This window comes from Spirosoma arboris (assembly GCF_009754945.1).
In the GTDB taxonomy this organism is placed as follows: Bacteria; Bacteroidota; Bacteroidia; order Cytophagales; family Spirosomataceae; genus Spirosoma; species Spirosoma arboris.
Genome location: NZ_WPIN01000015.1, coordinates 1 through 54738, shown reverse-complemented (window position 1 = coordinate 54738; position 54738 = coordinate 1). Strand labels below are relative to the sequence as shown.

At 46.6% G+C, this 54738-nt stretch carries 74 protein-coding genes and 1 tRNA gene (1 of these 75 only partly in view); 39 read left to right on the top strand and 36 right to left on the bottom strand.

Going from position 1 to position 54738, the window contains the following annotated elements; genetic code table 11:
* Positions 1 to 396 carry the 5' portion of an NUDIX hydrolase gene (locus GO755_RS29865; protein WP_157589102.1) on the bottom strand. The gene continues 141 nt to the left of window position 1, outside the view, so the window shows 396 of its 537 coding nt (coding positions 1–396); it begins with the start codon at positions 394 to 396; the stop codon falls past the left edge of the window.
* A gap of 64 nt (positions 397 to 460) precedes the next feature.
* Between GO755_RS29865 and GO755_RS29860 the strand changes: the two genes are divergently transcribed.
* The gene (locus GO755_RS29860) at positions 461 to 1366 is read left to right on the top strand and encodes a DUF2911 domain-containing protein (RefSeq protein ID WP_157589101.1); all 906 of its coding nucleotides are present in this window, start codon (positions 461 to 463) and stop codon (positions 1364 to 1366) included.
* A gap of 125 nt (positions 1367 to 1491) precedes the next feature.
* Here the strand turns inward: GO755_RS29860 and GO755_RS29855 are convergent, their stop codons facing one another.
* From GO755_RS29855 to GO755_RS29835, 6 genes are all read right to left on the bottom strand, one after another.
* Positions 1492 to 2043: a hypothetical protein gene (locus tag GO755_RS29855; protein WP_157589100.1), complete on the bottom strand. Its 552-nt coding sequence runs from the start codon at positions 2041 to 2043 to the stop codon at positions 1492 to 1494.
* A 116-nt stretch (positions 2044 to 2159) separates the two neighbouring features.
* The gene (locus GO755_RS29850; RefSeq protein WP_157589099.1) at positions 2160 to 3842 is read right to left on the bottom strand and encodes a sodium:solute symporter; all 1683 of its coding nucleotides are present in this window, start codon (positions 3840 to 3842) and stop codon (positions 2160 to 2162) included.
* Positions 3839 to 3964, bottom strand: a complete 126-nt coding sequence (locus GO755_RS41910) for a hypothetical protein (RefSeq protein ID WP_262887033.1) — start codon at positions 3962 to 3964, stop codon at positions 3839 to 3841. The genes GO755_RS29850 and GO755_RS41910 overlap by 4 nt, the downstream gene beginning before the upstream one ends.
* Positions 3965 to 4119: 155 nt before the next feature.
* Positions 4120 to 5331 carry a hypothetical protein gene (locus GO755_RS29845; RefSeq protein WP_157589098.1) on the bottom strand — a complete coding sequence of 404 codons (1212 nt, stop codon included), beginning with the start codon at positions 5329 to 5331 and terminating at the stop codon, positions 4120 to 4122.
* Between the two features lie 103 nt (positions 5332 to 5434).
* Positions 5435 to 6814: a tyrosine-type recombinase/integrase gene (locus GO755_RS29840; RefSeq protein WP_157589097.1), complete on the bottom strand. Its 1380-nt coding sequence runs from the start codon at positions 6812 to 6814 to the stop codon at positions 5435 to 5437.
* Positions 6815 to 6816: 2 nt separating this feature from the next.
* A complete protein-coding gene (locus tag GO755_RS29835; RefSeq protein WP_157589096.1) occupies positions 6817 to 7872 on the bottom strand; it encodes a LexA family transcriptional regulator in 1056 nt (351 codons plus the stop codon).
* 127 nt (positions 7873 to 7999) lie between these two features.
* Between GO755_RS29835 and GO755_RS29830 the strand changes: the two genes are divergently transcribed.
* The 26 genes from GO755_RS29830 (at position 8000) to GO755_RS29710 (ending at position 20446) form a co-directional block, all read left to right on the top strand.
* Entirely contained in the window at positions 8000 to 8278 is a 279-nt protein-coding gene (locus GO755_RS29830; protein ID WP_157589095.1) for a hypothetical protein, read from the top strand.
* Positions 8275 to 8586 (top strand): helix-turn-helix domain-containing protein, encoded by a 312-nt coding sequence (locus GO755_RS29825; protein WP_157589094.1) that lies wholly within the window; start codon positions 8275 to 8277, stop codon positions 8584 to 8586. The genes GO755_RS29830 and GO755_RS29825 overlap by 4 nt, the downstream gene beginning before the upstream one ends.
* Positions 8587 to 8757: 171 nt before the next feature.
* Positions 8758 to 9111, top strand: a complete 354-nt coding sequence (locus GO755_RS29820) for a hypothetical protein (protein ID WP_157589093.1) — start codon at positions 8758 to 8760, stop codon at positions 9109 to 9111.
* A gap of 6 nt (positions 9112 to 9117) precedes the next feature.
* Positions 9118 to 9363, top strand: a complete 246-nt coding sequence (locus GO755_RS29815; protein ID WP_157589092.1) for a hypothetical protein — start codon at positions 9118 to 9120, stop codon at positions 9361 to 9363.
* 1 nt (position 9364) lies between these two features.
* Positions 9365 to 9880, top strand: a complete 516-nt coding sequence (locus GO755_RS29810) for a hypothetical protein (RefSeq protein ID WP_157589091.1) — start codon at positions 9365 to 9367, stop codon at positions 9878 to 9880.
* A gap of 2 nt (positions 9881 to 9882) precedes the next feature.
* Entirely contained in the window at positions 9883 to 10005 is a 123-nt protein-coding gene (locus GO755_RS41905) for a hypothetical protein (RefSeq protein ID WP_262887032.1), read from the top strand.
* A 112-nt stretch (positions 10006 to 10117) separates the two neighbouring features.
* Positions 10118 to 11029, top strand: coding sequence for a hypothetical protein (locus GO755_RS29805; protein ID WP_157589090.1), 912 nt, complete (start codon positions 10118 to 10120; stop codon positions 11027 to 11029).
* Positions 10929 to 11843 (top strand): hypothetical protein, encoded by a 915-nt coding sequence (locus GO755_RS29800; protein WP_198174983.1) that lies wholly within the window; start codon positions 10929 to 10931, stop codon positions 11841 to 11843. Before GO755_RS29805 ends, GO755_RS29800 begins: the two co-directional genes overlap by 101 nt.
* Entirely contained in the window at positions 11840 to 12328 is a 489-nt protein-coding gene (locus tag GO755_RS29795; protein ID WP_157589088.1) for a VRR-NUC domain-containing protein, read from the top strand. Before GO755_RS29800 ends, GO755_RS29795 begins: the two co-directional genes overlap by 4 nt.
* On the top strand, positions 12318 to 12698 hold the full coding sequence (locus GO755_RS29790; RefSeq protein WP_198174982.1) for an HNH endonuclease: 381 nt from the start codon (positions 12318 to 12320) through the stop codon (positions 12696 to 12698). Before GO755_RS29795 ends, GO755_RS29790 begins: the two co-directional genes overlap by 11 nt.
* 4 nt (positions 12699 to 12702) lie before the next feature.
* On the top strand, positions 12703 to 13161 hold the full coding sequence (locus GO755_RS29785; protein ID WP_157589086.1) for a hypothetical protein: 459 nt from the start codon (positions 12703 to 12705) through the stop codon (positions 13159 to 13161).
* Positions 13158 to 13658 (top strand): LytTR family DNA-binding domain-containing protein, encoded by a 501-nt coding sequence (locus tag GO755_RS29780; protein WP_157589085.1) that lies wholly within the window; start codon positions 13158 to 13160, stop codon positions 13656 to 13658. Before GO755_RS29785 ends, GO755_RS29780 begins: the two co-directional genes overlap by 4 nt.
* A gap of 12 nt (positions 13659 to 13670) precedes the next feature.
* Positions 13671 to 14291: a DUF4494 family protein gene (locus GO755_RS29775; protein ID WP_157589084.1), complete on the top strand. Its 621-nt coding sequence runs from the start codon at positions 13671 to 13673 to the stop codon at positions 14289 to 14291.
* Entirely contained in the window at positions 14291 to 15148 is an 858-nt protein-coding gene (locus GO755_RS29770; protein ID WP_157589083.1) for a hypothetical protein, read from the top strand. The genes GO755_RS29775 and GO755_RS29770 overlap by 1 nt, the downstream gene beginning before the upstream one ends.
* Complete coding sequence (locus GO755_RS29765) at positions 15148 to 15900, top strand: N-6 DNA methylase (RefSeq protein WP_157589082.1); 753 nt, start codon at positions 15148 to 15150, stop codon at positions 15898 to 15900. Before GO755_RS29770 ends, GO755_RS29765 begins: the two co-directional genes overlap by 1 nt.
* Positions 15901 to 15997: 97 nt before the next feature.
* Positions 15998 to 16228 carry a hypothetical protein gene (locus tag GO755_RS29760; RefSeq protein WP_157589081.1) on the top strand — a complete coding sequence of 77 codons (231 nt, stop codon included), beginning with the start codon at positions 15998 to 16000 and terminating at the stop codon, positions 16226 to 16228.
* A gap of 8 nt (positions 16229 to 16236) precedes the next feature.
* A complete protein-coding gene (locus GO755_RS29755) occupies positions 16237 to 16404 on the top strand; it encodes a hypothetical protein (RefSeq protein ID WP_157589080.1) in 168 nt (55 codons plus the stop codon).
* Between the two features lie 11 nt (positions 16405 to 16415).
* Complete coding sequence (locus GO755_RS29750; RefSeq protein ID WP_157589079.1) at positions 16416 to 16985, top strand: hypothetical protein; 570 nt, start codon at positions 16416 to 16418, stop codon at positions 16983 to 16985.
* Positions 16978 to 17598 carry a DUF3850 domain-containing protein gene (locus GO755_RS41055; protein WP_198174981.1) on the top strand — a complete coding sequence of 207 codons (621 nt, stop codon included), beginning with the start codon at positions 16978 to 16980 and terminating at the stop codon, positions 17596 to 17598. Before GO755_RS29750 ends, GO755_RS41055 begins: the two co-directional genes overlap by 8 nt.
* Positions 17595 to 17780 carry a hypothetical protein gene (locus GO755_RS29740; protein ID WP_157589078.1) on the top strand — a complete coding sequence of 62 codons (186 nt, stop codon included), beginning with the start codon at positions 17595 to 17597 and terminating at the stop codon, positions 17778 to 17780. The genes GO755_RS41055 and GO755_RS29740 overlap by 4 nt, the downstream gene beginning before the upstream one ends.
* A 165-nt stretch (positions 17781 to 17945) precedes the next feature.
* Positions 17946 to 18275: a hypothetical protein gene (locus GO755_RS29735; RefSeq protein WP_157589077.1), complete on the top strand. Its 330-nt coding sequence runs from the start codon at positions 17946 to 17948 to the stop codon at positions 18273 to 18275.
* Complete coding sequence (locus tag GO755_RS29730) at positions 18272 to 18589, top strand: hypothetical protein (RefSeq protein ID WP_157589076.1); 318 nt, start codon at positions 18272 to 18274, stop codon at positions 18587 to 18589. The genes GO755_RS29735 and GO755_RS29730 overlap by 4 nt, the downstream gene beginning before the upstream one ends.
* Positions 18586 to 18927 (top strand): DUF1489 family protein, encoded by a 342-nt coding sequence (locus tag GO755_RS29725; protein WP_157589075.1) that lies wholly within the window; start codon positions 18586 to 18588, stop codon positions 18925 to 18927. The genes GO755_RS29730 and GO755_RS29725 overlap by 4 nt, the downstream gene beginning before the upstream one ends.
* Positions 18924 to 19346: a hypothetical protein gene (locus GO755_RS29720; RefSeq protein WP_157589074.1), complete on the top strand. Its 423-nt coding sequence runs from the start codon at positions 18924 to 18926 to the stop codon at positions 19344 to 19346. The genes GO755_RS29725 and GO755_RS29720 overlap by 4 nt, the downstream gene beginning before the upstream one ends.
* A complete protein-coding gene (locus GO755_RS29715) occupies positions 19343 to 19537 on the top strand; it encodes a hypothetical protein (protein WP_157589073.1) in 195 nt (64 codons plus the stop codon). Before GO755_RS29720 ends, GO755_RS29715 begins: the two co-directional genes overlap by 4 nt.
* Before the next feature lie 60 nt (positions 19538 to 19597).
* Complete coding sequence (locus tag GO755_RS29710; protein ID WP_198174980.1) at positions 19598 to 20446, top strand: S1 family peptidase; 849 nt, start codon at positions 19598 to 19600, stop codon at positions 20444 to 20446.
* An 83-nt stretch (positions 20447 to 20529) separates the two neighbouring features.
* On the opposite strand, the gene GO755_RS29705 is transcribed toward GO755_RS29710, so the two are convergent.
* The 19 genes from GO755_RS29705 to GO755_RS29615 all read right to left on the bottom strand — a co-directional run bounded on the left by GO755_RS29705 (position 20530) and on the right by GO755_RS29615 (position 38593).
* Positions 20530 to 21117, bottom strand: coding sequence for an N-acetylmuramidase family protein (locus GO755_RS29705; protein WP_157589071.1), 588 nt, complete (start codon positions 21115 to 21117; stop codon positions 20530 to 20532).
* Positions 21084 to 21470, bottom strand: a complete 387-nt coding sequence (locus GO755_RS29700) for a hypothetical protein (protein WP_157589070.1) — start codon at positions 21468 to 21470, stop codon at positions 21084 to 21086. Before GO755_RS29700 ends, GO755_RS29705 begins: the two co-directional genes overlap by 34 nt.
* Positions 21471 to 21476: 6 nt before the next feature.
* Entirely contained in the window at positions 21477 to 22100 is a 624-nt protein-coding gene (locus tag GO755_RS29695) for a hypothetical protein (protein WP_157589069.1), read from the bottom strand.
* A gap of 2 nt (positions 22101 to 22102) precedes the next feature.
* Positions 22103 to 22477: a hypothetical protein gene (locus GO755_RS29690; RefSeq protein WP_157589068.1), complete on the bottom strand. Its 375-nt coding sequence runs from the start codon at positions 22475 to 22477 to the stop codon at positions 22103 to 22105.
* Between the two features lie 28 nt (positions 22478 to 22505).
* Positions 22506 to 22673, bottom strand: coding sequence for a hypothetical protein (locus tag GO755_RS29685; RefSeq protein WP_157589067.1), 168 nt, complete (start codon positions 22671 to 22673; stop codon positions 22506 to 22508).
* Positions 22660 to 23076, bottom strand: coding sequence for a hypothetical protein (locus GO755_RS29680; RefSeq protein WP_157589066.1), 417 nt, complete (start codon positions 23074 to 23076; stop codon positions 22660 to 22662). Before GO755_RS29680 ends, GO755_RS29685 begins: the two co-directional genes overlap by 14 nt.
* A gap of 77 nt (positions 23077 to 23153) precedes the next feature.
* On the bottom strand, positions 23154 to 24011 hold the full coding sequence (locus GO755_RS29675; protein WP_157589065.1) for a hypothetical protein: 858 nt from the start codon (positions 24009 to 24011) through the stop codon (positions 23154 to 23156).
* 12 nt (positions 24012 to 24023) lie between these two features.
* Positions 24024 to 27518 carry a hypothetical protein gene (locus tag GO755_RS29670; RefSeq protein WP_157589064.1) on the bottom strand — a complete coding sequence of 1165 codons (3495 nt, stop codon included), beginning with the start codon at positions 27516 to 27518 and terminating at the stop codon, positions 24024 to 24026.
* A 12-nt stretch (positions 27519 to 27530) separates the two neighbouring features.
* Entirely contained in the window at positions 27531 to 28118 is a 588-nt protein-coding gene (locus GO755_RS29665; protein ID WP_157589063.1) for a hypothetical protein, read from the bottom strand.
* A complete protein-coding gene (locus GO755_RS29660) occupies positions 28115 to 29923 on the bottom strand; it encodes a hypothetical protein (RefSeq protein WP_157589062.1) in 1809 nt (602 codons plus the stop codon). The genes GO755_RS29665 and GO755_RS29660 overlap by 4 nt, the downstream gene beginning before the upstream one ends.
* A 4-nt stretch (positions 29924 to 29927) precedes the next feature.
* Entirely contained in the window at positions 29928 to 30581 is a 654-nt protein-coding gene (locus tag GO755_RS29655) for a hypothetical protein (RefSeq protein WP_157589061.1), read from the bottom strand.
* Between the two features lie 2 nt (positions 30582 to 30583).
* The gene (locus GO755_RS29650) at positions 30584 to 31993 is read right to left on the bottom strand and encodes a hypothetical protein (RefSeq protein ID WP_157589060.1); all 1410 of its coding nucleotides are present in this window, start codon (positions 31991 to 31993) and stop codon (positions 30584 to 30586) included.
* A complete protein-coding gene (locus GO755_RS29645) occupies positions 31986 to 32990 on the bottom strand; it encodes a carboxypeptidase-like regulatory domain-containing protein (RefSeq protein ID WP_157589059.1) in 1005 nt (334 codons plus the stop codon). Before GO755_RS29645 ends, GO755_RS29650 begins: the two co-directional genes overlap by 8 nt.
* Positions 32991 to 33005: 15 nt before the next feature.
* Positions 33006 to 33548 (bottom strand): DUF6712 family protein, encoded by a 543-nt coding sequence (locus GO755_RS29640; protein ID WP_157589058.1) that lies wholly within the window; start codon positions 33546 to 33548, stop codon positions 33006 to 33008.
* Positions 33514 to 34701, bottom strand: coding sequence for a hypothetical protein (locus GO755_RS29635; RefSeq protein ID WP_157589057.1), 1188 nt, complete (start codon positions 34699 to 34701; stop codon positions 33514 to 33516). Before GO755_RS29635 ends, GO755_RS29640 begins: the two co-directional genes overlap by 35 nt.
* A 47-nt stretch (positions 34702 to 34748) precedes the next feature.
* A complete protein-coding gene (locus GO755_RS29630; protein WP_157589056.1) occupies positions 34749 to 35549 on the bottom strand; it encodes a hypothetical protein in 801 nt (266 codons plus the stop codon).
* Complete coding sequence (locus GO755_RS29625; protein WP_157589055.1) at positions 35549 to 36121, bottom strand: hypothetical protein; 573 nt, start codon at positions 36119 to 36121, stop codon at positions 35549 to 35551. Before GO755_RS29625 ends, GO755_RS29630 begins: the two co-directional genes overlap by 1 nt.
* A 68-nt stretch (positions 36122 to 36189) precedes the next feature.
* Entirely contained in the window at positions 36190 to 37254 is a 1065-nt protein-coding gene (locus GO755_RS29620; protein ID WP_157589054.1) for a hypothetical protein, read from the bottom strand.
* 103 nt (positions 37255 to 37357) lie between these two features.
* A complete protein-coding gene (locus GO755_RS29615; protein WP_157589053.1) occupies positions 37358 to 38593 on the bottom strand; it encodes a Clp protease ClpP in 1236 nt (411 codons plus the stop codon).
* Between the two features lie 155 nt (positions 38594 to 38748).
* Between GO755_RS29615 and GO755_RS29610 the strand changes: the two genes are divergently transcribed.
* Together GO755_RS29610 and GO755_RS29605 are read left to right on the top strand one after the other, a co-directional pair.
* Positions 38749 to 40824, top strand: coding sequence for a hypothetical protein (locus GO755_RS29610; protein ID WP_157589052.1), 2076 nt, complete (start codon positions 38749 to 38751; stop codon positions 40822 to 40824).
* Between the two features lie 58 nt (positions 40825 to 40882).
* Positions 40883 to 40955 (top strand) — tRNA-Met (locus GO755_RS29605).
* Between the two features lie 204 nt (positions 40956 to 41159).
* On the opposite strand, the gene GO755_RS29600 is transcribed toward GO755_RS29605, so the two are convergent.
* From GO755_RS29600 to GO755_RS29560, 9 genes are all read right to left on the bottom strand, one after another.
* Complete coding sequence (locus GO755_RS29600) at positions 41160 to 41468, bottom strand: hypothetical protein (RefSeq protein ID WP_157589051.1); 309 nt, start codon at positions 41466 to 41468, stop codon at positions 41160 to 41162.
* Between the two features lie 53 nt (positions 41469 to 41521).
* Positions 41522 to 42499 carry an RES domain-containing protein gene (locus GO755_RS29595; protein ID WP_157589050.1) on the bottom strand — a complete coding sequence of 326 codons (978 nt, stop codon included), beginning with the start codon at positions 42497 to 42499 and terminating at the stop codon, positions 41522 to 41524.
* Between the two features lie 137 nt (positions 42500 to 42636).
* Positions 42637 to 43956: a hypothetical protein gene (locus GO755_RS29590; protein ID WP_157589049.1), complete on the bottom strand. Its 1320-nt coding sequence runs from the start codon at positions 43954 to 43956 to the stop codon at positions 42637 to 42639.
* Between the two features lie 234 nt (positions 43957 to 44190).
* A complete protein-coding gene (locus tag GO755_RS29585) occupies positions 44191 to 44556 on the bottom strand; it encodes a hypothetical protein (RefSeq protein ID WP_157589048.1) in 366 nt (121 codons plus the stop codon).
* 43 nt (positions 44557 to 44599) lie between these two features.
* Complete coding sequence (locus GO755_RS29580; protein ID WP_157589047.1) at positions 44600 to 45238, bottom strand: restriction endonuclease; 639 nt, start codon at positions 45236 to 45238, stop codon at positions 44600 to 44602.
* Between the two features lie 16 nt (positions 45239 to 45254).
* A complete protein-coding gene (locus GO755_RS29575; RefSeq protein ID WP_157589046.1) occupies positions 45255 to 45410 on the bottom strand; it encodes a hypothetical protein in 156 nt (51 codons plus the stop codon).
* A gap of 6 nt (positions 45411 to 45416) precedes the next feature.
* Positions 45417 to 46028 carry a hypothetical protein gene (locus tag GO755_RS29570; RefSeq protein WP_157589045.1) on the bottom strand — a complete coding sequence of 204 codons (612 nt, stop codon included), beginning with the start codon at positions 46026 to 46028 and terminating at the stop codon, positions 45417 to 45419.
* Positions 46029 to 46047: 19 nt separating this feature from the next.
* The gene (locus tag GO755_RS29565; protein WP_157589044.1) at positions 46048 to 46317 is read right to left on the bottom strand and encodes a hypothetical protein; all 270 of its coding nucleotides are present in this window, start codon (positions 46315 to 46317) and stop codon (positions 46048 to 46050) included.
* A gap of 398 nt (positions 46318 to 46715) precedes the next feature.
* A complete protein-coding gene (locus GO755_RS29560; RefSeq protein WP_157589043.1) occupies positions 46716 to 47393 on the bottom strand; it encodes a hypothetical protein in 678 nt (225 codons plus the stop codon).
* A gap of 864 nt (positions 47394 to 48257) precedes the next feature.
* On the opposite strand from GO755_RS29560, the gene GO755_RS29555 reads away from it, so the two are divergent.
* From GO755_RS29555 to GO755_RS29515, 10 genes are all read left to right on the top strand, one after another.
* On the top strand, positions 48258 to 48464 hold the full coding sequence (locus GO755_RS29555; RefSeq protein ID WP_157589042.1) for a helix-turn-helix domain-containing protein: 207 nt from the start codon (positions 48258 to 48260) through the stop codon (positions 48462 to 48464).
* 209 nt (positions 48465 to 48673) lie between these two features.
* A complete protein-coding gene (locus tag GO755_RS29550) occupies positions 48674 to 49075 on the top strand; it encodes a hypothetical protein (RefSeq protein ID WP_157589041.1) in 402 nt (133 codons plus the stop codon).
* Complete coding sequence (locus tag GO755_RS29545; RefSeq protein WP_157589040.1) at positions 49068 to 49856, top strand: antA/AntB antirepressor family protein; 789 nt, start codon at positions 49068 to 49070, stop codon at positions 49854 to 49856. The genes GO755_RS29550 and GO755_RS29545 overlap by 8 nt, the downstream gene beginning before the upstream one ends.
* A gap of 134 nt (positions 49857 to 49990) precedes the next feature.
* The gene (locus GO755_RS29540; protein WP_157589039.1) at positions 49991 to 50176 is read left to right on the top strand and encodes a hypothetical protein; all 186 of its coding nucleotides are present in this window, start codon (positions 49991 to 49993) and stop codon (positions 50174 to 50176) included.
* Positions 50160 to 50513: an HNH endonuclease gene (locus GO755_RS29535; RefSeq protein WP_157589038.1), complete on the top strand. Its 354-nt coding sequence runs from the start codon at positions 50160 to 50162 to the stop codon at positions 50511 to 50513. The genes GO755_RS29540 and GO755_RS29535 overlap by 17 nt, the downstream gene beginning before the upstream one ends.
* A 46-nt stretch (positions 50514 to 50559) precedes the next feature.
* Entirely contained in the window at positions 50560 to 51234 is a 675-nt protein-coding gene (locus GO755_RS29530) for a hypothetical protein (protein WP_157589037.1), read from the top strand.
* Positions 51235 to 51314: 80 nt separating this feature from the next.
* Positions 51315 to 52007, top strand: coding sequence for a hypothetical protein (locus GO755_RS41050; protein WP_198174979.1), 693 nt, complete (start codon positions 51315 to 51317; stop codon positions 52005 to 52007).
* 5 nt (positions 52008 to 52012) lie between these two features.
* Positions 52013 to 53311: a GIY-YIG nuclease family protein gene (locus GO755_RS29525; RefSeq protein ID WP_198174978.1), complete on the top strand. Its 1299-nt coding sequence runs from the start codon at positions 52013 to 52015 to the stop codon at positions 53309 to 53311.
* A 112-nt stretch (positions 53312 to 53423) separates the two neighbouring features.
* Positions 53424 to 53708 (top strand): hypothetical protein, encoded by a 285-nt coding sequence (locus GO755_RS29520; RefSeq protein ID WP_157589035.1) that lies wholly within the window; start codon positions 53424 to 53426, stop codon positions 53706 to 53708.
* 10 nt (positions 53709 to 53718) lie between these two features.
* Positions 53719 to 54417, top strand: coding sequence for a hypothetical protein (locus GO755_RS29515; RefSeq protein WP_157589034.1), 699 nt, complete (start codon positions 53719 to 53721; stop codon positions 54415 to 54417).
* On the opposite strand, the gene GO755_RS29510 is transcribed toward GO755_RS29515, so the two are convergent.
* Positions 54418 to 54738: hypothetical protein (locus tag GO755_RS29510; protein ID WP_227687136.1), on the bottom strand; the 321-nt coding region annotated here is incomplete at its 5' end.

The window sequence follows — 54738 nt, the reverse complement described above, 5'->3', positions numbered from 1 at the left end:
TCGGATATCATAATGCAGATGTTCGGGAACTTCGTTCCGGGCTGGAATTTGATGCACATCAACATCGAAAACAGCTGGCTTAAGCAATCTTAACGAGGTCAGTCCTGTTTCTTCCTGCGCTTCACGAAGGGCAACGGCTGCCACATCTGGATCACCATCGGCATGACCACCCGGCTGAAGCCAACGATCGAGTTTACGATGATGAATCAGGAGCGTTTGCGTACGGTCGGGGCTAACAATCCAGGCTGACCCAGTCACATGGCCAATGAGCAACGACCGTTCAAAACAGTCAGGATATTGCTCCACAAACGCAATAGTTGCCTGACTCATAGTTTGTTCATTTGGGTCGGCGGGGCTGTGCTGATAAAGCAGTTGAAGCAAAGGTTGGCGATGCATGAATTGGGTTTCTGACTAAAAAGCCGCAATTTGGTGCTGTTTTTTCAATAGTCTATAGAGAATCATGCACAAACTTTCGCTCACAGCAGCTACCATTTGTTTAGCGGCTCAGCTAACCACCGCCCAAATTAAATTGCCTTCGCCTAGCCCAGGTGCCTCGGTTATGCAGACCATTGGCACAACCGACCTAACCGTAACGTACTCGCGCCCAAGCCTGAAAGGGCGTCAACCCTTCACCGATTCATATGTTCCCCTCGGAAAAGTTTGGCGGACGGGTGCCAATTCAGCCACCAACTTTACCACGACAACTGACCTAATGGTCAACGGAAAAACACTCCCTGCCGGAACGTATGCGATTTTATCGATCCCGGAAGATGGTAACGCTATACTGATTTTCAGCAAAAACAAGACCGTTAGCGAAGCTGAATACAAACAGGCAGAAGATGCACTACGTGTGAATCTTACACCTTCTGAAAACAGTGAAAAGGTAGAAACCTTTACCATTAGCTTCAGTGACCTGACAGACAGTACGGCAAAAATGAATTTCATGTGGGCCAATGTAAAAGCAAGCGCCGATCTGAAAGTAGATGTAAATGCTAATGCGGCCGCTAACGTAGACAAAGCTGTAGCCGAAAAACCCGACGATGCCGCCGTTTTACAGGCAGCCGCCAGCTACAACCTCTCAAAAGGGCGTAACCTGGATCAGTCATTAGGCTGGATCGACAAGTCGATTGCCAAGGGCGAAAACTACCGCAATCTGTATGTGAAGTCGCAGATTCTGGCGAAAATGGGTAAGTACTCTGATGCGCTGCCACTAGCTCAGAAAGCGCTCACGATGGGTCAGTCTTCGAACGATGGAGCCTTCCCATTTTTCAAGGATGGTATCGAGAAAAGTATTGCAGATTATACAGCCAAACTACCCGCTGCTATGCCTGCGATGAAAGCAGGGAAAGGCAAGAAGAAGGCGTAAGCATTTCTAAGCGTACGTCTTACATATCTGCAAAAAACAGCCAACCGCAACAAGTGATACCAGTATCACTTGTTGCGGTTGGCTGTTTTTGAAAAGAGATCTTAGCTTTACCTTCTTCTCCCACGTTATTGTCTCGATTTGATTAAATAACTAATACCTATCTGAGGCTGTCTGGATGCTTCTCCAAACAGATTGTAGCCGAGATCCAAATGACTATACTGAAAGTTATAACTAAGATCCAGGCGTAAACCTGCCAGTAAGCCAATACTTAAACCAGGTGTAAATGACACCAATTGCTCTGTGTTGGTGCCTCGTCGACCAAGTTGATAAGATAGCTCTGCATAAGGTGATATTCGACCTGAAATAAACTGATAACGTACCAGTGGGCCTAGCGAGACTAGATTCCTATTAATAACATACTCGGATAACTCCCTTGTATAAGAACCAGCTAGACCAATCAATAATCGATTGGCTACATAGTAGCCTGCCGTTAGTTGAGCTGTATTCCTGTTACCCAAAATGGGACTAGACCCGTAGCCGTCTTTCAGGCCAATCTGCCAACTCCCTTTACTAAATGTCGTTTTAGTATTGGCCAAAACTGGTTTCTGAGCGAAAACGGTCTGTGTTATTACGCACGAGAATATTCCAATTAAACAGAGATAGAAGAAGCGTTTCATCAGGAAAGAGTAGTTGTTTTTTCCCTAACGGAGTGCCGGTGTATTCGGTATTCAATCGACCGAATACTCAACTTATTTCTGACACGACAAGAACTGCTTCGGTGGACCTGCTGATTTTAGCGATACACCGTTTTCTGCAACACCCAGGCAATACCTACTACCAGCAGACAACCGATGGCATTCAGCCAGAGGAAAGCCGTCAGATCAAGATACCAACTCACAATTACGAGTACTTCACCAAGGATGGCCGCCAGGAATGTAGCACGCCCTCCGACGGATTTGACGTAGAAAGCCACGACAAATACCCCCAGAATAACCCCATAAAACAGCGAGCCCAGAATATTGACAGCCTCGATCATACTGCCTAACTGATTTGCAAATTGCGCTACTATGATACAGAAAATACCCCAGCCGATGGTGGCCCAACGCGATGCCTGCAAATAATGTCTATCGCTCCCCTCCTTCTTAACCAATCGTTTATATACATCAACGACGGTCGTGGAAGCCAGTGAGTTGTAAGCCGAGGCAATCGACCCCATCGATGCACTGAAGATAACGGCGATGAGTAACCCAATTAGACCGTGAGGCAGATAATCCAGCACAAAGCGCAGAAAAACGTAATTGACATCATTGGTGTCGGCAGCCGGATTGTTTTTCTTGATGAGATCAGCTACGTCTGCTTTTACCGCTTTCATGGCGTCATCGGTTTCGCGAAGAATACTTGCTGCGGCATCTTGTCCGGCTTCATCGTCAGCCTTTAAGGCAACTTGCATGTCCAGTACGGCCCGTTGGCGTTGAGTTGCCAGGTTCTGATGCTTGATTTCTGCGAGTTGATAAGCACTCGCATAGGAGCTCTTTTTCAGCAGTTCCGTTTCCTGTTTGTTGAAAAACGTGGGCGATGGATTAAACTGATAAAATACAAAAACCAGCACACCTACCAGCAGAATCAGAAACTGCATCGGCACTTTCAAGAGACCATTCATCAACAATCCCAATCGGCTCTGACCAATTGTTTCCCCCGTTAAATATCGCCCTACCTGCGACTGATCGGTACCGAAGTATGACAATTGCAGAAAGAATCCGCCAATCAATCCTGACCAAAGGTTATAGCGGCTGTTCGGGTCGAATTTTAAATCAATCAGGTTCATTCGACCGGCCTTACCAGCTACGTGCAGAGCGTCGACAAAGCCAACCCCTTCAGGTAATAATTTAACCGTGAGATAACCAGCCAACCCCATTGCAAAGGTGACAATCGCCATTTGCTGAAGATGAGTATACGATATGGCTTTTGTGCCTCCTGTAACCGTATAAAGGAGTACCATACCGCCCATGAGCAGATTGGTCCAGTAGATATTCCACCCAAGAATGGTGGAAAGAATAATAGCCGGCGCATAAATCGAGAGGCCCGTTGAAAGGCCCCGTTGGAGCAAAAACAGACTGGCTGTCAGCGTTCTAACGCGGATATCAAAGCGATCTTCCAGGAATTCGTAAGCTGTAAAAATTTTCAGCTTATGAAAAATCGGCACGAAGGTCACGGCTAAAACGACCATCGCCAATGGCAATCCAAAATAAAACTGAACGAACCGCATCCCATCGGCAAAGCCTTGTCCGGGTGCCGATAAAAACGTAATGGCACTAGCCTGGGTCGCCATTACTGACAGCCCTACATGATACCAGGGCAACGAATGACCCGCCAGCAGGTAATCGTCCATACTGCGGCTTCCCCGACTCCGTACAATGCCGTATACGATAATGCCGAGTAAGGTTATAGTTAATACGCTCCAATCAAGGATACTCATGATAACCAGCGCATTAACACGTAAAACAGGCCAATTTCAGCAACTAAACTACCAATAACGATAGCATATAGTTGCGGCCACGAACGAACGAATGGGGGTAAATCGGTAGGGGTCTCAGGCATGTAGGAATAGGTTGTCTCACAATAACGGCGAAATTAGCGGAAATTGATGTATCGACTTCGATTATCACACGAATGGTAATCTAAGTGAGTGTCTAAAGCCGTTGAACCGTTTACTATTCCCTAATCAGAAACCGTGCCATGGCATCTAGTGAATCTTACGGTTTACCAATGACCAGGTTGTAGCCCAGGTATCCTAAAATTCGTACCTGACGCCCATCCCATAGACCATTATTTCTATACACCAGGCTATATACGCCTAGGTCGAACGCATGACGGCGACGATCAAACCGGAACGCAAACGACATCGAAGCCCGCTCCAGATTGTCATAATAGAAAGATCGACGCGGCCCCAGATTAATCCGATTATCACTGATGAGCGTTAATAGTGGTGATACCTTTTGCATGATGCCCATTGTCAGAAATAACTGATTAGGAATAGGTATATCAACTGATATTGGTGTTGATGATGACGACATATATTGGTAATAACGTTGTTTTCCCCGATCAGTCAGGCCAAACCCCAGCGTGACGTTTCGCTGGCTGGTACCAATAGCGGTCAATGCCTGATAAGTCAGAGCGCCCCGACTGGCATTGTTTAAGATCAACTTATCCTGATAGGCCACCTGTAAAGCCAGCCTGAACCGATTGCCCAAGGGTACGCTCAGCTTTGTATACAGGTATGAATTATTGGGCAAAAACCCATCAAATGCGTAAAAGTCAGTTAGAGCTAAATACGGAATTGGTGTAACTAAACTAGCTCCTACGCTCCAGTTTCGCGTAATGCCATAATTAAATTCATTCAGCAGCGCTAACGTATTGCGATAATAGAATAGTCCCTTTTCGGGAGCAAAGGCTGTTTGTCCAGTCAACAACCAGGGAGAAAATCGATTTGAAAATACGCGATCATCGGCAGCAATTCCATCGGCTGAGGTTACCCCGCCCCTAATTGTGTCTACTCTGGCGAGTAATTCGGGTTCAAAGTACGTTAGTTGGCCATTTCGTTTTCGGACAGTAATCATAGTATTGTCACGCCGTACATACTCTCCCTGCACCTGAGTTCCGTCCTTGAAAACAAAAACGGTATATAGTGTAGGTGTTTCCCCATAACTCTCTGTCCGTATCACATCGTCAGGGCGTTTCGATGAAATCCGTAGAATCTGATCAGCCTCAACAAAGGTCATATCTCCGTTTCCTTTCCGAATCGAAATGACTGTCGTATCCTGGCGAAGAACCTGGCCCCGCACTACAGAGCCATCGCGCATGATTATGTACGAGTGTTTACGGTGGGTATCTTCTGGAGAAATTTTGAACAGCTGCGCCCGTAAAACGAAAGGGCAAAGCAATAAGAAAAGAAGAACTGTTTTCATAGCCGAAAGGTATAGAATGTCAAACTTTAGGTACTACTTTTTGACAACTTAACTATATAGACCCTTTATTAGTACAAAGTGTCCAAATTTCCTGGGACAATATTTACAGTTCTGTTTTCCCAGTGTTTTCCTCCTTCTTATTGCGTCGATTCTGGTATAACATGCTGACTTTATCGACTGCTTCCTGATCAAATTGATCCTCATAATTGCGCGTCGTTTTAATGTCCGAGTGGCCCAGTGCCTCCTGGCGAGTCTCTAAAGGTACGCCAGCTTTGCGCATCATATCCGCAAAGGAGTGTCTCATGACGTGTGGTGTTAGGTGCTTATCCAGGCCTATACGCAAACCAAGTTGTGTTATCTGGTGACGAGCCCGCCCTTTGGCTTTTCGCAGTTCGATGTGTTTATCCTCAGCCGATAGTTTATCCCAATTCGCTGGCAGATAAGGGAACAAAAAATCCTGAGACTGCTTCAATGAACCGTCCGATTTGATGCGGTATGGAGCCAGCAGATCAATAGCCTCCTGATCCAGCAGAACGCTGAGCGTTCGCTTATTTTTGCCGGTTTGGTACCGCAATCGATGCTCCTGCCCCTCGATCACGTAATCTTTCATTCGCCAGCTAACAGCGTCACTCAACCGGGCTCCATGGGCTAGGTACATCATCATGGCGAGCGAGCGGGCGTGGACGGGATTCGTAACAAAATGCGCTCCTCCTCCCCGGTTTTTTTTATCGGCCCTGGCGGTTGCCAGTTGTTCAATATCATCTTCCCGAAGCCGATCCACTTTTTTTCGCTTGAAGCTGATACTGACGCCCCGCATGGGGAATTTTTCGTAGGATATCAGGCCTGCGTCCGCGGCCAGGAAGAGCACATGACGCAGTTTGGAAAGATGGGTGCTAACTGTGTTTTCGCCGTAGTTATTACTGAGCCAATCCTTTAAATCAAGTATATCTTTTTTAGCAAAATTGCTCAGCAACCAAAAACGCTTATCGACAACCTCATCGGGAATACTGTCAGGAAGTTGATTGGTTTCCCGAAGGTACCACCGCAAGACTTTCAATGTATCCTTATAGCCCCCAGTGGTCTGAATCTTACTCAGATCATCCCCTGCGGCCACAACACGCTGCTGAAGGTGAAGTGAAAAATAGGATAACACGGTATCAGGGAGGCCACCCCGCTCAAGATAATCCCGAACATCGTTCGCGGTATAGGCACTGGCCCGCTTTTCAAAAAATGCAACGGCTTCCCGGGCTTGCTCGTAGGCGACCAGAATGCGTTTATTGAAATTACCATGACTGTGATTCGCTCGCCGAATCCAGTTCTCCTGTTGACTGTTGCCGGCCAGATTAAAATGTTTTTCGGGCACAGCAATATTAAGCGACCAGTTTACGACTAGCCGATCTTTCGTAATTCTAATTCTGACGACGTGCTCCCCCTCCCGATTTGCTTCGGGCTTTAATCGAACAGCCAGCGTAACACGTCCCATGCTTAACGAACAGGATTATTGACGGTTGATTCGATAAACCAGACATGCCGAATCGAATCGATGTTGATCGTAAACGGTCCCGGTGGTGGTGAATCGGAATGCAGCACTACCTGCTTATCGCGAAAAAGGGTGTTTTCCATAACCCGTTTAATGACAAAATCATCATCGTACTGGATGGCCCAGACACCCGGTTTGAGTCGGTAGAGTTTTTCAAGATCAACCTCCCAAACAGTCTTCGAAATTCGGTTACCCACGTAGTAACCGAGTGCTCTGGCCCGCGATCGTATTTGAGGTTCCATGCTATCGCCGTCGACCTCGATAAGCCACCAGTCCTTTTGGGGACGTCGCGGGTCTGGCTCGTAATCGGCCAGTATTGCCCGCATAATGCGTACTGTTTCCATGGGCTGTTCCCAGAATTTTGGTGTGGGTATACCCGCTCGTGCGCCAACAGGCACGAACGGTAAATGGATAATTGGTTCAGCCGAAAAATTACCAATGTGGCGAATGGGTTGCGTCCATTCCGTTTCCGATTCACCAGATCCAAAGACTTCATCTTCGGTCAGGTCTTGATCATCCAATAATTTGCGAAGCGCCTTCATGATTGCAAGGCGGGTCTGCGCCTTAAGGCTGGCTGAGGTAAAGTAATCAGTAATCGACCCTTTGGCGATATCCAGTTCGTCGGCTAGCTGCTTCTGGGAAAATACGGCTTTATGCCGTTCAATGAAGTTGCGTAGATGGTCACCCTCTTTCGTTGGCTCAATCTGTAATGGCCGCCAGTCCATAGGATGTAACATTGGCTCCTCGCCTGTGGCCAGCCATTCGAACCGAGCACGGCTGGCCGTTTCAATGGCCCGCAATTGCTTAACTGATGCTTGCGCTTTACCGCTAAGAATATTGGAAATAGCCGCCGGCTGAAGCTCTGCCTTTTGGGCTAGCTCTCCCTGTCGGTCATTAAACCGTTCAAAGATTAGATCCTTTATTCGTTTGCGAATACCATCCTGATCGTCGGGTCGCGGAATTCTAGCCATGAGTTTAGTATAGGGATCGGGCGTTTTCATGAGTCAGGCTTATATTTTTGTGTTTTTTGTTGTAAATAAGCCTTACTATAATTAGGTTTGTTACAAATTATTACAAACGGCTGATTCGTCGTCTGTAAGGTCTAATAACAACGAAAATAACAAAACTATGGGACGAAACAAGGAGCCCCTGACTGGTACTCAGAAGGATGAGGAGGAATTCGCGAAGAAGGTGGCTATTATAAAAAAAATAGGAGCCCGAAAGCTGGCGACCTATGGCTTCCTGTCTCACGAGAGTATCCACAATTATTGCCGTCGGGATCGGGGTGGTGAACGCCTGGAATCGCTGGTAGATGAGAGCCTCAAGGCTCATCAGGAAAGTGTTGACGTTGCCGATAAGTTGAGCGTTGATCGAAGCCGTAAAATATTAGCTGATGTGCACGTATGATGCAAGTACCTACAAACGAAGAGTTTGCAGCAGTAGTAAAGCGACTGGAAATACTGGAGCGTGAAAATGAATACCTGCGAACTGTCGTGACCGATTTACAGTGGTTAACCGTGCCGCAGGTAGCAAAAGCCATTCGCTGTTCCCAGCGCACAGTCACCCGGTTAATTGAGGCTAAAAAACTCATCAACCGCCGGGAGGGCAGTAAGCCCCTGTGCAATATTTCATCCGTAAGGTCTTATCTACTGGGAAAAAAAGTTGACGATGTCGAGATTAATTATCGCCTGATGAGCGCCTGTTTACATTGCTGATACCTTATCGAACAAGAAAAAACCGGACCAGCAAACGCCAGATCCGGTTTCCTAGATGTAAAGCCGGGCTGTAATACAACAAAAGACAAATTATTTTTTTGTTCTTTTTGTTGTTTTTTTACCTTACAAATCCTTACTTTACATCATCATCTAAAAGATAAGGTCAAAGATATGAAAAGTGCACTCATGATTAATCAGGCTGAATTAACGCTTGCCGACATCGACACCAGCGATGACACCTTCGAGCTGGATCACCTCATCGGCAAGTACGGCGGTGGTCATTGTACCAGCTTCGAATTCAACGATGATAACTACGCTCATGGCTCGGTGCGGTGTCTGGAGTATAACATCGTTACGGAGGTCTATACGGGCAACTGGGAAAATGACGAGGGCACAGCGGTTGCCGAAACCGAGTCCTATAAGGAAAGGATTTACGTGCCGGTACACCCCGAAATGACGCTCGATCAGATTGCCCAGGCGATTGCCAAAGAAATCCGGGACATTCCACAAAACCGCTTTGCCTGAACTTTCATGAACACCTGCAACACGTGTCGGGCACTTCTGGTCGGGTTGATCCTGGGGTCCCTAGTTATTGTGCTCCTCTTCGGTCCGCGAACGATTCAGTTTTTCCGAACGGATGCCGGGTTTCGCGCCTGGCTAACTGCCCGCTGGAAGTGGGCACGACGACATGGTCCCACCTGGAAGGAACTGATCATTATGGTCATCATCTGGGTAATTGGCTTTCTGGCTTACCGCTTAATCAATCATTCGTACTAACATGGACGCTCCAATTCATCCCGTTGTCCGTGAGACAGCGCACTGGCTCAGTGCCGAATTACTCGATGAAGAATTACTAGGGAATCCCGAAGCAATAAAGCCGCATTTTGTCACCTGGCTAACCGGCTTTCGGATTGTTCGTGAAGAGTTTTATCGAAAAGCCGACTCGTTCAGACTTATCGACGTTACCTCGCAACTAGCGAATCGTTTTTACGATGACCTGCTCCATCAGCAACACTACTCGCCTATTGAGCGAATTCAGTTGCTTTTCTATCTATCGCGGGCCTTGCTAATGGCCTGCGGTTACTTCCCCCATCAGATCGCCCAGAATACATTCCGCCCAGAATCGGATGATCCGTATGATTACCTCACTGTCGAGAATCTGCATACGGGTAAATACGCGAACCTGCTGAGGGCCGTGCAGGCACTAGTGGAAGATACGAACCGGCTAGATCACGGCTACTATTTCGAATTGCCACTTAGCAGACTGGATGACCCTTTCTTGACGGATAACTAGCCATGAATCGACCTACGTTTTCGCGGCTGGAATGGGCGCTAATCATCGGCTTTACCAGCCTGATCCTGTATGCCATGAGCTGGATTCTGGCCATTCATTCCCAACTCTTTGGTCATGTTAACTAAGCGTTTCCAACCCGTTCTATGGCCCGTCTTCGCCGTGTTTGCGCTCGGCATACTGGCTATTGCCGTTGGCCCAATCTGGCCACAACTCAAAGTACTGTTTTACTGAAATCGTATGAATGAATTTACGGGCATCTGGCTACCGGCGGAGATTTTGGCTATAAGTGGCTTAAATCTCACCGAGAAAGTATTGGCAGCGCAGGTGGTCATGCTTTCCCGGTCGGGTGAATGTAGTGCCAAAAATCCCTATATCTCGAATCAAATCAAGCTCAGTGAAACCTCCGTTAGCACGAACCTGAACACCTTGTTCAGTAAGGGTTGGATTGTAATTGAGGATGGAAAATCCGAAGGTAACAAACGCATCATGTACCCCTCTTTAAAAATCTTAAATACCCTATTTAAGAATCTTAAAGAGGGGGTATCCCATCTTAGCCCCCCCTCTTTAAAAATCTTAAAGAGCCTATTTAAGTTTTTTAAAGAGGCTATTCAAGATTCTGAAAGAGGCTATTTAAGAATCTTAAAGAGCCTCTTTAAAGATTTTAAAGAGCTATATATAAGGAATGAAAGTAAAGGGGAAAGTAAAGATGAAATAAAAGATGAAAGTTTTATTCCGGCCGAATCCGCGCCCGAAGAAAACTCAAATCCTTTAGACGAAAATCCGTCCGGGCAAACACCTCCTCCCCCTACCCCCTCCTCCGAATTTCCCACTGCCGGCGACGGTGAACTGCGGCAGCAGTGCCTGGAATACTACACCGACTATCCTGACAAATACCCTCTGGTCATGTACGCTGACTTTCTCAAGTACTGGACCAGGACCCAGCCTCCGGATGGCGTGGAAAAATGGCGACTCGATCGCAACTGGCCCCTGCAAACCCGCCTGGCCAACTGGCATATCAATTATCTCAAAGACTTAGAGCGACAACGCAATGGAACCTCAAGAAAGACCAATAACCGAACCACGGCCGATTTCCTCGATCGTCAGCGAGCAGCCGAACCTCAAAGTATCGACGACTACGGCGACCTCTAAAAAAGTGGAGGAAGTGGACCTGACTCCAGAGGAGCAGGCCGCCGTTCTGCAGGCAGGTCGTCAGGCCAAAGCGATTCGACAAAAAAATGACGCCTACTGGCAACGCATCCTGAATCCAGGAGCGAACTGGTCACCGTCTGATTTGGGTAGCTGGATTCTGGCAGAATCGAAACGCAAAGATGCCCAGAACCTGAATCCTCGCTACGTGGGGCCCAAAGGATTTATTCTGGATGAGTACAGTCAGGCCGTGTTCGATCTGCTCTGCATGTACTTCACCAATCACCCCGATTTTGAAAAAGCGGGACAGTACTATGACCAGTTCAGGGAAGGCCGCTTTTCGCTGGAAAAAGGCATTATGATGGTTGGGCCAACCGGCATTGGCAAAACGGCTCTCCTGTTTCTGTTCTGCGACAATCCGCGCCAAAGCTTTACGGTCAGCCCCTGCAAACTGGCTGTCGATTCTTACGAAGGGGCTGAAACCAGTCAGCATGGTAAATCAATCTATGATCGATTTACGCTCAAGTCTGACGTCTATGGCGGCCGCTTCCGCGCTGGTCAGGGTGGACGGGCTTTCGATGATTTGGGTAACGAGACTATACCCGCCGTGCTGTTCAATAAGAAGCGAAACCTAATGCTCGATATTCTGGAACGTCGCTATGAAATCGGCTCAGAAGACGCCGGCATAACTCACCTAACGACCAATCTAACGACCCAGCAAATAGAGGATTTGTATGGCAAGCGGATTCGGAGCCGGATGCGCGAAATGTTTAACCTGATCAAGTTCGATCCAAAAACCCCCGACCGACGCGAATGAGTATGACCTCCGATGAGTACCAGCGCTACATCAAAGAGAATTCGGGTGGCTCGGCTAAAATTAAAACTCGCCTGGTGGCTCCCAAGAAACACGCCGATACGATGAGTGCCGAGCAGTACCGGGCCGAACACGTCGATAAAAGTGAGCATGGTCTGCAAGCCCGCTGCGTCGAATGGTTCCGAATTCAGTATCCAAATCTACTCCTGTTTGCGGTTCCCAACACGGCCCTGCGCTCGTTTGGGCTGGCGGCCAAGCTTCAGGAAGAAGGCATGGTGGCTGGCATTCCCGATCTGGTTCTGGCCTATCCGCATAAGGGTAAACCGGGCCTGTACATCGAAATGAAAACGATGCAGAAGCACAGCAAGCCCTCCGATGAGCAGCTTACGATTCACGCCTACCTGCGCGCCGTCGGCTATGAGGTGGCCATACCCCGAACGTTTGAAGAATTCCAAAAAGCAATCACCGATTACCTCGATGGCTATTAGTCAAAAACGTCGCCTTACCCTGTATCAGGCCATGAATGGGCGCTGCGGCTACTGCGGTCGGGATATCGCCTTCAAGGATATGCAGATCGACCACATGAACCCCCAGTCGGCACCGTCGCTGAGCACCTACCTGATCGATGGCAAGAAAGTCAACCGGACGCACCACGACAGCAACCTGATGCCATCCTGCGCCAGCTGTAATCATTACAAGCGCGATATGACGGTCGATGGCTTCCGACGAACGATCAAAAACCTACACGCCCGGCTGGCAAAGAACTACATCGTCAAGGTGGCTCATCAGTTTTCCATCGTGCACATCGTGCCCTTCGACGGTCTGTTCTACTTCGAAAAACTTAGAAAAATTAATTAACCCTATGGAAAGCGAAACCCCAAACGAGACTGATTCGGACCTGGTAGACTTCGATATGCAGGCTTGGCTGGCCCCCGTCAATCGGGACGATGAGGTTGATATGGCCGAAATATACCGGTGTGAAAAACTGGGCATCGAGAACCCGAAAATAAACCTCTACAGCTGCAAGAACGGCCACCAGACGGTGACCATTAACCGGGCTGGCGTTGAGGATGATTTTCACCAGCTATCCATCGACTGTCCGTATTGCCATACAGAAGCCCGGTCCCACTTCTATTTCTGCGATCAGGGCTTACAGCCAACCCACGAATTCTATCTCCCTGCCGATCCGAACGGTCACGCCAAAACCAATCGCGGCAAGTTCCGGCGGGGTGCGGTCGCCTTCAAGAATATCATGACCGAAGATAAGGTCCGACTCGGCAAAAAACTTAAGCCTTCACTCCATAAATCCGCCAAAAAATGACCTCTACAACCATACTGTTTCCGGGCTACTCAAAGCCCTTTTCACTCCTGCAAATCATGTTCTTTGTGGCCAGTGGCCCCTATTCGATCATGCATCTGGCGAATGGTAGTCAGGTTACGATTACGCTGCATTTGCGGAAACTACAGGGTCGCTTGCCAGACTATTTGCGCGTACACCGCTCCTACCTGGTCAACCCCGATTTTATTGATCGTTACCGGGTACGGGCCAGTCAGCTCCTGTTGGCAACTGGGCAATCCCTTCCCGTCTCAAAGCCGAATCGAAGCTTATTCGTCAGGCCCCGGCTGAATCCGAGTCCGGTTGTCAACCTGACGACCAATGCCTACCACCCCAGTCAGCGCGATGCGGCTCAGGTGCTCGGCGTACACCCGGCTCTACTAACGCCTGTATTGGCTGGTCGAGCCAGCCACGTTCGTCATAACCGGTTCCGCTATGCTACCGATGCCGAACGAGCAGTCGGAAATGTACTCCACTCTTAACTAAGTCTAGCTATGCCTGCCTGGTACAAAACACGAATCCGTTTTCGTCAACTCGACATCGAAAACAATAAGTACAAGTACATCAGCGAACTCTATCTGCAACGAGCCGAAACGTTTGCTGATGTTGAGCATCAGATGCAAACCGAATTAGCCGAACGCCTGAAAGACTTTAAAGTAAAAGGTATCAACGAGTTCAAGGTAGCCGAATGCGTGCTGCATCATGTATTTGATCCTGAACGAGAGACCGAACCGGAAGAGTGGTATCTATGCAAGGTCGAGTTTTCCGACTTCAAGGAACAGATCCTGATCACGGCCACCTCCGTTGTTGAGGCCCACTCCAGACTCGAAAAAAAGCTCAAACTGTCGAAGATCCCTTTCACCATCAAGGATGTCGACTCGACGAAAATTCTGGGTGTATTCGATTTTGAGAACGAGGCCCTGATGCAGGATTACCAGGCGCGGGTAGGCTGGATGGAGCCCCAGAATCAACGGGCTGAAAAGCAGAAATCAAAACATCAGGAAGAGCAGATTCCCATTCCGTTTGATGAAAAGTCTGACGACAAAAGGGGACCATCAACAATTACAGAAGAAGAGTTTGATAAGATCGATGGTGATGTAAGACCCTATAAATAATGGCTAAACCTGTCTACACGGCCGATGCCAGTCTGATCACTCACCTGCGCAATTTCTATTCGATTGGCCAGCTTCAACTTTTTTACTGCACGCTCACCGATGATGGGGAGCTTCCCGGCTGGAGTGATCGCAAGCGGGCTGAGTGGACCGATGGGATCGCCAAAATTCTGGGTAAAAAGCCGATGACGATTCTTCCGTTGATCGAACTACCCGAGCCCAGGCCGCAGCCAGCCAAACCTAAAGAATCAAAACCCAGTATCGAAACCCCGAAAATGGATCTGGAAAAAGCGCAGCGTCTGGCCCGTGGCCTGGTCCTTCAGCTGGAAGATTACTGTGATAAAATTTTTGTCGCCGGTTCCATCCGTCGGCAGAAATCAGAGGTAAAAGATATCGAAATCGTCTGTCAGCCTAAGCTGTTTCCGGTCGGTACCGGGCTGTTTGATAATGCCGACCAATTCGAAGTGATCCCCGCCTTTCGGCGTGAAGTCGAAGGAGGTGAGGGTATCGGCATTGGTAAAGTCCTGAAGGGCAAAGCCAGCGGCCGCTATATGATGATCGAATTGCCATCGGGACTCAAACTTGATCTGTTCATGCCCAGTGAACATGACTTCTATCGTCAGTTCGCCATTCGAACCGGATCGGCTGACTACTCGCAGAAAGTGATTGCCACGGGCTGGAAGAAAAAGGGCTGGTGCGGGACTGATCAGGGGCTTCGTCGGATATCGGATTGTGAGGAAACAAAGTCGGGTTGGAAGATCATCAACCCCAAGGCCGAACTACCACCCCACTGGAAGTCAGAACAGGAGTTCTTTTCGTGGCTGGGTGTAAAGTGGATTGATCCCAAAGACCGAAACTAATGGCACAGTCCTTATCCCCCATGGCCAAGGCCATCCGAAACCTGGCTTACCGGCACGGTACCTATAACGTGTTTGCTGACTTCTGCGAAATGGCGGCTTGCTCATTCTCCAACGCTGTCGACAAACGAAATTTTGATGCCCGCGAAGAACGGTATATGACTATCGTCAGGAAATACACCCAAGAAGAAGTCAACGTATTTCCTCAACTGCTGGGGATGCTCAGCGAGGCACTGGAGGTCGGGCCCCGAGACGTGATGGGGGAATTATTTCATGAACTCGAGCTGCACAACGAGCACGCTGGTCAGTTTTTTACCCCCTATCATCTTTGCGAAATGATGGCACAGCTGACCTATGGCGAAGATGTCAATCAGATCATCGAACAGAATGGATTCATTACCTGTCAGGAACCGGCTTGCGGATCAGGGGCCATGGTGATCGGTCTGGCCAAGACGATGTACGATCGGAAAATCAATTTTCAGCAATGCCTGCACGTCTCAGCGATCGACCTCGACAGCCGCTGCGTCCACATGGCGTACCTGCAATTTTCACTGCTTCATATTCCGGCTGTTGTGTATGCCGGTAACACGCTCACAATGGAAATTCGGGATGCCTGGTACACGCCAGCCCATATTCTGGGTGGCTGGAATTGGCGCCTTCGGGCCGCTGATCGACCCGCTTCGGAAGTGGGTCAAATGGAAACCATTATTGAAAACGTGATGGAATTAACCGAAGAACCGGCCTCTCTCCAGTAGTAAAACCTGCAAAGGGAAATGCAAAGAAAACTGCAAAGAAACCGGTGCACATGGGTCAATTAACTCTTTTCTAAAACGCTTTCAACCAAGTAATCCCATGTCAGACTATGCTCCGGGCGTCAGTCCCGACGACATTATCAAAATCACTTTTGTCGTCATGCAAAACGGCAAACCGATTGTCAAAGAGGTCTCGATCAAACGGGGTGTCTTCATCGAATACAATGCAAAGGGACAGGAAAGGGGCTTTAAAAAAGCCGCTCAACTGTACGAATTGATCGTCGCCGAAAAAGCCTACATCAGCATTACTGATCTCACAAATTCAAACTAATGAACTATATGAAAATCACACTTATCATTTTGATCATCATTAACATTCTGGTAGCAGTTTTCCTGATCTATATGGGTCGCACGGTGGAGAAAGAAGGCACCCCTGGACGGCTCGGCGCTTACACGATCAGTGCCATGTTTTTGACCAATGCAATCGCTCTTATTATTCAATTATAAACAGTAATTATATGCCTATTACACTCAATCACCTACGGGGTGAAAACCAGATTGTTCAGCAGGTTGATTTCGGTACCGGCGATATTCTAATACTCAGTTGCCGGGATGTTGACAAAGACTTCGAAAACCAGATCTGGCTTATTCAGAATGAGCCGAAGCCAAAACAGGATTGGGCTGAGCTAAAGGATCCCGCCTATGCTGAGGGAATAGTTACCGATCAAATGCCAATCAAACCAACCATTGTGCTGGCCTTTTCCGATCGGGATAGTATCACCTCCTTAATTCGTTCGTTGCACGAACTCTATGGCAAAATGCCGGTACCTGAAGGGCATTTAGATCCGCAGAAGACCGATAACCGATTCTTAGATGAAAAAGGGTTTGTCTTTCTGGATGCCGAGAAAAAACCCTACTGGATCCGCATGTGGGGAGGTGAACCCTGGCTTTTTTACTGGCATGCGGATAACCGCTGGGTTAGTCTGAGAAGAACGAACCAGAACGAGATCTGGCAGGCCTCCCAGGCACGGCTCTCCGATGAGAAAGCGGAGGTATACCACACGTTAAACGCGAGCAATCATGCCTAAAGGCCAAATCAATACCTATGCCTGCCCATCCGGCCACGTGATGGTCACCATAGATTTAGATGAAGGTGTAACGCCCTTTATGAAACGTTGTGAGACTTGCGCACAGATGGCTCAATCAGGCTTTTATCGAGTCGATCAGCGTTTAACACCTACTCACGAGTGGTATAAGCCAGCCCACCCGGAACGCTACCAACAAATGGGGTTAAGACAACATTGTAAAGCGGGTGGGCTGGTACTTCGGGAGATTGGCCAGCCCGACGAAACCGAAGCCATGCCCGAACCAATCCCTAAAATCCGGCATGAATTAAAGTGTCTGCCTGAATTTTTTCAGGACCTCAAAGCGGGGCATAAATGCTTTGAGGTTCGCCGGAATGATCGAAATTTTCAGGCTGGTGAGGAATTGTATCTGCGTGAATGGAGCCCCGAAGGCGGCTATACCGAGGACACACTGCTATTGGACATTACCTATGTGTTGCCAGGTGGTCAGAATGGAATTGATCCCGAATACTGCGTGATGAGCCTTGCCTGGAGTATGGATATGGATTTTAGCGATTTTTTGGAGGAGGGGCCGGAACATGAAGATGGGTTTCCGATAACGACGTTTTGCGGATGAAACGATACACCTACCTCGGCGATCGCCTGACTGACCCGGCCCTGAAAGGTCAGTTATGCACGGCCGTGTTGCAGGAAAACGGCCTCTGCATCAGGGGCAGGAACGGCAACATGCTGGTTCAGTTCGAAAATGGCCGTGAGGCGAATGTGATTGGCCGACTGCTTCGGAAAGTGAAGGAATAAAAGCAAGCCACATCAAAATGACGTGGCCTGGTTATGAAAACCATTCACTACTAACTGAGAATTATTAAAGGCATAACCCGTGTGACTTAGATAAGGTGCTGGCAAAGTACTTATAGTAAGCTAGCGGTTCAAAAATTTCAGAAAACGTGCTAAACTAAATTTCTGATGGAAGAAGAAATAGATTTTAATGAGCCCATCCCCCACGAACCCAAAACCTGCGTCAAGTGTGGCAAACTAACCGAAACGGTTCCCTGCGTTATCGAAGCTGTTCAGGAAGAGGATGCGGATTATCCCTCTGGGGAGCACTGCTATGATTGCTGCGTCGAAGAGGGCTATTGTTTCGGATGCGGCCGGTTCTCGGCTGGTCAGCAGGCGTATGATTTCGGTCGTTATCCGGGTTACTGCGAAAACTGCCAGGAGCAGATCCGGTCAAACATGTGTGATGATTGGGACGATAATGATTACGACCACAGTAGTTTATACGGTACACCATGAAAACATACACCGGTATAGGGAATCTACCTGCCTTCAAGATCAATGGCACCAACGCCGATCTACAACGTTTCGAAGCTGACTGTGAGCGTCTGGGCTTACAGGTATCGAAAGCCAATTCGTATTTCCGTGATGACTACGAGCACTGTCTGATGCCTGCCTATGCGTATTACAAGGGCAATCACGATAATATTAAGTTGCAAACACTGTCAAGTGACGTGTATTTTCCTGAATTAATATACGATCTAAAAACGGACTATGCCCTGGCATTGTCCATGGTAGAGATTATTAATCAGGCTGTAGCTCCAGAAGTATGAAAAACATAATCGCCACTATCCCCAAAAGCCGCTTTAAAACGTGGGAACTCGCCGAACGAGTGGTTAAACGGTGTGACGGTGAAAAATGGTTCTGGACGCTTCGCATGCCCCGTAAACCCAAAAACGACCCAATCGGCTCGCTCTGCTACATGGTTTACAACGACCAAATTCGTGGCTATTTTGATATTATCGATGTGGACGAGGCCAAAAACTGGGAGTGGCATCAGGAGCGGCAACAAGAAGGCTTTGTACTCGTGCTGGCCAACTGGCACCCTGTATTTGGTTTACCTGAAATGGCCGGCTTTCAAGGCTGGCGCTACACCGCACTACGACCATGAAAAAGAAAGGCATTTGGGGGTTCCCGGAAGAGCAGCAACCTGGCGGGCAGGCAGGAGCCTTACAACTCTATGCCGAATTCCCTCGTAATCAACAGGCCGAAACCCTCCAGGTCGTTCGTGTTCAGAAATCGCCTTGGTTCATTATTATCTGGGAGAAATTGACCGACAAGGTACCCCGGCCGAAGCGGGTCAATATCTGGTGCTGTTACTCTCGAACAATTGTGTTTTACAAAAAACCATGGACCGAAGATGGTAAAGGGGAGTTTCAGCGCTGGTTAATGATCGATCACGTGTTGCGTTGTGATGATGTTGTCGAGTTTGAAGGGGAGCGGTTTGAGGTCGGAACAGGTCAGGTGCAATGGCATCAGGGAGCCTGGTACATATGTATGTGGGCAAGACGAAAACAAAAAGAGCTATGAAACTAGAAGCCAGTCGGTTTTCAATCGACATGAATAAAGATGAGGTAGTCGAACTTCGTATGGAGTTACTGGAGTTAATGAAGCTCGCCACAGGTGGCACGCAGTCTACCGAATCCGATGTGCTCGCCGATATGCCAGCAGTAGCAAAACTCTATAAACTTCTTCGCATTGATAATGAACTACCCTTCTGACCAATGAAGATTTTCTACACCGTTTGGCTATTTGATAAACATTTTAAACACATACACATAATGAAAACATCATTACTAATACTTATCAATGTTCTTTTTTTTTATGCATTTGCTAGTGGCCAAATTCAACCGACTAAGAGGCCAACTGAGGAAATAATTAACTCTGCAGTCCTACTTAAACATAGTGCCGGCACTGGTTCAGGAATTATTATTTCAAATGATACAGCACTATACTTAGTGACTGCTAGGCATGTTCTTCTTAAAGAGATTAATAAGAATCATCAATTTAAAGATTCTAATATTGAAGTCACTTCATTTCAAAGTAATAGTGATAGCAATATGGTTTTTATAATGAAAATAAACTTAATAAAGGCCCTTGAAGCTCAAAATTTGAGGTTTTATACTGATAAAGATTTAGTAAGTATAAAGATTGGAACGCTAAAAAAAGATGTGATTTTTTATAAACCATTTGTAAGCATTTTAAAAGGAAATAATGCACTAAATACTTATCCTTTAAAGGAAGAAAATTATTTACTAATGAAACAGACTAAAATTTTAACAGATATAATAATAGTGGGATTTCCTACTTCACTTGGATATGGAAATCAGTTTGACTTTTTCACTCCTATTACAAGAAAAGGATCTATCGCAGGTAAAAATTTAACTAAGAAAACAATAGTTTTAGATTGTCCAGTCTTTCCTGGAAATAGTGGCGGACCTGTTTTTGCCCTAGACTCAACCTCTCCAATTTTGCAAATTATTGGGATAGTAACTGAATTTATCCCTTTAGCAGATACTTGGCAAAGCAGTCAATTTGAGGGATTATCTCACGTTTTTCTAGAAAATTCAGGATATGCGGTCGTTGAACCATGGGATTATGTTATGAGTTTAATTAAACTAATGAATTAGAAATTTTTGATTTATTCTCTGAGAAAAACGCCCGGCTCATCACTGACCGGGCGTTTTTGTACTTCCTCTTTTTAACCAAAAAATTACTTAACAGAAAATCGTTTAAATGCATCGGCCAGCTTTGTGTCATACTGATTTGCCTTATATCCAGCACCATTATACTGCCTGGCAAATGATGCCCAATTATGGGATTTGAGTTCATCATCCAGATCCCGACTCTTTACAAATTCGACAAACAATCGAAGCTGCTCTCCCTCGGACTGCTTCATAGCAGCGACAAACTCCGAGACAGTTTTGCACCCACAGGCTGAAAAATTGAACCCCATGATCTGGAACAGACCAAATGAAGTAGCCATGACAGCTGCGTTGTAATCCAGTGCCGAGGCCTCGGTAAACAGCCGCCAGCTGTGGTCAAGATTCTTTGGGTAACCTGGCTGCCAGACCGGATAGGAAAGCAGTGGATGCGAAATGTCGTAGGCTCCCTTGGTGTAGCGATGAAAAACATGGGGCTCAAAGCGGATGATCACTCGATTCGTTAGATCGAACCCTCGACCGCCTGACTCTACTTCGGTGACGGCTTTAACTTCAGCTACTCCTGTACTGAGCAGTTCAGCGGCATTCTGGAAATCGTTTAGAGTTAATCGGGGTTGGACGAAGATTGGATTAGGCATGGCGTTACTGAAATATCAAGATAGAATTGTGGATCGGGGGTGTATCCTTCCTTATCCGGATGATAGCCACCTCTGTAAATGTTAATCACATACGAATTGCGCCCACCGGGCAGAATACTGTGCATGTAGTATTTGGCCTCCAGTACTGGCTCCCGACCAGTTAGGATATAGTCAAGCTGCTGAATTAACTCAAGGTGTGGCTTTGGTTCATCCACCCAGGGTATAGCGATCAAATCACAGTCCCGGTTCAGACTACCATGCAGCACCAGATTATAGCCCATTTCCCTTGCCTTTTCCTGAAGCAGATTCAGGTAATGGGCATAGAGCATGGGCTTGGTTTGAATCGCTTTCATAGCAACTTAATTACCCTGTTTTTGCTGGTTAGTACTTAGTCGATGAATGCGTAAACTCTGATCAGTCAGGCGGGAATTCACGTTCTCAAATTGTTGATCCAGTTTCTGCCGATATGCCGCCGACGTAGCATCCCGTTTCGTCGAGCTTTGTTTTAGATCAGAGATTTCAGCCGCCTGCTCATCAAGTTGGGCTTTCATCTCATCCTGATTCTGGATCGCATGATTCAGTTTTTGCTCAAAGCGAACAAAGAAACTAATACCGCCTTCGTAGACCGACCCAACACACCAGACCGTAAACAACAGACCCAGTATTGGTAAGATAAACCACAATAGACGTCGATTCAATGCCTCCCTCTTACTGGTTGGCAATGGCCTGATATATCCATGAAGTGCAGTCGTGACCGCACTAACTGCCAGCACAAACATGGTAATGACGGCTACCTCAAACGTAAACCGACGCATAAAAAACGTCGTTAGAAACGTAACCAGGCACATAAACGATAAGAGGTAAATGGGGATCGGTAGCCACCATTTTACTTCATGCATGCTCATGCAGGTAATCAATAGAGCGACAAAACCAGTGGCTGTACTGCCTTGTAATAGTCGGAATAGAATCTCTTCCTGTATCATGATTATTCTTTCGGTTTACTAAGCCTTGCCTTTATAGCGTCATACGTGTCTAAAATCGTTTCAATCAGTAGCTTGATTGGCGTATCCTGAATCTGTTTACCCACCGTTTCCATGCCTCCCAGAATGTAGTTGGTCATAAAGGCCAGACCACTCCCAACAAACCACCAGTCACCCATATTCCAGTGCTTTACAGTGCAAACGCCGAACGTGATAATGAAGCCGGCGATGATGGCAATTAGGGCGCTCGATAACCCTTCTGCAATCGGTACGGCCCGATTTCGCAGGAAGTGAACCGTAGCGCCTGCAACCACACCCAACAGCAGTTTCATTTCTGGCGGCATGGCCTCCCAAAATGCGTTCCAAGATTCTTTATTCATGTTTGTCCGGTTGAGTGGGTACTATTAACTAGGGCTTGCCTTCGATACGCTTAAGCTCTTTTTCGACTTTGGCCCGCTGACGCTTCAATCGCCAGAGTGGAAACCACCCAACAGGTGCATATAACGCCTTTCGCGTATTGATCACGAGCGCATCGCAATAGGCCGATTTAGTCTCCAGCGTATCATTTCGGGCCAACGTTCGGCCGTAATCCTTCAACTGCCGGTTGATTTCTTTTTGCCGCTCGATTTCGGACGTATTGCCGATTACTTGTGAGTAAGCTATCATTTTCACGTTCAAGTTGATCGACACTAAGAGTATCAGCATGCAGACTATCCGCAGCCAGTTCCTTTTCGAGGTTTTCATAATTAACTTTTTTGATTTGCGTGGCTGTGTTGATTGTCGTTTTGAGTGCTGTCGATTCCTCCTGAAGCTTCGACACAAGTACTCCTGATACGTGCAGATCCTGTTGCGTAGCACGTAGCTTTCTGGTCTTGCTTTCGCAACTGGCCACCGCTCCAATCAGACCAGCGATCAGGATCATGACCAGCACAAAGGGATTCTCAACAATCCAGGCGAAGAGCGATTTGAATAGAATCATACCGTTTGACTTATCTTAGTGCTAATGTTTAATTAGGAAAATTCACGAATCCCGGTCGGTCTTGCTGATCGGGATTTTTACGCCAGCGTCGATGGTGCCGTGAACGTATCACCCGTAAACCGTCCGCCCGTGGCCAGTTGATTATTATAGTAAGCAAGTTCAATCGCATCCATTTGGGCGTAAGTCAAACCTGCGACGGTCAGATCGACTATGTGACTCCACCCTAATGCCCAACTTGGGGCCTGATTCGCTACGAATTCCCCCCAGTTATTATTCGAGCCCCATTTAATTAAGTTCGTCGGCGAAGCCAGGGTACCTGTAACGCCTTTGCCCGCGACATTTCGGAAGAAATAGCCTGGTGCCATAGGAACTGACGGACTGTTTCGTACGCCTGATTGACCCGCTGCGGTTGTGCTTGTCTGCTGAAACCTGACGATATTATTAACCGAATACTGAGAGCTGGTCAACCCCATATAAATATGATTGGCATTAAGGGGAGCCCGGCTTATATAACCGGCATGTGAATAATAAAAATCATGGGTAGGATTGGCCACTATATAGGCCGCAATAGCCGCTTGTGCGATTTGGTAAACCGCCGTCGCCGTGTTAGCGGTTTGACTGACAATCCCATGAAGTAGCTTTTTGGGTGTCAGCTCAAAAAGTGACACGTTAGCGCCGAAGTTGTTTGTGACAGTGGCCGATAAAGATGCCTGTGTCCCTGAACCTAAAATTGCGGCTGCTTCTTCCCAGGCAATATTCGGAATTACACCGCCACTGGCAGGGACGGCACTTAGTCCTAAAAGACTGTGAGAAGGGTCAATAAGGAGTAAAGAGCCCACTGTTAAACGAGAATCTTTACGTAAAATAGGCCATGCAGGATCGGGATTAACGATTTCCGCATCAGTTTGCATGAACTTGCCGGGTAATGAAGCCATTGGATTTTGAGTTTAATATTTTTGAGTTGTAAGCCAATTTTGAATCGCAGTTGCATAGAGCGTGCGAACGGTAGAAAGGGTATGAATTCGGTCGTAAGTATAGGTCGTCCAGGTACCCGACACGTTGACCACTAGATTGCCTGTTGTCGTCAGGTAATAATCGAAATTGCTGCCGCCCGTTGGAGTCGCGTCCGAATAGCCTTGGAAATTAAGTTGCGCGGCTGTGAAGGGTGCGGCTGTCCAATCGAACCAGTACGAAAACGGAAGAACCCCATATGTACTTGCGACGGCTGCTTCGGTCATACCCGGGAATGTCGGGTCAATGGTTGTGCGGCCTACTGCACTAGATAAGAGCACCTGATAGGTACTAATCCAGCTACCCGAAACAACACTGTCCAGGTAGGTTTCAATGTTGTAAATGGCATTGGTTGAACTCTTCTGAAACCGGCCTTCCTGGGCATCAATCACGAGCCGAGTGCCGTTGTAGAGCGCATTTCGCTGACCCAAGACACCTAAGAATAGGAACCGCCGATCCCGTGCGCCGGTCATATTGATTCCTTCCTCGACGGCCTTTTTGTATTGAGCTAAATCACTCGTGTTATTCTGACCGTGATACCACAGGTGAATCCAGCCTTTATACGGATCGCCATTGAGGATGTGGTATTTTTGCATCGAAAGAATTTGTTCCGACGTACCTCCACCAAAAGCATTTAAGGCAAAGGTTCTAGGCGCTACCAGCGCGGCCAATGATAGTAGATTAGCCCCCATACTGTCTGTATAGGCGACTAGCGACCCTATACTTGCTTTCTGGCTATAGGCACTCCGTCCCTGCGCGGTTACCTGCACACGGGTGGCCGAAACATCAGCCCGACGCACTTCGTATTCGTCAGCAAATGCTGCACAGTTGAAAGAAAAGAAGGAGCCGGCGGCAATAGCTGTGATGATTTCAGACGTTACTTTGTGCCACGTACCTAATATCCGAATAAGCATATCCCCCCGAACGAACGTTTTTCCATCATAGGTACCTGTCGCGGAAGCGATGTAATAAACGTTTTCGGAAGTAATGGGGCTCGTTAAGGTAGCCGGGTTGAATTCCCCCGCAAAGGCGTACTCACCTGCTTTAAGCTTCGTAAAATAGCGGGTATATGGTCCGCCCTGCGAAGCGATGGCCACACAATAAATAATGTCGCCAACGGCATAAGAGACGCCATCAAATCTACCGGCTGTATCAACCACCCACCAATGACCAATCAGTGCCGTTTCAGTAGGAGCCGGTGCCGCCTTTTTGACAAATTGGGTTCCGTCCCAGATCGTTAAATCGCCACCTACGTAGGATTGGGAATTGATGACAATCGGCGTCCCAACGGTTGCGCGAATGGCGTAATAATCGCCTGCAACAAGGCCAGTCGTAACGGGTGAGCTGCCCGTGGTTCCCTTGTAGACTAATTCCTGAATGGTAGCGGCTGGTGTAAATGTGCCGATATATTTCTCTGCCTTCGTCAAAAGGCCGGACGATCTACGAAATTCAAGCGCTTGCCCCGATGTATTTATCCCCTGCAAAACAGGCGTACGAAACCGAGGGAAACGCATAAAGTTCGCGCCACCAATACCCGTATCCGTGGCGATATCGACAACCTTTCCTCTCAGAAGATTATCATCTTCGACCACAACGCGTTCATTGACGTTGGTACTACCTCCTGCAATCAACGCGTTTTGTACGTCGGTCGTCAGGTTTGCCATCCCGACGACGTTGTTACCTAACGTAAATTCGAACTTTGGCGCATAAAAGGTACCATCTAGTCGAACAGCCCAAAGTATACGTTTTTTAGCATCCAGGAATCCACCAATATAGCCGGTTTCCACGGGCAAGTCCTGCCAGAAATAAGCCTTTACATCTGCCCCTAATTTGGCTAATGTGATCGTACCATCTACCAGCGCTGTACCACCAATGCTACTTACGGCAAACTTAGTCGCCACAAACGAACCATCTGTTTTCGTGCCAAAATAGATACGTTTTTTCGCATCGACCAGGGCAATATTATAGCCCGATTCAGACGGCATGACCTGCCAGAATAGGGATGTCGCATCGGTCCCTAACTTCGCTAGGGGTATGGACGCATCGACCAGCGCAGCCCCACCAATCGAACCTAACCCATACTTGGTAACAGCAAATGATCCGTCGAGCTTAAAGCCAAATAGAATCCGTTTTTTTGCATCCAAAAGACCAACCAGATAGCCAGACTCGGGCGGCAGATTCTGCCAGATCAGACTTTGTACGGTGGTTGATAGGGTATTTATTCCTACTGATCCATTTGACGCTCCACCTCCCTGCGCATATATCTGCCAGTTTTGCGACTCAGTTGCATCGAAACTGGCTCCCGAAAGGCCAGATGTTTTTCGCTCATAGGAGCTTCCACCGACAAAAACCCTGTCGCCTTTGCTATATAAAGTAGCGGCTTGCCAATCGCCTTTATTCCCATCGATAAATACCTGCGCACTAGCCGCTGCATTGACTTCACTTGCATGAGCATTGCCAGCACTAGTATTTGCCTCATTTGCTTTTTGCCCTGCCAGTGTAGCACTGTCTGTTGCAATGCCCTGTTTGGTTGTGACGTCCTGTTGAATTGTATCAATCTGGCCTTTTACTTGGTCAACGTGTGCTTTCGAATCATCAACTGATAGCTTGGCCGTATTGACTGCATTGGTGTTCTGATCAACTTGAATGGATTTGTTATTGACATCGACCTGCTGGGTGTCGATGTTGGATTTAATTCCATCAATCTGGCCTTTTACTTGGTCAACGTGTGCTTTCGAATCATCGACCGATTGTTTGGCCGTATTGACTGTATTCGTATTTTGGGCAACCTGTTGCGACTTCTGATTGACATCGACCTGCTGGGTATCGATATTTTCCTGTATTGAATCGATATGGTCTACGGCCGTGCCTATATATTGAGTTGTCTCTGAGAAATACCCAGAGAGCTGCTCATTCGATTCAGTTGCAATATTGGCTTGCTGCTGGGAGCGATCGGCTTCAGACTCAGAGCGATTAGCTTGCGTTTCTGAATCTTGAGCAAAGCTTTGTGCAGCATTACGAGCCTCCAGGGCCAGAAAGTCCGTCGTATAAGGTACTTCGACTTCTACTCCCTCCTGATTGACAATCAATACGGTGCCTGACTGTTCCGCTTTTCCAAGCGATGTATTCCGAGTTGTAACGACAGGCCCAGCCCATTTGACTACACCATCAAACAGGATCTTGTGAAATGCCTGTTCCGGTAGTTTCCAGGGCGTATCATATTCAAGTGTGATTTCGCGTCCTGAGATTGACGCATTAGGCTGTACACTGTCGCCTAGCTTTGCCCCATCGGCATCTGCGTAAACAAACGTGGTGACTCCAGTGGGCAGCACAAATCCTACTGGCAATGTCAAGACTTTTCGCCAGGGATTATCCCGAAAAATTTCAAGTCGTAGCGTCGAGACCTGATCGCTTAATATATTGGTAGTCATACAAGTTGCTGATTACGCGCCAGCCGCGCGCGTGATGGTAAACGACATAACCGTATACGGCATCGTACCTGAATCGAGGACGAAGGTGATCGTGTTGTTACCCGCCAGCAGGCTTAGTGTGCCCGTTACGGTTCGTGTGCCACCGGTAGCGGCTTCCAACGTCACCGTCTTCTGGTCAACGCCATTCACCTTGATACCGGCCACTCCAGACCCTGAACTTAGGGTCGTCTTGTAGGTGAATGAAAAGTTATAATTTGTATCGGTCTTCGGTAAGCCCGTAAAAGGCGCGTCGGTACTCGTTGGTGTTGTGCCCGAGCTGGCGGCATAGATGTAGCGATCCAGAGGACCTGTGAATGTTTGTGAATACGCAGAAAAACCAGGGGGTGACGGTTCCACTAACGGCGGCACGGTACCAGGCGAAAGCGTCGCTCCATTTTCCAGGGTGATCGTGAACACGCCCGCTTCAATATCAGCCTCCAGTCGGGCCTCTCCATCCGCAGTCAAGGGATAGAGTATAATGTCCCGCTGCATGGTACCATTGTAAATATTGGTATTGGCGTTATTGAAAAAATGAACGGATTGGGTGGCGATGTTGCTCATTGGTTGATGCGGCCTCCGTAGCCGGGTTTGAATTCACTGGCAATAATCGACTGGGCAATAATGGTCTGGTTGGTGACGCCGTTGGGAAACAGACACTCAAACAAAAACACCTGTGGCCCTTTGTAGGTACACTGAATCCGCATATTGCCCGAAAGGCCCGGAATCTGAATGACATCGGTACGGGTCGTGTCACTATCCTGCCCGAAGCCGATCAGCCCCAGCACGGCCGTGCCTTCCGAGGTCGTTTTGTGCCGGGTAGCCGCGCACGGCTTGTTCTGATTCCAGGCACTCACCCCGTTCAGGCGTTGAAAGTCACCCGTGTTGCCTACTTTGATATCGATATCGGTCGTCAGCGTGCTGTTGGCGATCTTGTCCAGAATGGTTTCCATGTCGCGCCGGGCCGCCCACAATTGGCTATGGGTGTGCCACGCATGGTTCAGGTAGGCAATCGAGTCCTTATTGTAGATAATGCCCTGGTTGGGCGCCCCGGCCGCGTAAAACACGTGAAAGCCCGACTTCTCGCGTTCCCCTTCCAGGAAGTGATAGGTCTTGTACATGTTCTCCATACTGACGGGCGTAATCCAGACTTTGGGTGAGCCGCCATCCAAAAACGTTCCCGACAAACCGAATCCATTGGGCACACGGGAAAAATTACCTTCGTAGTGCAATTCCGTCATGCGAATGGACGGAATGGGATTGCCCCCATTCACATCGGCCAGCCGCTTCTGAACCCCCAGCCAGTGGCCGATTTCACGCGCCACAATGTTCCCATCGCTCATGTGCGCGTAGAGGTCAGGGTAATTCGTGTGGGTATGGTAGGGGTGAGCGCTGTTCTCGAAAATAGAAGCATCGACGTACACCCCGTCGTAGAGGAAGCCGAAGTAGTAAAAATAATCGAGGTTGACCGTCTGTTTCTTCCAGAAACTGCCGTTCATGTTCGTGTAAGTACGACCATTCAGCACGATCGTGCCGTTACTGCCGCCAACATTATTTAGGTTGATATCGGCCTCATCCAGGAACCGGGTATTGCTGGTCAGGGTCTGATCGCCCGGATCGCCCTGGTAGGGTGTTGAGCCAAAACAGCGGTCGGCTCCACCCCGGCCCGCTACGTCGAGCATGATCGCAAAGCGGTTCGACCGGCGAACCGCTACCTCCTGAGCTTGCAGGCCCGGATTGGCGAACAACTCTTCGACGGTCATACTGCCCGGCTGCGACTCCATCTGGATACGCACACCCTTGATTTCGGGCCAGGGTGGGTAATGGCCAATATTGCCCGCTCCACTGTCATCACCATGGTAGAAGCGCTGCCAGTAGTTATTGGTTTCGATGTTGGCCGTCCAGATTACGCCCGCTGGCCAGGCATTAATCATATTGATGCACCCCTGCTCAAAATCAACCACGCTCATGGCCCACCACCAGAACCCTTCCCCAGGCAGGCTGCTTTGGGTCTGATAGACAAACTTTTTGCCATCCGGCAGGTCCGAAAAGCGGGAACCCGCCGACTCGTTGCTACTCCACTGGGAAATACGGCCGGCACCGGCACTCAGCCAGGCTGCGTGCTTTTTCTCGTCTTCGCGGGCATCGGAGGAGAAAAAAAACAGGGATTTAGACCCGCCAATGTCCACCAGGTTCAGGGTTCGCTTGGCTGCTTCCGGCGTGTAGAGCTTACCCACCCGACTGGCCAGGTAAGCCGGGGTTGTGCCCGTTGGGGCCACCGTTGTCGGCGTTCCTTCAAATACCTCCTGCCCCGTTTCGGGGTAATAGGTGGTTACCCCATCCTTTTTTCGAATCTCGTATCGTGCCATCGGGTTAAGTCGTTAAGTAGCCTGCCAGTACACCACGGCTATCGTAATGCTGTTCATCCACTGGCGTAGTGGGCGTCGTCGGCGTGGTTGGGGTTGTACCGCCCGACCCGGCAAAGAGCTGATAAAAGGGAGCGGTAGCGGTGAGCGTGACACTAAACGACAAAAACTTACCATCTTCGTCGATCCACTGCACCACGTAATTGCCACTCGGTACGGCCAGAAAATAGGAACCATAGGGCATCGAACCCGCGAACAGGCCCGTGCGCGGATACGGACCGTCCAGGGTCGTCATCGTCTTTAGCCCATCCGCGTAAGCCGGTGTGCCCTCGGCGGCAATCAGCTTAATTTTCAGGGTGCCCGTGCCATCGGCATACAGCGAGAGTGTATTGTCCGGATTGCGGGCGATGTAGAGCTTTTTGAGCTTGGCCGAACCAGTCCCTGAGCAGGCCTGAGCCGACCAGCCGAGTACCGAATCGGGTGCGCTCGTTGTGCTCAGGGCTATTTTCTGCTCAGGGGAGAGGCTATAAAACGCAGCATCATCCGCATCACAGCTGCCACCGCTGGCCCGAAGAAAATAATACAGGGTATCTTTCGGTACGCCATCCACCCCGGCGATGGTGTTCGCCCACACCAGATATGTTCGTCGTGTAGTTGCCATGGTTAGCTGGGATAAAATTGGGTGATGGGGACATTGCCCGATGAAGGCAGAGCGGGCAGGGTAAAGACCAGCAAATCGGTCGTTGTGCCCACTTTTCGTACATACAGTTTGTTTACGCTCGTGCTGCCGGCGTTGTAGATGGATGTGCGCTTGGTGGCCCCATTGGCATAGCTGCCCGTATTCAAACCATTATAGGATGACTTGGGGAGCACAAACGCCGGTGGTCCGGTCACTTCGGTGGCGATCTCAATATCACCCGTTCCCGAAATCTTGAAATACAGGTCCAGATTAGAGGCCGTCGTCGGCGGATTGTTTTTCTGCCAGGCATAATAAGCGGCCACAATGATCAGCGCACTGCTGGTAATGGTGACGGGAAGTGAAACCGTTGTACTACCGACGGTAGCCGTTACCTGAATCGGTTGATCGGATGAGCCTGCGTAGGCTGTCGCATCCAAAACACCGTTACCCGTACCAATGACTACGCCCGCCAGGGTCGTATTGAGGCCAAACACCACCGCTCCAAGGCTGCCCGAATAGCTACGCCAGGTCGCATCGGAAAGCTCTTCTTCGAGGTGATACGTTTTAGTTTCCCTGGCAATGGTGGCTGCTCCCACCACCCGGTAATTACCGTTCGGCGTGGCCGTGATGGTCCCCTGCCATTCGCTGTTGGGCGCAGACGCCCGGACGGCATCGGGCAGATTTTCAATGAAATGACCAAAGATGATGAAGTTGGGGGCCACACTGGTCGGTGGTGGCTCCGTCGTACCGGCCCCCTTGTAGAGCCGTTTAGTTGCCGGATCAATGCCCACGTTGATCAGCGTAACTCCAGGTGGTGGATCGGTAAGGTTTACCAGGACACCCCCGTCGAACTCGGGTTCAATATCAGTTACTTTTCCGTTGGTTAAAATATCCTGAAGGGTTTTCCCCGATATCAGCTCCGCAACTTTAGTAATGATTAGGCCAACCAGATAAGCCGTTACATAGGCATTATTGTCGGCTAGATCATTGATCATCTCAATAGTAGCCTTAGGCGGAGCGACACCCCCGCCTTCATTTACTTCATTGATGCGCTGGGTAACGTACTCCTTCAGAGCATTAGCCAGAACAGGCAGATTTGGCCCATCAACCCCTAATTTTGAAAGTGAATCAATAACAGGATCAATCCATTTTTCGGGTGCCGATTCCGGTGAATCCCCGGCATTCGTATTCCCAAAAGCTGTAACGATCCGGCCCTGCCAGATGGCCTCTTCTCCATCCAGATACGCCCGACCCGATTCCCAGTCCATGGGAACCGTGTCGATAATGTCATCATACAACTGCCCGATTTTAAGCGCGGTATTCGCACCCAAAATGGTTTCTTCGGCAACAGTCTCGGCGCGGTCTTTGAGATTTGTTCGGGTCTGTTTAGCCATAGATGTAGCGAATTTTTAGCGGCTTGGTTTGAACCACGCCGGCTAGTGTGACCGTGAGTAATGCATAATGCGCTCCGGCAACTGGTTCTGGAATCCGTATTCTGGCCACCTTCCCGGAGCTAAACGCTTCGTTTGGCAGCACTACGCCCACATTGGTAAACGCCTGCTGGTTGATATCCAGAAAGTGCGTGATCAGCTCATAGGCGTCCTCGCTCGGTATGGGCAGCCAGATCATGGCATCGGCGTAATGACCCGTAAATACGGGCAATTCTTCCCAGGGCGTCAGCCAGTCGGCCAGTCCGTCAATATTGGTAAAACTGGTCAGGTCATTGATCGAATCCGAAGGAAACGCGTTAGCCGACCAGATCGTAAAGCCTTCATTGATGCTAACGCTGCCCGTTTCGGTCAGGCTGGCCAGATCAATGCTGAAGTTTTTTGAAAAATCCGCGTCGGCGATGGCCAGTACACCATCCCCTACCAAATGTGGCAGAGGTTCAAGCTCAAGCCGGGCCTGCAGATTCAACCGGGCCTGACCATTGATGACGGGTACCTCCATGACCGATGTCGAATCGTCGCTGGTCACCGTCGCTTCAATGTATTCCCAGGCGGCCGACGGCGAAACAGCTGGTACCAGAAACTCAACCGGTGCCATGGGTGAGACGTAACCCGATTCCGGTTCGGTAATCTCCACGGAGACACTGGTTGGTAGCGCCAACAGCGTAAAATTGAAGTTACCCAGCCCCGTGAAGGTGTTCGCCGTGGCTTTGGTCTGACCGGTATAGCCTGAGGCCGAGACTATAATCGAGTAAATACCCGCCGTCAGGCCGGGAGCAACCAGATAAAAGCGGGTAAACAGGCCGTTTGCGTCGGTATAGACCGGCGAGGCTCCAAAACGAGTAGCCGTTATATCGGTTCCATCGGGCGCCAATAGCCGAATCGCCACACCCGACAGGGGCTGGCTTGCGCTATTGGTGACAAAAACCTGAAAAACAGCCATTTTAGTCGTTCGTTATTACCAGCAATCTGATTTAGCCCGTGTTTTTCCGCCCGACGAGCTAATGCGGGCCTCACCAGAGTAAGCCGACGGCACGCAGCTTTGCCGCTGTTCATCCAGGTATTTGGTGATCAGAACTGCCCGGGCATTGGCTTTATCGCGGTAGTTGCGATAGAGCTGCGTGCGCTGGGTATCCGACAAACTGCTCGAACTCTCCCGTTCCTTGACTACCATACCCGTATTGGTGGCCTGCACATCACCGCCAAAGGCGTATTCTGCGTAAGCCGCATAGACCAGGTATGGCACTACTTTTTTATAGAGCGTTTCCAGTGGATCGACTGCGACCTCTTCATCCGGATCATCGGGTGGGGCTACGATACCGTATTGATTCGTATCCAGCCAGGCTTTCAAGGCCGCTAGTTTATCACCCAGCAACGCCGGTAGCGCGATCTCTTCCAGATCCAGAATAAACGGCTCGAAAACACTCAGGTCGAAATTATGCGGTAGCTTGACGCGTCCCTGAAAACTAGCCCGATTGAGCCACGGAGTCGGTTGTTCCATTTGCGGTTCCTAATCCATTAGGAAAATAATTCAGGTTTTCAATGTGGAAATCCAGATTAGGGATCGGGTCTTTCCAGAATGAAAACAGATACTCAAAAATCTCCTGAAGCCGGCGCTGGTAGGGGTTGACCATCTGATACATCAGGTTGCTGGCCACGACCACTTCCTGTCCCGTCGGTGCAATACCCCCCTGTTTGCGAATACCCACGATTTCGTTCGGTGTCCGCATCGCCCGGGTGATCATCGTTTCCGCCCATTCGGACGTGTACTTAAATCGCTCGGCAAGCTGTACCCCACTGATGGCATCGAAACGAGTCGCCTGCAGGTCGGCAATATTTTTGAACCGGTGCACCATTACCCGAGCCGCATTCTCTGCCCCCTGATTATCGCTCAGCTGGTATTCGATGCTTTTGGGGTCTAAATACGGATCATACTCAGGCACCATCTGCGCCGGATCAGAGACGATGCTCAGAATACCCGACACGTTAAAGCCGTTGACAATCGTATTCCAGTTGAACAGATCCAGTTGGCCTTCGGCTTCGATGGCCCGAATCGCGGGCAGGTAACTGGGATTATGGTAATACCCGTCACCCGGCGCCCAGAACGGTTCATACAAAATCTGTCCCTGGTACTGCTCGATACCCCCCGCAGCGATTATCTGAGCCTGTACGACTTCCGGGTCTGGATTAAAGAGCGGAAGTTTGGTGAACAGGTTCTTTTTCGACTGGTTATAGCCCCCATCGAGATAGGGGCAGATAGCAGCTTCGGAAATGATCCCCATTTCGTCGGGCTCACACAACCGGATGAATTCAAACGGAATTGGCTTGATGCTGGCAATTCGGCCTAATCCATTATAGCCAATGTGCAGCACGATCGTCTCGAAGTAGCTAATCGTATTGGCCTGGTTGTTGAGTACTTTATCGAGCGTCAGGCCTGACCGGTGAACGATCAGCTTAGAGGTCAAAACGTCTTTAAAGCCGTTCCCCTGAATAAACTGGGCTCTGGCCCCCAGACACGCCCGGGCCGTTACGCTATCTGAGGTTACATCCAGCAGCTGCTGCGGAAATAGATTGCCTTCACCAAAAGCCAGGAGTCCTCGTAAGGCAGACTTCCTGACCGTGACTCTTTTGGCTTTTGGTGGGGCAACCTGCATGGTGTGGATAAAAACAGTACGCTATTAGACTACTAGGATGGCTACTACTAGACCTGACTTTGATCAATGACCTGCTGGGCCGCATCCGCTGCGGGACTTCCTTTCGACTCAGCTGGGCTTCCCTCACCCGCTGGTGTTGCCGATGGCTCACCACTAACCTCTACTGTGCTGACATTCGCCGGATCAGGCGTGACGGCTGGGGTAACCGGTGCAGCTGGTGTTACCGGCGGAGCGGTCTTCAACCTGGTCAACTCGTTCGTTGTTCTGGTCAGTTGACCTTTCAGGACCCGATTGTCTTCCTTGAGTTTTTTATTCTCATCGACAAGCGTATCGTGCGCTTTCTGCAGGTCAGCTAGTTTTTGATCCGTTTCCGAACCCGCTTTTTCTTCATTTGAACCACTAGTTTCCGTTTCGTCAGCTTCTTCATCGTCGGATTCCTGACCGGCCTCGATGGCATCCTGTCGAGTCTGCCACGCTGGATTGATACCAATCAACTGCTTATAATCGGGATGTTTGATCAGGATTTGCTCGGCCCTTTCATCGGTTAGCACCTTACGATCTTCCGAATCCTGACCCTCATTTACATAGACAACTGATTCACCAGGCAGCATCAGAAAGCCCCCCAGAATAATATATTTACGAATTGACTTAGCCACTGGAGTAAGATTTAATAGTTTAAGTTTGTACTCAAAGTGATGCTTGATATCCGACCAGACATTCCCGCAGGTTTTGCAACCAACTGCCCCGATATCGATCAGGTACTGGTTTTTTAGCAGGTTCTTCTCATCGTCTGAGATCTGGCCGGTGGTTAGCCACCGGCTCATGATCTCAATTAGTTGCTCGCTCATTACGCATCAGCCGCTACCAGACCCGCCAGGTATACACGCGTATCGTCGGTACCCGATGTCACGTGCCGTACCGTTTTGGGTAGGTCTACCTCATCAGCGCCCGTCAGCGTGACCACAAACGCGCCCTTGTTATCGTCATTGGGACGATACACGAAGTTGGTTACCTGCATACCGGCACCGACACCCATTGCTTCGAAGTCACCCGACACCCGTTCGTAAATGAGCACCAGGTCTTTTCGGGTAAACAGGGCTTCCATCTCCAGTTTCGTGGCCGGACTGTTCGAGAACAGAACGATGACCATCGTCTGGGGCAGGGTCAGATCAAAATCGGTTCGGTTAAAGCCGACACTGGGATCATTCGAGTAGTTCTTGCCTTCGTAGGCAAAGAGCTTCTGAGAAGTTCCCATCGCAATGGCCGTGAGGATGGTCGTATTGGTCGAATCGAACGTGAACGCAATACTTTGTTCATCCCGCATCCCAATATAGATCAGCTCATTAACCCCCTTGGCGAGCGCCTTCTGGCCACACCGCTTCAGGTTTTGTTTTATTTTCTTTGCGTCACAAACGCCCATGATCGTTGGTGTGGATAGGTACGAACTAACCGCCAGCTTTCGCTAACGGTTAGTTCTATACGTGATGATTAGTAAGCGACCGAAACGTACTTTTCTTCGGCGATCATGGCGGCTAATTTGTACTTCAACCGGCCGTTCCATTTCTCGTCTTTGCGCTCATACCATACCTCCATGGCCGTTGGGTCCGTGGTGTCACCGTCTACCCCAGCCTGGAAGTTATCCTTCACGGTCAGGATCACCCGGTGTGGCATCGTCGTCTTACCGGACAGGTTAAAGTCCGAGTCCAGGAACTGATCGACGATGTCAACAATGATCAACGGCACACCCCGGAACGTCAGTGTTGTCTGGCCATCCTGAAGTTTAGCGTAAGACGACTCCAGGGAATCTTTCGATTCGAGCCAGCTTTCGTACTCTTCATACAGACCACGGTCGACGAACAGCACTTTTTTCGACTTATCGACCTGCTTGAGCACCGTGCTGGCATTGGCAAACACGCTGGCCAGAATTGCATAGGCCCGACCTGAGCCCAGTCCCTGAGAACCAGCCGCATTGCCGTTTTCAGCAATCGCAACCTTTTTGATGGTACCTGCACCAACACCAGCGAAGATGAGCGTCCAGAACCCGTCAATCTGGTTGTAGTTCGGAACGTCACCTGCTCCGTTGGTTAGCTCACCGGCCGTGATGGTCGTCTTGCTCAGCCACAGCATGCGCAAAAAGTCACTGTAAGCCGCCGGCTCCAGCAAATCCAGCATGAACCGTTCGATCTTGGTATTGGTCAGATCCGACTTATCATTGCCAGCTTTCAACTGCGCTTCGTGGATGGTCCCTTTCAGGTCCGTCCAGCACTGATCAACCCACGCTTTTACGTCGACGGGGGCCCAGAACTTCTGCGTCCGGTTCACTGTTGGCGTCGTGACGCCCGTACCGCAGCCGGGATCGACTTTGGTAATTTTGTAAATCGGGTCGGCGAAAATGACCTGCTGGCGGTTTTTAACGCCATAGACCACCTTCATGAAATCTTCGACCCGGCCCGTTTTGATGGCGGGCCGGATCACGTAATCAATCGCCATATCGCCCGAATAGGTAAGCGGAGTACCTGTCAGGAGCGAGGCTTTTACCTTTACGCCTTTCATTTGTGGATAGGAAAAATTTATGGTGTGGATAGAATTGGAATTGGTTTCGGGTGGTACGGCATTCCGGCCGACCTGTGCCCGCGATTCGTTTGCGACAGAATGGCTAGGCCTCCTGACTGGCCCGGTATTCCTCCAGAGTCATACCCAGTCCTTTCGCTGCGCGCTCATCCAGCATGTCCTGGCGCTCCTGCTCGTCTTCATCGGGCACGGCTACGGCGGTCACTTTTTTCTTGACACCTTTGGGAGCAGGGACTTTGGGTTCACCTGATTCTTTGGTTCCCAGCAGCAGCTTCATTTGAGCGGTCACCGTCGCCTGGTTGCGCTCCAGTGCGGTTACTTTGGCCTCCAGCGCAGTCGTTTTCGCCTTTTCATCCGCCAGTTGCTGAGCCAGATCAGGCTCTTCCTCCGATTCTTCTTCGTTCTCGGCCGTAACCGTGGTATCATCCTCGGCCGTGACCGTCGTTTCGTCTTCAGCGTTGACATCCGTGGAGGTACCACCCGTATCGATTTTTTCGATTTTGCCCCCCTTCACCGTGATTTCTACACCGTCAATGGTGTATTTCCCATCAGGAGCAGGCTCCCCATCTTTGGTGACGGTCTGCTCTTCAGCCAGCGTGTCGTCGGCCATGTCAATGGTCAGCTTTTCACCGGTACTCGTCGTAACTTCTTTGGCCACCACCTTGGCACCAGCGAGCAGCGCCATGACAACCGTAGCCAGGCGCTTGGCCTGATTGGTGATAATCTTCATTTTGGGATCTATTTGGGGTTGATTGGTACTCGGGGAAGGAGGAGTATACCGCCGGCTGGCGTAGTACTTGGCCTGAACGGGTTTGGCAATCGCGGTCGCAAATCCATTGTCGAGCGCTTCCTGGGCCGTCATGAACGAATCTTTACTGAGCCATTCGGCGACGGTCTCGGCACTGGCGCCGGTGTGCTCAATGTAGATGGCCGTCATTCGTTCGTTGTAGCTATCGACGAAATCAGCGATCGTCCGCAGCTGATCGGCCGTAGCCGGTCCGTTGGGCTCACCAGCGGCCTGGTGCACCATAAACGCGACTACGTTTTCGTAAATCAGACGAGTAGAGCCGGCCAGAAAGATGATCGTAGCCGCCGAGCAGCACTGACCAATTACGACGGTGGTAATGGGCTTTTCGTACGAGCGAAGCAAATCATAAATGCCTAGCCCCTCGGCGATATCACCCCCACAGCTGTTGATCGTCACCGTGATGTCATCGAACTGACCCGACCAGTTCAATGTATCCCGTACGCCCTGAATGGATGCGGTATAGCTGTAGCTGTTTACCTCGCCATCAATGAAAATACTTGCCGTTTTGCCCACCTCAGAAGTAAAAATTTTCGATGGGTCGAAATTGTAGGTATTCCGTTTACGTAGTAGTTGCTGAGCAATTGTACGTCATGTCGTAGTTTTTTTGGCTTTTATAAAAGGGGGGTACGCCTTATCAACTTTGAGCGAAACTTCAAACGAAATTCGGCATGGCGGATCGGGAGGGCTTATTACTAGAAAATCAGCATGTGGCGACGCTATCGGGCATTGCGACGACGTATCAGGGCAATGACTTAACTAAACCTGATAGTTTGCAGACAAACTTTTCCCAGGTCTTTGATTTGCCGGATAGTCGGTTAATCAGGAAGCTGAGCCAGAACGCCGAGCAGCTCGACGCCCGTTCGGACTGGCCTTATAAGCCGCTGTCAGCGATGCTGATCGAGCGAGGAGAAATCATTTTTGATGGATTTGCAGAACTGACCAGCTTTTCGGGGGGATGGGAAGTCGAATTGTATGAAGAAAAAAAGGATCTGTTTGCCCGGTTGTCGCGGTCGATCCGTTCGGCAAATCTGGCCTATTTGAACCATGACTGGACAATCGAGCAAATGAATATGCGCGCAGTTGCAACCGAGGGCATTTGCTATCCTGTGATTGATTATGGTCTGCTTCGCAATGGCGTGCAGCCGCCCGACATTCTTTTTCCCGCCATTTTTGTCAAGACGCTCATTAATCAAATGCTCCAGGAAGAGGGGTATACGATGGTCGGTGAGTTACCGGGCGATGAGCTGTACAAGCGACTACTAATTCCGTTTTCGGAGGATGTTCCCACCAGCAATGATCAGCAGTGGCAAACGGATCGCTTTGCCAACGTGACGATGAACTTACCGCCCGACACCATCGACAAAGGAACCCTGGGTGGAGGTAGTTTTATTGATCGCATTCAGCCCTATAGCATCGACAATACCGACATTTTCTATCAGGGCAAACTACATCCGTTCAATACAACGACCCACACTTATGCCTGCCCTTCGGCCATGAATCTACGGGTCGATGCCAGTCAAATTTTCAAAGCTCTTTGCGTTCTTGGCGGTGTGGAGGTGATCCTGTCAGTCGTAAAAAACGGCAATACAGTGGCAAGTAATCGATTTGAGGCAGGGTCTGGTTATAATCTATTATTCCTGCGAAGCGACCGGCTGACCCTCTCCCAGACCGTCAAGTGTAAAGCAGGTGATCGGGTGCAGATTCGGCTCGAAGCCCGGCGGTTTACCGAGTTTGGCGCCTTTCGCTTTGAGATTTATAATGATCCCGATAATTCGTTTGTGTCGTTTACACCCAGTCTAACCACCGCCCTAGGGGATACCTGGTTAGTGTCCCGGAATCTTCCTGATATTACCGGAACGGCTTTGATGGTGGCCGTCGCCCATATTTACGGTGGTACCTGGCTGGTCAACAAGCGTCGGCGACAGATCCGCTTTTCCAAATTATCCGATACGATCAACAATACCAGTAATGTGCTGGACTGGAGTGCTAAACTCAATACGGGTGTTCAGCCGGGATGGGTACCCCGCATCGATCCGTATGGCCAGGTCAACCGGCTGACCTGGAAAGAAACCGACGAGAGCAAGGCCGCGGGCCAGCTTATTGGTTCTACTTTCCTGAATTATGGGGATGGGGTGATCAATGTGGCAGCCCCGGTGCTGGAGGCTGACGTTCCGCTTTTTGAGATGCCCTTCGCGGCCAGTACCGACAGTGATCAGGATCTGCCTGGCTATGGAAATCCCGTCTTTATAAAAACCCGAACGGTATCAGGTGTGGGCGAAAATCTGACGATCAACAACCAGAGTACCAGCCCAAGGCTGCTGCTGGCTTCGCTCGATGATGCCGTGCCGGTTCAAACAACGCGCATCCTTGACGATGGGGTGACGGTCGAGCCGGTAACGGTGAAGCTGAAACCGTGTTGGTTTGGCAAACGGCCGTTTCCGGCTATTACCAACAACACCGCCTTTTGCTTATCCTTTGCCCCGATTCCGATTGCCCGAGGGGAGCAGGCCTTGATCAATTTGTATTATGGTGGACTTAAGCGAGTCCTGCGCCGGATGCGGGTGCTCACTGTGTCGATGTATCTCAAGCCAGCTGACATTGCCAGTCTGGATTTTTCGAAGTTAATCCGCCTGCAACGGGTCAAAGTTGGCGCTCTTATTCTTTCAGATCAAATTTTCTATTTGAACAAGGTCGAGAATTATGTCAGTGGCCAGCCGTGTCAGGTAACGCTGATTGCTTTTTAAAAATATTGAACCCGAAATTTGTCTTGATTTTTCAGACAAATTTCTAATATCTTTGTAAGGCGAGTTAGAGCAGATGGTAGCTCGTAGGGCTCATAACTCTAAGGTCGGCAGTTCGAGTCTGCCACTCGCTACTAAAAAGGGTGTCGTATAAACGGGTTACTTCGCTGCAAAGATTGAGTCGTCGGTTCGAATCCGGCCTGATTACTTAAAGTAATCAGTAGCTCAGTTGGTAGAGCAAATCAGAAAAACACCTGTCTAGCTTGTTACCCCTTTTTTAAATTACTAGCAACAAAAATCCCGGCCATATCAACCGGGATTTTTGTTTTTGCCTACTACTACCCCTTCACATCCGCCCGATTTTCCACCCGCACCTGCCGATTCACCTTCGTGCGAATATTACCCACATCAACAATCGGGTTTGGCAGGGACTGGATGGCGTTGACAAGGACTCTTTGCATCTGTCCGTAATCAATGGGAGCAACACCATTGGCCGCATTACTAATTACCCCCCCATATTCCATGCGATGTGGAGTATAACGGGCAATGGGAGATAAGGCGGGTATTCGCTGGGTGCCCTGATAGACAACCCCACCCCCTAACTGATTGATTTCCGATACCTTTTGCCTTACCCCGGGGATAGCCATGGATCGTTTATTAATAAGATCGAACGGAGAGGTGATTAAATTTTGGGCAGTACCTATTTTTCATCATCGCTTTTACGTATTGCTTCCATAAAAAGTTTCAATTCTATTTCAGGGTTATATAATATTTTATCGTTCTTAATGTCAAAATCTTTTACCTCATATACAAAGCCAGTCTTAATTATATCTTTGCTTTTGATATTAGCTTTATCATAATTAGTTTCCCCTACGGTAAATACTAAGATCGAATCTAATTGTAATTTATCTAGAACTATTGAATTTCGAATTGCAAGATTTGTTAAACCAAAATCCATTTTTGTACTTGGGTAACTAATGGCATCTATTTTAAATCCATTACTATCTGGGGCCGCCTGGAGAAATCTTGAAGAAATGAAGGCAGAGAATAAATAGTTCTCCTTTTCATCGCTAGAAACAATTTTCATAAATTCCTCTGTCAAAAACTTAAGGACTTCGTGGAATATTTTTCCGAAATTTGGGTCAATATTTTTCTGAGCTTCCTTGTAATAAGAGAAAGCATTTTTCGATTCCTGATTCAGAAAAGTTTTCTCTGGATGAAATATTGAATGAGTATTCAGAAATTGTCCTGGCTTTATTTTCCATTCACTAACTGTAATGTAATCGCCAACTTGGGGCTGAGTTTCCCAAAGGGCAGTTTCTAAGTTTAAGGCAGCATAGAATACACTTTCGCCGGGCAAATTACATCTATTGTAATTTGACATTCCTACTGGGGGGCCTAGCAATTGAGAAATTTTCTGAAGCTTTTCCTTTCGACCTTCACACAAAAATTTATTATTAGTTACTCTAAATAATTTTGTAGGATAAGTGTCTGCAAAAAAAGCAAGATTTACGTTAAAAAATCGATCAATGTTTCGCTTTAAAGTTTCCAACTCCTCCACTTTAAGGCCAAAAAAACCCTTATTGCTCAATTGGCGATAGTAGTTCAATTTTTCAATAATACTTTCAGGAGAGTTAAATAAATGCCTCCTATAATCTTTGACAATTTGTTCAATCATGGCGTAAAAGGAGCAAGGCTTATATAAATCACCGGAGTTAACCAAGTTGGTTATTATGCAAAAACTAATTAATTACAAATAAAAATCAAACAAAAAACGACTAGCTAATAGCAGCAGAAATTCAATCGACGGCAATATTAAACCCAAGGAACATCAATCTCTATTCTATCGGTATAAATATTGCATCGGTTTATATATTTTCCTTTATAATTTAATATGTATAATAAAGATAATTCTACATACCATAAGCCTAATTGTAGTGACTCATATTTTAGCATATCATTCATTTCGGCTACCTTTCTCCTTTTCGTTGCTTGAGAGTGGACTAAAGCATTTCTAATTTGCACAAAGGCATCTGGTGCATCTTGTACTTCTTCAGCTGCACAATCAATATATTTATTAAGCTCCCTAAAAGAAGGCGGAACATTATTACTTATCTTAAGTAAAGAAATGAGAAGTCTGATTTTATTTGCTGCCGAGATATTTTCTGCATCTTTTCCAATTATAAAACGTTTTTGTTCAACTAACAACCAGTTGTAGATTAGTTCAAGTGCAGTTTGTGCCATAATTATAGCACCATCAACGAGGCCAGATTGATTATTTGCTTCAGTATACCAATGAATAGCATCGGTCATAAACTGTCGGTTATTTGTATCTTTCCAAAGCTTACAAAATTCGCCCCAAATAGCATCAAAACTAGACTTACTGGGAGGAGCCCAAGAATTAACAAACTTAAATTGATCTACATGATAAGCCGTATAGTCGCACCATTTAATATCATCTTCAAAAACACCTTTTCTAAAAATAGGCGAGCATCGTCTACCGTTCAAAAAATTTAAAAACGCGGACAATAAAATTAGTTGTTCATGTATGTCTGATCGCTTAATCGAACCTTTCCTACTCGTTATTTCACCAGTGTATAGGATTAAGTATCCCCCCTTATTGCGCAACATGAAATGTCTTTCTGAGTAATCAGTGAGCTTATCTATTTTTATTATATACCCTTCGTTTTCAAATAATAACCGACCACTTATATATCCAGTTTCTGTTTTAACCGCGCTACCATAAAATTCCTTTAAATTAGCAATTGAAAAAGTCACCTTTGAAACAGGAACGGATTTGTCCCCTATAACTGTTAAACCTTTCATTGCACCTTCTATATAAAGTGCATCTGATGAAATAATTACACTAACAAAGCATTGTCCAATTGGTAATCCATCGATAATAAGATCATATACTCTAAATTGGACCGACTGCCTAACTTTACTATTCTCCGTTACGACATTGCCAGTAAACCTACTACCTATACTAGGAAACCACTCGAATGTTAAGCTGCCTTCTACTTCAATTACGATATCGTCCGTTATAAGTTGAAAAATGCCTTTATAAATGACAATACTTTCATTAGGCTTTTCCATTTGAACGAGTTCTTTTATCTGCTTCGATTCGTTTGGCATGTGTGGATTGATTGTATAACTCAAAGAGTACGTAAATTATATTGCTAATTTAATTATTGAATGGTCTTATTAGTATAGAGGGGATAGATAAAGTCATTATAATAATGTTTTTTTTGTATTTGATTACATTGCAATTTCATCCAGAATTTATAATATCTTTTTCTAGATTTTAATAAATCTAAAGACCATTTTCTTTTGTCCTTATCTATCATATCTTAGAAGTAGGCTTTTTTATTACTTATCAAACTTTACTTCATTTGATTTGTCAAAATCATGCGGAAACACTTTATCTCTTGCTATGCCTAACCTCCTATAGTAAACACTTTCAAAAGGTGATCCATCAAAGCTGTACTTACAATAAATATGGGGATTCTGATAATATTCATCCCCATCAACTTTATAGCCCACAATATTATAGTAAGGTATTCGGCCAATTTTTATTGCATTTATAGCCGTATATCTTGAATCATTCTTTCGCTTATCGTAATAGTCTGTTAGTACTTCCCATTTGCCTTTTTCATCCACTATGATTGTTATTTCTATACCTGCGTTAATATAAACCTCAATTCCGTTGTGATATGTATCGTAGAAAAATGCCATTCCCCAGGCTGAGTTTTCGTTGCCCTCGGGATAGGTCGTATCGTCAACAGAATGCAAAAAAAAATTTATGCGATATAAATTTATGAAAAGGCTCATAAGAAAGGGTTCTCCAATGATTGCCGTCCTTCATGTATTTTTGGTCAATAAGGTCCCTCCCAACTTTCTTTTCCATTGCTAAGCCGTAACGTATACGGGCGGCATTGTCTTTAACTGTACGCTCTAATTTCACGCCAAAATATACAAATAGTAGATCCTTATAATCCTTATAGAGTTTGGCTTCTAAAGTACTAGCCGTCCAAATTTCCGTTTCAATAATTCCCTTTTGTATTGCGTATTCCTTACCATATTCATGGTTTGCCCGAGTTAAATCACACGAAATAATGATTAATAATTTAAAAGGCAGGGATGGATTTCTAGTTACTTCATCAATGATGTGTGTAATATCGTTCTTACCTATGGAAGTGTATCGCTTACATTGAATAAACCAAACTCTCTCCTCTTTATCCACTTGCTGTACCGCGTGAATGTCTACACCAATATCTGAACCTTTTCTCCCATAATGGTTCAACGCCTTCCATTCCTGAATACGGGACACAACATTAAGACATAGATCTTCAAAACGCAGGGGGTCAAGGTCTGTAAAATGAAGTCTATTAAATGTACGAGATGGTTGATTTTCCATAACTGATTACTATTCTTCAATCTGATAACTTTGCCTTTATTTTCTGCACCTCTTCTTGAAATACTTCGTTTGTAATTCTCTTCAAGGCCTCTTCTAAGGGTGTTCTTTCATAGTCTAATAAATCAGGATATTTATTTAAATAATTAAGAATGGCTTTAAGTGCTGCACTCACTTCAGATTAACCAAAGAAACCTTTAATTTCATATAGTCTATATGATTCTATTAGCCATTCTTCAAGTCTAGAGTGTTCAAAATTGGCATCTTTTGATGTATCGTGAAAGGTTGAAAAAACTAATAGAGACTTTATAAATCTTATTTTTAACTCTAGATAATCTCTCTCTAAAAAAGGGAATTTATTTTTAAGTTGCTGAAATTCCTCCATAGAAACAGCATTATTTTTGGTTTGAAATAATTTCTTCAGCTGCTCAATTTGTTCATTAATATCATTTTTTGAAATAGCTCTTACGTTTAGGCTTATTTCCTCTAATCTTCTAGTATTAGTTAACCAGTTTTGAAACCCGTTCCAAAAGGTCACAATAGTTAATAAGGCAATAACTGACCCAATGAGAAAATAGGAGGCTGACAGTATTTTATCATTAGCGGTACTTATTGAACCAATTCGTTCGGACAATATTTTATTATCAGTCTCAAAAAGAGAAACCTTTTTCTTTAACTCTTCGATTTGGGTGCTATCCTTTGTAGTGGCAACTAATTTATTGGGCAAAAAAAACAACAATATTAACAGTCCCTGTACAATCGAATTTCTGCGAAACAATGCGATCTTGCTCATTTTTTTTAATATGTTGCACTTATACTATTTTAATAGTTTGTAATGATTCGTTCGGATGTTTAATAATCAGAAAAGTCTCGTTATCCTCGCCTTTTCCTTGAATGGATTTCGGCTTCAGGTTTCTATAGCGTATAATTGGCAGGTCCATATCTATCCTTTCAAAATCTCCTCTTTCTATCCATTTTTCAAGTTCTTCTCTAATGGTTTGAGGGTTGAGGCTATTTACATATGCATAATTTGTATTCTCAACTATAATAGTTAGTAGCACTGGCGGCACGCGAGAGTTCATTTTAGCTTCTTTTCGTGAAGACAAACAAGTTATTATCTGTACGAATCTACTATATGCACCTTCAATTCGACAAGAAGGGGTAAGCTTTAGCTAAAGGCTTGAGTATATACTGGAAAAATGAGGAATTGGATAGTACTCAAGTGGAGTCAAAACATGTAGATACATTGAATAAACGGGCTAAAGAAAACGCAAATCAATACTTTTACTACTTTGGTCACCCTTTAAGAGTCATTACTGATAACGATTTATTATGAAAGCAGTCTATCGGTCAATTAGCTTACTGATTGTCTTGTTGATGGCGAGTTGTTCCAGCGAGGGGTTGGGAACGAAGTGAATTAACCCTCTTTACTGACCTTAACCTCTTCTTTGCTTTTAACCGGCTCTATTGCCGCCCTGTCTTATTCGATAATCACTTCTTCTATACCTTTTCCGTTTTCTATTAAGGAAAACGTATAAGGGGGCAACTCATATTTTTGCCACCCAAAATCCATATTATATTGACTCTCATTATACCGTTTAGAAAAAGTAAACATCAAAAACCTTAATAACATGGAATGTAAGGAAGACACTTCTTTGACAAATCGGTCTACTCTACGATGTTGTAATTTATCTATTAACTGCTCATTATACTGTACGTTTCCTATAATCTTATATAAAGCATCTAATCTATCAGTGTCCATATAAATAGAGTCACTTTTTTCGTCTAACCTTATTCGTAGTTGATTAACAAACAATATTCTCATTTTTGGAAGTTCAATTTCTGATACATAGGCATTATGCCTAGCGATTCCTTCAAAATGTTTAGAGAGCACACTGATTATCATATTTCTTTGCTGCGCAACTACTATGTCGTAAATTTCAATATCATCTACACTGATTGCTCTAGTATGGCTAACAAGCCATTTCTCTTGGGTTGGCAATATTTTAGCACTGCTAGGGAATACTAATCGTTTCTCAGTAGTATCTATATTCGCTAGGGGAGTTATATTAGTTACGCTAATTTCAGGCTTAGATTCTCCAACGTTAAGTTGTCGAGCTTTATGTGAAATTTGGTAAGCTACGTAAACAAGGGCCATACTTAATCCGAACCCTATTGCTATGACGAACGAGTCTATCATTTTTTAAATAAGATTAGATACCAGGTTATTGCGCAACTAAGGGTACCAAAAAATATATGTAGATAAACAATGCCTTGGATGCCGCAGTATACTATAACCACAAACAATGCCAAATTGATAAAAGTAGCTATATGAAAGAGATTCTTTAACTCCTCTATCTTATGTGCTTCTACATTGGCGCTTAAATCATATGAAATAGTTAACCTATTAGATGTATAAGCATAAGAGGGTTTTATGCCCAAGACCTTATTTGCTATAAAGTGGTCAAAATACGAGAATGGCAATAGTTGGCCTACTCCTAACGCTCCAAGTGTAATACCAATTGTATTTAAGTCTTTGTTTAAGATAAAACGAATAAAGTATTGAAGGAAAATAGCAAATGCAGGTATAACTATCAAAATTACACCCTTTCTGGACAGTATAGTACTTAACATATAAAACTTGAAAAGATTTCTAAAAGTGTGGTTTTAATAAAGTAAAAGCCTGATAATTAATACATTTACTGCAATGTTGTCAAATCTACTTTTTAAAACTATCATTTCACTACTTATAGGATATAGGGAACAATATACTTACCATAGCCGCATGCCTAACATCAAAAAAATTTTATAAGCCACGAATGTCACGCAAATACATGTATATACTTTGAATACCAAGCTAAGTAGTTTGCACTACACTGACTGGCCGAAATGATGTAGCTACGCGTAATGAGCGAGCCGGGGTAAATAAGCATTTGTCGTCTCTCTTAGCCGCTTATACGGAACTTCTTGTCAACTGAATGTAAGGACGTTACTTTTGTGCTTCTATATACAACCCATTATAATGTCGGATATATCAGAACAGGTAGGACAATTGATTCGGGAAGCTCGTATCAAAAAAGGCTTAAGTCAATTAGAGCTTGCACAAATACTTGGGGTGACCAAGGCTGCGGTTAGTGGCTACGAAACAGGTCGTCAAAATCTTACATTAGGGACATTGCAAAAAATTGCTACTGCCCTAGACACTCCCTTGTCTATAAAATTAGGTTAAAAAAATTTGCCAATTAAGTAAAGATATATCTTTACTTTTCTTATATTTGTTAAGTCAATGAGGAGCAGAAAAGGCGATATAGTACCGAGGAGGTTGCCCGCTGGACCGTATGTAACGATTTGATAGTCAATAATAAAGCAAAACCCCGACGCTACAGACTTGGCAGAACGAGCGAAGGGGCGATGTGTAACAGTTAAACCTTTCGAGTTATGTGTAACACGGAGCAAAACTACGTGGGTAGGGGGAATAATGCAATCCCGTCTACACCACCGGCCCAAAATGCGGCCCAACCCCCTGTCCCCGGTGATGACCGGAGGGCTTATTTTCACCGAATTGCGGACCACCCCGGCGCATCGGAATATCTGGAGTCGTTGCTTGAGTTAATCGGCGACTATTTGAATACGACAACTCCCATCCCGGCCATAAATAATATTTGCATGGGGTGGATGCAACACACTCACAACTCTCCCTGGTTATCAGCAGGAGATAAAGACAGTCTCTCTACAATCCTAAGCCTGACTACTTTTTTGGTTCGGCTCAAGAGTTGTCACGAAGCCTTCTTAATTGAAGAGTCTAGTCTTGTTCAAACTCAACGGGAAGACGATGAATGAGCTTATTTCCATTACAACAGGAGTGCAAGGTTCTCCCGTTGTTTCTGCTCGGGAGCTACATGGCTTTTTGTCGATCAAGTCCAAGTTTGCCGACTGGATTAAGAATCGGATCATTAAGTACAAGCTTTTGGAGAATGAAGACTACGTGCTTATAGCTGAAGAAGGTTTTTCTAAAAGTTTAGAAAAAGGTGGTAGACCTGAACTGGACTACGCATTAACCTTAGATACAGCTAAAGAGTTGGCCATGGTGGAAAACAATGAGAAAGGGCGTGAAGCACGGCGCTACTTCATTGAAAAGGAAAAGCAACTCCGCCAACTCATCGATGCTCCAGTTTCTACCGAACAAGTCCTAATCCAGCTTGTGAGTCAGCAGGTGCAACTCATGGCCGACACCCAGCAGATGCTTAATCAGCTACGCCTGGATGTGGACAGTATCATGCATGGTCAGAAGCCCCCCTCGGCCAAACCGAGCCGTTCCGGTAAGCAACTGAGTCTTCCGGGACTGCCCCCTTCCTCCCGAAGAAGTTCGGCGGGCAGCCCCTCCTCCTCCTTGCGGCAGCTTATCCATACCCGCGTAATTGAATACTGCGGCTATCATGAGGCCACCACCCAGGAGACCTACAACTACCTCTACAAGCGCATGTTCGAGGTGTACAGCATTAGTGTCTATCGTTTGGTACGGATGGGGACGGAGAGTTTGTTGGATGCGGTTGAGCGATACGGTCACTTGGACCGCCTGTACTCGCTAGTCATGGCCGAACTCCATTACAACGAAGACTAATAAAATGAACCTCAAAACGCTCCAACCCTTCGCCCTGCCTTTCGTCCTCTTCCTACTAGCCGCTTGTAGTGTCCAGTGGGCTACGAACCGGCTAACCAATCAGCGGGGGTTGGAGCCCAAACCCTCGATTTTACATGGAACATATACACATCAGCGTTCAGACATTGATAGAATGCCACTTATCCGAATGGCAGGAGTTGAAAGATCAGTTAGAAGCCGATAAAGAAGATTCAACTGCTTCGATTGCTTACTGTGAGACTGAGATTGAGCGGTTATTAATTCAGGCTAAACGACTCGCTGCTAATGGAAACGCCGATTAGTCGAACCGCTCTCATTAAGTTGATTCGCCGACTGGCCGAATACGAGCAGTGGAAACGGGCGGTATTTATTCGGGATCGTTTTCAGTGCCAATTGTGCGGGGCAAGGAATGGCAGGAAACGGGTCATCGAGGCCGACCATAAACAAGCCCTGTCAAGTCTGGTAAAGGAAAATAAAATAACGACGCTGGCAGAGGCTTTAGGCTGTTTTGCCCTATGGGATATTACCAATGGGCGAACCTTGTGCCATTCCTGCCATGAGCAAACGGAGTCGTATCCGGTCCAATTAAGACGCCGGAAAACGAAGAAAAAAGGTCGTAAAAAATGCGTATCTTACTAAGTACATTTAAACGTACGGGAGACCACTTTTTAACATTACAAACTCGATGAATTCTGATCAGCAAGAGCCGGATTGGCTCGATGGAGGGTATTTTTACGAAGGCAGGCATTTGCAGAATTTTCTTGACTTTCATCTAATTACGCATAAACAACTGGCGGAACGAATGAATATAACTACGCAGGCTATTGGCACTTACACCCGTTCTCCAACCATAAGTCGACGCATTTTGGCCAAAATTTTAACTGCTTTGCAGATTAGTCGTGAGGCCTATATGAAGCCATTACATAGCCTTGTGCCACCTTTACCTGAGGGCCATTTACTTAAAGCCTATATGTACCAACGGAAAATCCCCCAAGTATGGCTGGCTCAAAAGTTAAATAAAACAAAGCCGGCAATAACCGCCTATTTCAAGAGTAAAACGCTAAAACAACAGGTCCGGGATGAAATATTAGAAGCCCTTGGCACTACCTATGAAAACGTGTTTGGAGATAGACAGCCTTTATCCACTACAACTCAACAGGTGGTCCATCAGGAACCTTCCGTCCCACCACCCCTTGATGACGCCTTAACAATGGTACGTCGCCAACTGGCTGAATGGCAGGCTTTGTTGAGTCAGTTGCAGGCCCAGAACGCGCCCGCTCAACTGTTAAGTTTCTGTCAGTATCAGATTTGGCACCTGGAATTGAGCCTGCCGGCTCTGGGTCTTTCCATATCGGTATAGGTAAGTATAATATGACTCCCTATCAAAGCGATTATTTGCGTGATGTAATTGAGGGGGAGCTAACCAGCATTTTTTCAACAATGAATTCAAACCAACAAGAGCCACAGGAGCCCAGTGAACAAGAGCCGCTGGAGCCCAATGAAGAGGTATTTCATGAAGGCCGGCATTTACGAAATTACCTGGACTTCCACCAGATTCCTCTGAAGCAATTAGCGCACCAAATGGGAGTAACTGCGCAGGCTGTTGGCAGCCAAACCCGGTCAGCCATTGTAACCCCCCGTGTTTTAGATAATATTTTACGTATTCTAGGGGTTAGTCATGAAGAGTATATGAAGCCGTTATACCTTCTCCCTCCACCTTTACCTGAGGGCCATTTACTTAAAGCCTATATGTACCAACGGAAAATCCCCCAAGTATGGCTGGCTCAAAAATTAAATAAAACAAAGGCAACAATAACCGACTATTTTCAAGCTAAAACGTTTACTAAGCGTGTTCGTGAGGATATTCTAGCAGCCCTGCGCACTACAGAGGAGGAAGTGTTTGGGAGCGGACAGGTTCTACTGGTTACTCCCCCCAAGGCAACTCAGGAAGAACCTTCGTCAACCCCTGTTGAGGACGCCCTGTCAATGGTACGTCGCCAACTGGCTGAATGGCAGGCTTTGTTGAGTCAGTTGCAGGCCCAGAACGCGCCCGCTCAACAGTTAAGTTTCTGCCAGTATCAGATTTGGCACCTGGAATTAAGCCTGCCAGCTCTGGGTCTTTCTATCCATTAAAAGTCATGAAAAACAACATTCCAAAGGAACTATACAACGCGGCTGGTATCTATGAGATTCGCAACCTTGTCAATGGTAAGGTGTATATAGGGTCAGCTATTCGCTTTAAGCCTCGCTTTAATGGTCACAAGTCACAGTTGAGAAGACAAACTCATGTTAATAAGGGCTTACAGAACGCTTACTATAGGGATGGAGAAAATTCGTTTCATTTCAATATATTACAGATTATTGAGCCTCTTGCAAACGAGCCGGTAGAGACCCTAAAAACGAGACTGTTAGAAGTTGAATTTGAAAATATTCAAAAATTCAAGTCAACAGAAAGATTGAATGGTTATAATCTTCAAAAGGACCCCCGGCAGCCTTCATATGGATATGGCAATATGCCTAATGAGCCTGAATTGTACGTAGTTGATAAATCTACTATTATTAATTTACGGTTCGGTGAGTATAATAATATGTCTAAACTAACCGAAGCTCAAGTGAAATTAATAAGAATCTATTTGATTAAAGGTCGCTCTATGGGTGAAGTGGCGAGATATTTTTCGGTTACGCGTTCTTGTATCAATTTCATAAAAAGGCGTAAATGCTGGGTAGGAATTGAGCCAACTCAAGATGAAATTGATACTATACAGTTACCTGAATTTAGCAGATTTAAGGGTAAGAGAATAGGAGAAGCAGAGGTAAGGCAGATTAAATATTTACACCAAAAGGGCGCCTCCTTGACCTCAATAGGAAGGTATTTTGGTAGACATTCGGCAAGGGATATTGTAAGTGGCAGGTCTCAGGGGCATATTGACTTATCTGAAAATGATATAGCTATTTTGGAGAAGTCTCCCCTTTGGGCAGATTTTCAAAATACTATACCCCAAAAGGAGAAGATTCCAGTGACTAAACCCCGTAAGCAAAAAAAGGGCTGGCATGTAAAAGGAGAAAAGTGTCGATTTTCTAAGTTAACAGAATCTGTTGTTATCGAGATTATCGAATCACTAAAGAATGGAGTCGATACATATGAATGCGCAAAAAAATATAACCTTACCTACCAGTGTATTCATGGAATTAATACCGGGTTTACTTGGAGGCATTTAACAGGCTTAGGGGAAGGCGAGTACATAAGGAAGCCAACTCCAGCAATCGGTGAAAAAGCGTCTATGACTAAATTAACCGCAACTCATGTTAGGCAAATAAAAAACGACTTATCAAAGGGTATACAACCTGTCGAAATAGCGAAGCAATTCCCTTTTATAAACCCTAGGACTATTTATAATATCAAACATGAGCAAACGTGGAGACATATTAGCATATAGTTCATTTTTACAAAAATCCCGGTCGATATGGCCGGGATTTTTACTTATATGAGTATTAATTATCAGTGGTTTGCTTTCTTTGAGCAAAAATCTTTATTTAACTTTTATCCATATGGTGTCTTATTGGTGGTTGGTAGTTGCTGTAATAATTACTTATGCCATTCGTTCGCTTAAAGCTAAAGTCGAAATTCAGAAAGCGGTTGAAATGGATGCAAGAACTATCCAAAAATATTTTGATCTTTTAGAAAAGACTCGCACGCTTGGTGACAAAAAAAGTGAATTAATTGATCAATTAATTCAGGATAAATTCAGCCTGACAGATAGCGAGTTTCAATTAAAGGAGAATATTGCTGAGCTTCAATGCCAATACGAACGAACACTTGCTGTTTTTAACTAACTATAGGATTATGAAAAATATATTTACAGTAATATTATTTAGTCTTTCTTTTTACGCTCTAGGTCAAGATAAAATTGAAGGCATTGGTCCGTTTAAGATTGGCCAATCTAACATCAAAATTATTGAGAATATAGCATCCGAATTGAATATAAAAGTTATTAGGAGTAACAAAAGTTCTGACTTAGATTACCCTCATAGCAAGAGTCTTATAGTTGAAATAGAAACTAACCTAGAAAATGCAAAAGGCATTTCAGAGAAAGCCAGCCATTGCCCATTTGTAATAGTTTATTATATCAGTAAGTACCAAGTGTCTGGAATAGAACTTCAATCGTTATTTCTTACGTTTAGGGATGAGGTTTTAATAAAGCTCGAAACAGAATGGTACTTTGAGATTGCTAAAGCTATTGAAACAAAATACGGACCTGGCTTTAAGGAAACTCGTCGTATAGAATCAGATTGCCCAACTTCAGACAATAATAGTTCATATATAGGTGTACAAAGGCTAGTTACGTGGCGAAATAATGATATACTAGCCGCTACTTACACGAGCGTTGTGTACGACAAAGCCTGTCATATTAATACTTCTCGTGGCTTTTTTATCGAACAGCCAAGCAAAGCAATTGGATTAAATTTATGCGAAAGGCAGGGATGGTTAAAAGCTGAAGCCATCAAAACAAAAAAAGAAAAAGAATCCCTAAAGGATTTTTGATCACCCCTTAATATTGGCTTTATTCTCCACCCGAACTTGCCGATTCACCTTCGTGCGGATATTGCCAACATCAACAATCGGGTTTGGCAGGGACTGGATGGCGTTGACAAGGACTCTTTGCATCTGTCCGTAATCAATGGGAGCAACACCATTGGCCGCATTACTAATTACCCCCCCATATTCCATGCGATGTGGAGTATAACGGGCAATGGGAGATAAGGCGGGTATTCGCTGGGTGCCCTGATAGACAACCCCACCCCCTAACTGATTGATTTCCGATACCTTTTGCCTTACCCCGGGGATAGCCATGGATCGTTTATT

Bases quoted from the DNA above. Each gene is read 5' to 3' on its own strand.
- GO755_RS29770 (WP_157589083.1), top strand. From the start codon at position 14,291: ATGGCTAAACCTGTCTACACGGCCGATGCCAGTCTGATCACTCACCTG.
- GO755_RS29625 (WP_157589055.1), bottom strand. From the start codon at position 36,121: ATGGGCGTTTGTGACGCAAAGAAAATAAAACAAAACCTGAAGCGGTGT.
- GO755_RS29820 (WP_157589093.1), top strand. From the start codon at position 8,758: ATGAAAAGTGCACTCATGATTAATCAGGCTGAATTAACGCTTGCCGAC.
- GO755_RS29515 (WP_157589034.1), top strand. From the start codon at position 53,719: ATGAAAAATATATTTACAGTAATATTATTTAGTCTTTCTTTTTACGCT.
- GO755_RS29550 (WP_157589041.1), top strand. From the start codon at position 48,674: ATGTGTAACACGGAGCAAAACTACGTGGGTAGGGGGAATAATGCAATC.
- GO755_RS29775 (WP_157589084.1), top strand. From the start codon at position 13,671: ATGCCTGCCTGGTACAAAACACGAATCCGTTTTCGTCAACTCGACATC.
- GO755_RS29610 (WP_157589052.1), top strand. From the start codon at position 38,749: ATGGCGGATCGGGAGGGCTTATTACTAGAAAATCAGCATGTGGCGACG.
- GO755_RS29530 (WP_157589037.1), top strand. From the start codon at position 50,560: ATGAATTCTGATCAGCAAGAGCCGGATTGGCTCGATGGAGGGTATTTT.
- GO755_RS41055 (WP_198174981.1), top strand. From the start codon at position 16,978: ATGCCTAAAGGCCAAATCAATACCTATGCCTGCCCATCCGGCCACGTG.
- GO755_RS29700 (WP_157589070.1), bottom strand. From the start codon at position 21,470: ATGAAAGCGATTCAAACCAAGCCCATGCTCTATGCCCATTACCTGAAT.
- GO755_RS29695 (WP_157589069.1), bottom strand. From the start codon at position 22,100: ATGATACAGGAAGAGATTCTATTCCGACTATTACAAGGCAGTACAGCC.
- GO755_RS29780 (WP_157589085.1), top strand. From the start codon at position 13,158: ATGACCTCTACAACCATACTGTTTCCGGGCTACTCAAAGCCCTTTTCA.
- GO755_RS29825 (WP_157589094.1), top strand. From the start codon at position 8,275: ATGATGCAAGTACCTACAAACGAAGAGTTTGCAGCAGTAGTAAAGCGA.
- GO755_RS29635 (WP_157589057.1), bottom strand. From the start codon at position 34,701: ATGCAGGTTGCCCCACCAAAAGCCAAAAGAGTCACGGTCAGGAAGTCT.
- GO755_RS29790 (WP_198174982.1), top strand. From the start codon at position 12,318: ATGGCTATTAGTCAAAAACGTCGCCTTACCCTGTATCAGGCCATGAAT.
- GO755_RS29805 (WP_157589090.1), top strand. From the start codon at position 10,118: ATGAATGAATTTACGGGCATCTGGCTACCGGCGGAGATTTTGGCTATA.
- GO755_RS29755 (WP_157589080.1), top strand. From the start codon at position 16,237: ATGAAAATCACACTTATCATTTTGATCATCATTAACATTCTGGTAGCA.
- GO755_RS29560 (WP_157589043.1), bottom strand. From the start codon at position 47,393: ATGGCCCTTGTTTACGTAGCTTACCAAATTTCACATAAAGCTCGACAA.
- GO755_RS29760 (WP_157589081.1), top strand. From the start codon at position 15,998: ATGTCAGACTATGCTCCGGGCGTCAGTCCCGACGACATTATCAAAATC.
- GO755_RS29845 (WP_157589098.1), bottom strand. From the start codon at position 5,331: ATGAAAACAGTTCTTCTTTTCTTATTGCTTTGCCCTTTCGTTTTACGG.
- GO755_RS29520 (WP_157589035.1), top strand. From the start codon at position 53,424: ATGGTGTCTTATTGGTGGTTGGTAGTTGCTGTAATAATTACTTATGCC.
- GO755_RS41910 (WP_262887033.1), bottom strand. From the start codon at position 3,964: ATGCCTGAGACCCCTACCGATTTACCCCCATTCGTTCGTTCGTGGCCG.
- GO755_RS29525 (WP_198174978.1), top strand. From the start codon at position 52,013: ATGAAAAACAACATTCCAAAGGAACTATACAACGCGGCTGGTATCTAT.
- GO755_RS29740 (WP_157589078.1), top strand. From the start codon at position 17,595: ATGAAACGATACACCTACCTCGGCGATCGCCTGACTGACCCGGCCCTG.
- GO755_RS29630 (WP_157589056.1), bottom strand. From the start codon at position 35,549: ATGAGCGAGCAACTAATTGAGATCATGAGCCGGTGGCTAACCACCGGC.
- GO755_RS29655 (WP_157589061.1), bottom strand. From the start codon at position 30,581: ATGGCAACTACACGACGAACATATCTGGTGTGGGCGAACACCATCGCC.
- GO755_RS29660 (WP_157589062.1), bottom strand. From the start codon at position 29,923: ATGGCACGATACGAGATTCGAAAAAAGGATGGGGTAACCACCTATTAC.
- GO755_RS29720 (WP_157589074.1), top strand. From the start codon at position 18,924: ATGAAAAAGAAAGGCATTTGGGGGTTCCCGGAAGAGCAGCAACCTGGC.
- GO755_RS29800 (WP_198174983.1), top strand. From the start codon at position 10,929: ATGGAACCTCAAGAAAGACCAATAACCGAACCACGGCCGATTTCCTCG.
- GO755_RS29675 (WP_157589065.1), bottom strand. From the start codon at position 24,011: ATGGCTTCATTACCCGGCAAGTTCATGCAAACTGATGCGGAAATCGTT.
- GO755_RS29590 (WP_157589049.1), bottom strand. From the start codon at position 43,956: ATGCCAAACGAATCGAAGCAGATAAAAGAACTCGTTCAAATGGAAAAG.
- GO755_RS29795 (WP_157589088.1), top strand. From the start codon at position 11,840: ATGAGTATGACCTCCGATGAGTACCAGCGCTACATCAAAGAGAATTCG.
- GO755_RS29725 (WP_157589075.1), top strand. From the start codon at position 18,586: ATGAAAAACATAATCGCCACTATCCCCAAAAGCCGCTTTAAAACGTGG.
- GO755_RS29785 (WP_157589086.1), top strand. From the start codon at position 12,703: ATGGAAAGCGAAACCCCAAACGAGACTGATTCGGACCTGGTAGACTTC.
- GO755_RS29765 (WP_157589082.1), top strand. From the start codon at position 15,148: ATGGCACAGTCCTTATCCCCCATGGCCAAGGCCATCCGAAACCTGGCT.
- GO755_RS29650 (WP_157589060.1), bottom strand. From the start codon at position 31,993: ATGGCTAAACAGACCCGAACAAATCTCAAAGACCGCGCCGAGACTGTT.
- GO755_RS29540 (WP_157589039.1), top strand. From the start codon at position 49,991: ATGGAACATATACACATCAGCGTTCAGACATTGATAGAATGCCACTTA.
- GO755_RS29840 (WP_157589097.1), bottom strand. From the start codon at position 6,814: ATGGGACGTGTTACGCTGGCTGTTCGATTAAAGCCCGAAGCAAATCGG.
- GO755_RS29830 (WP_157589095.1), top strand. From the start codon at position 8,000: ATGGGACGAAACAAGGAGCCCCTGACTGGTACTCAGAAGGATGAGGAG.
- GO755_RS29665 (WP_157589063.1), bottom strand. From the start codon at position 28,118: ATGAGCAACATCGCCACCCAATCCGTTCATTTTTTCAATAACGCCAAT.
- GO755_RS29715 (WP_157589073.1), top strand. From the start codon at position 19,343: ATGAAACTAGAAGCCAGTCGGTTTTCAATCGACATGAATAAAGATGAG.
- GO755_RS29690 (WP_157589068.1), bottom strand. From the start codon at position 22,477: ATGAATAAAGAATCTTGGAACGCATTTTGGGAGGCCATGCCGCCAGAA.
- GO755_RS29810 (WP_157589091.1), top strand. From the start codon at position 9,365: ATGGACGCTCCAATTCATCCCGTTGTCCGTGAGACAGCGCACTGGCTC.
- GO755_RS29680 (WP_157589066.1), bottom strand. From the start codon at position 23,076: ATGATTCTATTCAAATCGCTCTTCGCCTGGATTGTTGAGAATCCCTTT.
- GO755_RS29835 (WP_157589096.1), bottom strand. From the start codon at position 7,872: ATGAAAACGCCCGATCCCTATACTAAACTCATGGCTAGAATTCCGCGA.
- GO755_RS29535 (WP_157589038.1), top strand. From the start codon at position 50,160: ATGGAAACGCCGATTAGTCGAACCGCTCTCATTAAGTTGATTCGCCGA.
- GO755_RS29555 (WP_157589042.1), top strand. From the start codon at position 48,258: ATGTCGGATATATCAGAACAGGTAGGACAATTGATTCGGGAAGCTCGT.
- GO755_RS29705 (WP_157589071.1), bottom strand. From the start codon at position 21,117: ATGCCTAATCCAATCTTCGTCCAACCCCGATTAACTCTAAACGATTTC.
- GO755_RS41050 (WP_198174979.1), top strand. From the start codon at position 51,315: ATGAATTCAAACCAACAAGAGCCACAGGAGCCCAGTGAACAAGAGCCG.
- GO755_RS29710 (WP_198174980.1), top strand. From the start codon at position 19,598: ATGAAAACATCATTACTAATACTTATCAATGTTCTTTTTTTTTATGCA.
- GO755_RS29860 (WP_157589101.1), top strand. From the start codon at position 461: ATGCACAAACTTTCGCTCACAGCAGCTACCATTTGTTTAGCGGCTCAG.
- GO755_RS29645 (WP_157589059.1), bottom strand. From the start codon at position 32,990: ATGGCTGTTTTTCAGGTTTTTGTCACCAATAGCGCAAGCCAGCCCCTG.
- GO755_RS29580 (WP_157589047.1), bottom strand. From the start codon at position 45,238: ATGGAAAATCAACCATCTCGTACATTTAATAGACTTCATTTTACAGAC.
- GO755_RS29545 (WP_157589040.1), top strand. From the start codon at position 49,068: ATGAATGAGCTTATTTCCATTACAACAGGAGTGCAAGGTTCTCCCGTT.
- GO755_RS41905 (WP_262887032.1), top strand. From the start codon at position 9,883: ATGAATCGACCTACGTTTTCGCGGCTGGAATGGGCGCTAATCATCGGC.
- GO755_RS29640 (WP_157589058.1), bottom strand. From the start codon at position 33,548: ATGGAACAACCGACTCCGTGGCTCAATCGGGCTAGTTTTCAGGGACGC.
- GO755_RS29670 (WP_157589064.1), bottom strand. From the start codon at position 27,518: ATGACTACCAATATATTAAGCGATCAGGTCTCGACGCTACGACTTGAA.
- GO755_RS29750 (WP_157589079.1), top strand. From the start codon at position 16,416: ATGCCTATTACACTCAATCACCTACGGGGTGAAAACCAGATTGTTCAG.
- GO755_RS29600 (WP_157589051.1), bottom strand. From the start codon at position 41,468: ATGGCTATCCCCGGGGTAAGGCAAAAGGTATCGGAAATCAATCAGTTA.
- GO755_RS29570 (WP_157589045.1), bottom strand. From the start codon at position 46,028: ATGAGCAAGATCGCATTGTTTCGCAGAAATTCGATTGTACAGGGACTG.
- GO755_RS29850 (WP_157589099.1), bottom strand. From the start codon at position 3,842: ATGAGTATCCTTGATTGGAGCGTATTAACTATAACCTTACTCGGCATT.
- GO755_RS29735 (WP_157589077.1), top strand. From the start codon at position 17,946: ATGGAAGAAGAAATAGATTTTAATGAGCCCATCCCCCACGAACCCAAA.
- GO755_RS29815 (WP_157589092.1), top strand. From the start codon at position 9,118: ATGAACACCTGCAACACGTGTCGGGCACTTCTGGTCGGGTTGATCCTG.
- GO755_RS29585 (WP_157589048.1), bottom strand. From the start codon at position 44,556: ATGGCATTTTTCTACGATACATATCACAACGGAATTGAGGTTTATATT.
- GO755_RS29595 (WP_157589050.1), bottom strand. From the start codon at position 42,499: ATGATTGAACAAATTGTCAAAGATTATAGGAGGCATTTATTTAACTCT.
- GO755_RS29730 (WP_157589076.1), top strand. From the start codon at position 18,272: ATGAAAACATACACCGGTATAGGGAATCTACCTGCCTTCAAGATCAAT.
- GO755_RS29855 (WP_157589100.1), bottom strand. From the start codon at position 2,043: ATGAAACGCTTCTTCTATCTCTGTTTAATTGGAATATTCTCGTGCGTA.
- GO755_RS29565 (WP_157589044.1), bottom strand. From the start codon at position 46,317: ATGAACTCTCGCGTGCCGCCAGTGCTACTAACTATTATAGTTGAGAAT.
- GO755_RS29620 (WP_157589054.1), bottom strand. From the start codon at position 37,254: ATGAAAGGCGTAAAGGTAAAAGCCTCGCTCCTGACAGGTACTCCGCTT.